This is a genomic window from Streptomyces sp. NPDC050145 (assembly GCF_044460245.1).
Classification (GTDB): domain Bacteria; phylum Actinomycetota; class Actinomycetes; order Streptomycetales; family Streptomycetaceae; genus Streptomyces.
This window is the reverse complement of sequence record NZ_JBITJS010000010.1, coordinates 308167-354341: the sequence shown is the minus strand read 5'-3', so window position 1 is coordinate 354341 and position 46175 is coordinate 308167. Positions and strand designations below refer to the sequence as shown.

Genomic DNA, 46175 nt, shown 5'->3' with positions numbered 1-46175 from the left:
GGCGGCGTCGTCGTCGAATCCGGCCACCCCCGCGACGTCCTGACCAACCCCCAACACGACCGCACCAAGTCCTTCCTCTCGAAGGTCCTCTAGTCCGGCCGAACGTAAAGAGGGGGCGCCCGGGGTCACACCCCGGACGCCCCCTTCACCTTTGTCGGGGAAATGCGACCCGAAGGGTCTGCATTTCAGGGGCGCGGGGCTGTGCCTATTAGCGGCTCCGCCGCGGGGCGCGACCAGCCCCCACCGACCCCGCAGCCGAATCGCTCACCGCACCGCGAGGACCACCGCATCCGACGGCGACCGCCAAACCGCCCGAGCCTCACCGAACCCGGCCGAGCGCAGCGCCCCCGCATGCCAGGACACCGACGGCATGTCCCCGTCCGCATGCTCCCCGTAGATCTCGAACCGCCGAGCCGTGGGCGCCGCCAGAACGGGATCGGCCGCGGCCAGCGCCCACCATTCGGCCCAGTCGACCGCACCCTCGGCCCGCGCCCGATCCATCCCCGCGTGCCGCAGCGCCCGCTCCGCGGCGTTGATCCGCGGCGTCGTCTCGTCGATCATGTGGTCCGCGTTCATGAACACCCCGCCCTCCCGGACGAGCGGGGCGAGTTGGCCATACAGGGCGGCGAGAGGCTCGGAGTGCAGCCAGTGCAGGGCGGTGGCGGTGAGCACGGCGTCGAACGTCCGGTGCGGCAGCGCCTGCGTCCAGTGCGGGTCCTTGAGGTCCGCGGTGACGAAGGAGACCCGCTCGTCCCCCTGGAAGGTCCCGCGGGCGATGGCGAGGAGGGCCGGGTCGAGGTCGACGCCGACGCTGGTCGCGTCCGGGAACCGCTTCAGCAGCCGGTCGGTGATGCTGCCGGTGCCGCAGGCGAGGTCGAGGACGCGGGGCGCGGGCCCCGCGAAGGCCTCGACCATGTCGAGCATCACCCGGAACCGCTCCTCGCGATCCGGCATGTACCACTCCTGCTGCCGGTCCCAGCTGTCCTGCCAGGCACGCCAGTCGGCCGTGCCCCCGGCGGCGGTCTCGGTCACGTCAGTCCTCATGTCCGTCATGAAAGCCCTCCCGGACGAGCGCGTAATACCCTTAAACCTAGAGCGAGCATTACCCTCGCTCGCCCCGACGATAGACGGCCCCGGTAAGGACTACAAGTGGAACTGGCCTATTACTCGGACTACGCGGTGCGTCTCGTGAACAGCGAGGAGCCGGGCCGCGGCAAGGACGAGCTGACCTCGGTCGACGCGGTGCGCGCCCTGTTCGGTGCCAACCAGTCGGCGGCCCGCCGCGCCACCGAGTCCGATCTGACCCGCTTCCGCGGGGTGCGGGCCCGGCTGCGCGCGGTGTTCGAGGCGGCGGACGGCGGCGACGAGACGCTCGCCGTGGACCTGCTGAACTCCCTGCTCCTGGAGTTCCCGGTGAGCCCGCAGATCTCCGGGCACGACCACCGGGACGACGACGGGCGCCCGCTGTGGCACATGCACCTCGCGGACCATCCGTCGAACGCGACGGCGGGCTACGCGGCGATCGCCGCGATGGGCCTCGCCTTCCATCTGACGGAGTACGGCGTGGACCGGCTCGGCCTGTGCGAGGCGGCGCCCTGCCGCAACGCGTACCTGGACACGTCCACGAACCGCTCGCGCCGCTACTGCTCGGACCGCTGCGCGACCCGGGCCAACGTGGCCGCCTACCGGGCCCGCAAGCGCCTGGAGGCCGACCGGTCGCAGCGCACGGGACGGACCGCGGAGAACGCCCAGGACAGCACCGCCGTCACCGAGCGCTGACCCTCCCCCTGCTCCCACGGCTTGCGGCGGCGCAGCCGGCCGCGCACCCGGGCGAGCACCAGCTCGTCGGGGACGACCCCGTAGACGGTGCTGTCGCCCCCGGCACCGGGGTTGTCCCCGAGCACCCACCAGCCGCCGTCGCGGCGTTCGGCGATCCGCTTGACGACCAGCAGGTCCTGCTGGAACGGGTGCCGCAGGACCACGACGTCCCCGGGCCGCACCCGGGCGCCGTGCTGCACCAGCATCCAGTCGCCGGGGTACAGGGTCGGCACCATCGACGGACCCTCGACCTCAATGATCTGAAACGGCACCTTCGCCTCGCGCACTTCTTCGATCGCCTCGGGCATCAGACAACCTCCCCGGTTCCCGCCGTGCTCCCGTCCCATCCTCCATCAGTCCCAGTCTGGCCCCGGACTTTTGGACCAAGCCCCCGGGGGCACTCGAGAAAACCCGTCCCGCACGGAGTAATGTCCCACCTGAGAAGACGATCACGAGGAAGGACCTGCCCCATGCTTTCCCGCCTGTTCGCCCCCAAGGTGAAGGCCAGCGCCCACTGCGACCTGCCCTGCGGCGTGTACGACCCGGCCCAGGCCCGCATCGAGGCGGAGTCGGTCAAGGCCGTCCAGGACAAGATGGCCGCCAACGACGACGCGGCGTTCCAGACGCGCGCCATCGTCATCAAGGAGCAGCGCGCCGAGCTCGCCAAGCACCACGTCTCGGTGCTGTGGAGCGACTACTTCAAGCCCCCGCACTTCGAGAAGTACCCGGAGCTGCACCAGCTGGTCAACGACACCCTCAAGGCCCTCTCGGCCGCGAAGGCCTCGTCGGACCCGGCCACGGGCCAGAAGGCGCTCGACTACATCGCCCAGATCGACAAGATCTTCTGGGAGACCAAGAAGGCCTGATCCCGGCCTGCTGGTTCACGACCCTCGAGCGGTGCACCCTCGCAGGGCCGAAGAACGTCTCGAAGGGGCTCGACGTCACCACGTCGGGCCCCTTCGGCGTACCCGGCCCCGGTCGAAGGGGCGGTCCCGGGCGGTGACGCGGTTCGCGGGTCCCGCCGAGCGCAGGACGACGTCGAGCGCGCGGTCCGGCTCGGCCGCGTAGACGGTGCTGAACCACGGCATGTTGGCCTCGACGACCGCCCAGGTACCGCCCGCGAGGAGTCCGACGTCGAGGACGACGGCGCTGGGGAGGGTGGTGCCGTGCGCCGCGAGGAGGCGGTGCGCGAAGTCCCGTACGGGGGTCTGCCGCGGGTGTCCTTCCAGGGGCGCCGCGTCGAGCCGGCCGTACGTGGCGTACTGGGCCCCCGTGCGGATCTCGCCGTCGAGGACGAAGAGGCGGAACTCGGCGGTCCAGGTGACGACTTCGGCGATCTGCACCGGCGTCCCGGGCGGCGGGTCCGCCGGGAGCGCGGCGCCGTCGGCGTAGACGGCGGCCGCGAAGGACTTGTCGGTGGGCGGTTTGACGAAGGCGGGGCCGGTCAGCCGGCGCGCCTCGGCCAGGGTCGTCTGCCGCAGGGCCCGGCCGGTGACGGTGCGGGGCAGTTCCGTGAGCCAGGTGTCGGTGGGTTCCAGGAGCGTGACGCCCAGGTCGTCGGCGACGTGGGCCGCGAGCGCCGGGCCGCCGTAGTAGTGCCCGTCCGGGCGGCCGCGCAGGGTCTTCGCGCCGTCGGGGCCCGCCAGTTCCACGACCTCGACACCGCGCCGGGCCGCGGCTCCCGCGAGCAGTTCGCGCGTCGGGCTCGCGTGCGGGGTGACGGCGAGGAAGGGGCGCGGGGCGGCGGTCATGGGGGCCATTCCACCAGGCTGCGCGGGCCATCGGGGCGTACGGGACACTGAGGGGCAGCGCCCCCTACAGGTGTCCCCCGCTGTCCCGATCGTCCCAGGAGCCCGCCCATGGCCCGCCGCCCCCGCGTCCTCTACGTCACCGACCTCGCCTACGAGGCCCGTGGCCGCCGCTACTGCGACGAGGACATCTTCCTGACCTCGCGGCTGCGCTCCGCGTTCGACCTCGCGCTGTGTCACCCGCGGGACGCCGCCGCGCTGATGGACGACTTCGACGGGGTCGTCGTGCGCAACAGCGGCCCGGTCATCGGCTATCCGGAGGCGTACGAGGCCTTCCGCGCACGGGCCGTCGAGCGCGGCACGACGGTCTACAGCCCGCTGGACGGCCGCGGCGACATGGCCGGCAAGCAGTACCTGCTGGATCTCACCGACGCCGGGTTCCCCGTGATCCCGACGGTCGACCGCGCCGCCGACCTGCACCGGCTGCCGGCCGCCGAGGAGTACGTGGCGAAGCCGAAGCTGGGCGCCGACTCCATAGGCCTGCGCTTCGTCGGCCCGGACGAACTGCCCGCGCTCCCCTACGAGGAGGGCCTGCTGGTCCAGCCGCGGATCCGGTTCCGCTACGAGGTGTCGTTCTACTTCGTGGACGACGCGATGCAGTACGCCCTCTACGCGCCGGACCCGGAGCGGCGCTGGGAACTGCGCCCCTACGAACCGACGGAAGCGGACCGGGAGTTCGCCCGGCGCTTCGTCGAGTGGAACACGATCCGGCACGGGATCCAGCGGGTCGACGCCTGCCGCACGCCGGAGGGGGACCTGCTGCTCGTCGAGCTGGAGGACCTCAATCCGTATCTCTCCCTCGACCTGGTGGACGAGGCGACGCGGGACGCGTTCGTCGCCGCGATGACGGAGTCGGTGCGCGCCGCGCTCACGGAAAGCCGACAGCGCGCGGAAAGTCGTTAGACCGGGCGGGCGGGCTCTGTCAGGGTCGTTCCATGGCTGACTCCGAGTTGCTGACCGCCGAGGACGTACGGCTCATGCAGGACATGGCCCAGCGGGTCACGGCGATCCGTCCCGATCTGGTGAACAGCGACGCCGCGTACGGGGAGCTGGCGTGGAACTGGGGCCGGGGCCACGCGCGCGCGGGCGATGCCTGGCGGCGCAGGCTCTGGCACGACGACGCGGGCGAGCTGGTCGCGTGGGCCTGGGCCGCGCTGCCGCGCCGGGTGGTGCTCAGCGACGGCTCGGCCACCGAGGTGAAGGGCGCGTATCTCACCTATCAGGTCGACCCCGGGCACAGCGCCCTGGTGGACGAGGTCATCGACTGGTTCGACACCGTGGCGGCCGGTCTGGAGCGCACGGTGGTGCCGACCACCGACCCGTTCGCGCTGGAGCGCTGGGCGGCGCGCGGCTACGGCACGGATCCGGAGGCGCTCGGCGACCAGGGCTCGTGGACCCAGCTCAACAAGCGGGACCTCGGCGATCTCGAACAGCCCGTGCTGCCCGCCGGTTTCCGCTTCCGCACCGCCGACGAGGCCGGGCCGCGGGCCGTAGTGCAGGCGCATCTGGACGCGTGGGGGCCGCGCGCGTACGACGTCGAGGCCTACGAGAGCGTGCGCCGGACCGCGCCGTACCGGGGCGATCTGCATGTGCTCGTCGAGGCGCCGGACGGCACCATGGCCGCCTCGGCGATCATGTGGCTCGACGAGGTCAACGCGACGGCCGAGTTCGAGCCGGTCGGCACGCACAAGGGCCACCGGCGGCGCGGCCTCGGCCGGGCGCTGCTGCTGCACGGGATGCACCGGGCGCGGGCGGCGGGCGCCCGCCACATGACGGTCGCCTGCCTGGGCGCACCCGGCCACCCGGCGGCGCGCGAGCTCTACTACGGCGTCGGCTTCCGGAAGTTCACGGTGGACGCGCCGCTCCTCAAGCCCGCCGGCCACTGACTCACGGCCAGTCGCGGACCTCGGTGACGGCGGCCACCGGCAGCGGCCCGTAGATGTGCGGGAACAGCTCGCCGCCCGGCACACCCTCCTCGTCGCGCACCGGCACGTCGAGCCGGCCGCGGTCCACGACCAGGACGACCAGCCTGCCGGGCTCGGGATCCGTGCCGTACAGCGCCTCGGCGACACCGCGCAGTTGAGGCGTGTACGAGCAGTGGATGAAGCCGACGTCCTGGAGGGACTTGCCCTTGGTCGATCCGGTGTACGTGCCGGTGGCGCGGGCCTGCTCCCAGAGGGCGCGCTCGGTGAGGTGCAGCAGCTCAGTCATACGTACAACCTAGAGCGCTACACCTTCCTGGCGTAGCGGCGGACGATCGCACCGTTCCCGAACGTGCGGTTCTCCTCCAGGGTGAACGCGGTGATCGCGGAGGAACGGCCGGCGAACATCGGCATGCCGCCACCGAAGACGACCGGGTACGTCTTGATGATCAGCTCGTCGATCTCGTCGGCGAGCAGTCCGGCCAGCTGGGCGCCGCCGCACAGGTAGATGTCGAGCTCGCGGTCCTCCGCCTTGAGCGCGCGGACGCGGCCGACGACGTCGTCGCGGATGAGCTCGACGTTCGGGTCGGGGGACTTCTCCAGGCTGCGCGAGGCGACGAGCTCGCGCAGATGCCCGTAGGGGCTGGTGATGCCGGCGTCGAGGCCGACCTGGTAACTGCCGCGGCCCTGGAGGACGGTGTCGAACTTCAGGTTCGGGACGCCGTCGAGGCCGACCGCCGCCCGGACGTGGGTCGGCAGGGTCTCCGGGTACTCGGCGGCGAGGAAGGCCATGAACTCCTCGTCGACGTACGTCGTGAACACGTCGCCGTTCCCGGACTCGTCGCCGATGAAGCCGTCTACGGACACGGCGACGAAGTAGGTGAGCTTGCGCAAGCTGGTCTCTTTTCGTGGACGACACTGGTGGCGTGACGGGTGGCGTGGCTGCCGTGCGGCTAACCACTACACTTAGAGTGCTTCACTTGTAGTGGTTGCGCAAGCCCTTTACGGCAGGCGCTTGCGACAGCCCTTTACTGCAAGCCCTCGGCGGACAGAAGGAGTTGGGTGCGGACATGGTGAGGAATCCGGAGCGCAGGGCCGCCCTGGTGGACGCGGCGGTCGAGGTGCTCGCCGCCGAGGGCGCGCGCGGGCTGACCTTCCGGGCGGTGGACACGGCGGCGGGCGTGCCCACCGGCACGTCGTCGAACTACTTCGCCCACCGCGACGACCTGCTGGGCCAGATCGACGTCTGGCTGCACCGGCGGCTCGCGCCGGACCCGGCGGTCGTCGAGGAGCTGCTCACCCGGCCCCGGGACCGCGCCCTGGTCACCGCCTTCATGCGCGATCTGCTGGCCCGCGCGCAGCGCGACCGCACCGGGTTCCTGGCCCTGATGGAGATGCGCCTGGAGGCGGGCCGGCGGCCCGAACTGCGTGCCTCCCTGATGAAGTCGCTGCGCGGCGACCTGGACGAGGGCATCGCGTTCAACGCGGCCTCCGGACTGCCCGGCGGCGCCGAGGAGATCACCCTGCTCTACCTGGGCACGCTCGGACTCATCCTGGAACACCTGACGATGCCGGGCATGCTGGACGGCGCGATCCCGGGCGTGAGCGTGCCCGACGGGGTCGTCGAGCGGCTGGTGGAGCGGATCGTTCCGGAGGCGTGACGGGTCGCTCCTGAGGTGTGACGGCCCGGCCGGAGCGTCAGGGCTGCTGCGGCTCCCGCCACATGGGCCACAGCGACGGGCCGTCCGGGAGGTCGAGCGCGGTGCCGGTGAAGACGAAGCCGAGCCGCTCGTACAGGGCGCGGCTGCGCGGGTTGCTCGCCTCCAGGTAGGCGGGCAGCCCCTCGCGGTCGCAGCGCTCCAGGACCGGCGCGATCAGGGCGGTGCCGAGGCCCTCGCCCTGCCGGTCGGGGGCGACGCCGATCATCCACAGGTAGGCGTGCGCGCGGCCCACGGGGTGGATCTCGGAGGTCCAGCGGGCGATCTGCTCCACCCGCTCGTTGTCCGGGTCGACGGCCTGACGCACCTGGACGGCCTCGTCCTCGCCGTCGCCCTCACCCGGGTGCGGCTCGGCCGGCATGTCGACCCACAGGGCCACCGCCGAACCGTCCTCGGCCAGGTCGATGTACCCCTCGTCGTACGTCACGTCGGTGAACACGCCCATCAGGCGCGCGTGCCGGGCCCGCCGGTACTCCTCGCCGGGGAGGACCCAGCCGCTGACCGGGTCGTCCATGAACGCCGCGTCCAGCAGTCCGACCACGAGGTCCCGGTCGCTCGCCCCGGCCCGCCGAATCCGCACTCCCACGCCCGTCCGCCCCCTGTGACTCGCCCCAACCCGCGGTCCGTGCGCGGGCGTTGGCAGCCTAGGCGATCACCGGCCGTACGGGGCACGGGCCCCGCTCCCCCGCCCGGAACGCGGTGGAATGCGGGGCCCTCGGGTCGCTCGGTCACTCCGGCGGCGGGGTCAGTGACCCTGGCGCGTCACGAACTCCGCGAGCGGCGGGGTCAGTGCCCGCGGCGCGTCACGAACTCCGCGAGCGAGAGCAGTCCGTCCGCGGACTGCGGCACCGGCACGGCGCGCGCCAGCTCGTCGACGGCGCGGGCCATCTGGTCGGCCGCCTGGGCCTGCGCCCAGTCCCGGCCGCCCGCCCGCTCGACGGCCAGCGCGATCGCCTCCAGTTCGGCAGGGCCCTCCTTCTCCGGGCCCGGCGGCCCGTACAGCGCGGCCAGTTCGTCCGCCGCGGGCCCGCCGGAGGCGAGTGCCGCGACGACCGGCAGCGACTTCTTGCGGACGGCGAGATCGGCCCCGGCGGGCTTGCCGGTGCGGGCCGGGTCGCCCCAGATCCCGATGACGTCGTCGATCAGCTGGAAGGCGAGGCCCGCGGCCCTGCCGAACGCGTCGAGCGCCGCGACCTGCGCCGCGTCCGCCCCCGCGTAGAGCCCGCCGAGGGCGCAGGCGCACCCGAGCAGCGCCCCGGTCTTGGCCTCGGCCATCGCCAGGGTCTCCGGCAGCGTCACCTCCCTCGGGTCGCGCCCCTCCAGGGCCACGTCGGCGACCTGGCCGGCGCACAGCTCGACGACACAGGCCGCGAGCCGGGCGATCGCGGCCGGGGACGCCGGGTGGGGGTCCTCGGCAAGCAGCAGCTGCGCCTGGGCCTGGAGGGCGTCCCCGGTGAGGATCGCGTCGGCGTCCCCGAAGACGGTCCACGCGGTGGGCCGGTGCCGGCGCGTGGCGTCCCGGTCGATCACGTCGTCGTGCAGCAGCGTGAAGTTGTGGGTCAGCTCCACCGCGGCCGCGGCCCGCACGGCCTGCTCTGGCACCCCGCCGAGGGCCCGCGCGGCGGCGAGGACGAGGGCGGGCCTGACGGCCTTGCCCGCGTTCCCCGCCGCGGGCGTGCCGTCGGCGTGCTCCCAGCCGAAGTGGTGGCGGGCGACCCTGCGCATGGATCCGGGCAGCGCCTCGACGGCTCTGCGCAGCTCGGGGTCGACGCTCGCCCTGGCCTGCGCCAGGGCCGTCGGCTCGGCCGACTCGGCGGCCGCGGGCGGCTCCGTCGTCTGCGTCATCGGCTCACCCTCCGGTGGGCGCGGAGGTGCGCGCGGGGGTGCGCGCGCCGGGTCAACGCCACCGCCCGACCTCGACGTTCTCCAGCACTCCGAGCGCGTCGGGCACCAGGACGGCCGCCGAGTAGTAGGCGGTGACGAGGTAGGAGATGATCGCCTGCTCGCTGATGCCCATGAAGCGGACGGACAGGCTCGGCTCGATCTCGTCCGGGAGGCCGGACTGGCGCAGGCCGATGACGCCCTGGTCGTCCTCGCCGGTACGCATGCAGATGATGGACGTGGTGCGGGCCTCGGTCACCGGGATCTTGTTGCACGGATAGATCGGGACGCCGCGCCAGGTCGGGATGCGGGTGCCCGCCACGTCGATGCTCTCGGGCACGAGGCCCCGCTTGTTGAGCTCGCGGCCGAACGCGGCGATCGCCTTGGGGTGCGCGAGGAACAGCTTGGAGCCGCGGCGCCGGCTCAGCAGCTCGTCCATGTCGTCGGGGCTCGGCGCGCCGTCGTGCGGCTGGAGCCGCTGGTCGTACTCGCAGTTGTTGAGGAGACCGAACTCCCGGTTGTTGATGAGCTCGTGCTCCTGGCGCTCCTTCAGAGCCTCCACGGTGAGCCGGAGCTGATGCTCCGTCTGGTTCATCGGCTGGTTGTAGAGGTCCGCCACGCGCGAGTGGATGCGCAGCACGGTCTGGGCGACGCTCAGCTCGTACTCGCGGGGCGCCGCCTCGTAGTCGACGAACGTGCCGGGCAGCACGGCTTCGCCGACGTGCCCCGCGGAGAGGTCGATCTCCTTCTCGCCGTACCGGTTCGCCCGCTGCTCCGGGATGGCCCGCAGCCGCTCCAGGTGCTCGCGCAGCGCGTCGGAGCGCTCGGCGACCTGCTCCAGGTCGCGGCGCGGCAGCTCGAGCACGGTGCAGGCGGTCGCGGCGCGGGCCGTGTACTCCCAGATGCCCTCCGCATCGAGCAGGGCCTGCTCGCCGAAGTAGGCGCCGTCGGCGAGGACGCCGAGCACGGCGTCGTCCCCGTACGGGCCGGTGCCGACCTGCTCGACACGGCCGTGCGCGAGGAGGAAGACCTCTTCCGTCCGGCTGCCGAACGAGGCGATGACCTGGCCGGCCTCGAACTCCTGCTGCGTGCAGCGCTGTGCCAGCTCGTCCAGCACGCCCTGGTCCTCGAAGCCGCGCAGCGCGGGCAGCTCCCCCAGCTCGGCGGGGATGACCCTAACCTGCTCCCCCGTCTTCACGAAGGTGATCCGCCCGTCGCCGACCGAGTAGCTGAGCCGCCGGTTCACCCGGTACGTGCCGCCCTTGATGTCGACCCACGGCAGCGTCCGCAGCAGCCAGCGGGAGCTGATCTCCTGCATCTGCGGCGCGGACTTGGTGGTGGTGGCCAGATTCCGCGCGGCGGATGTGCCGAGACTCTTCTGCTCACCCGGCTGCTCCGTGCGGACCTCTTCGCCTACCGACATGAATGCCCTCCCGATCATGAACCGACCTGCGAGCGCCACCCTTCCAGCACGCTCCGTGCCCGCGCCATTACACAAATGAGCGGGAATGGATCGCGCGATTGCGGGGCAGTGGTCGCGCGCCGCCTCCGGCCCATCCGGTCCGTCCCGCATCGCCGGTTTTAGGAACTCCAAGATCCCGGCGCGCGTTGAAGAGGACGAGAGACACGGCAGACGCCGGCAGCGGACGACAGAAAAGGTGACCACGATGGCGGGCTTTCTGGACCGGGCCAAGGAGCAGGCGCAGCGCGGGCTGACGCAGGGCAAGCAGAAGCTGGACGAGGTGCAGGCGCAGCGGGCCGGCGCCGACCTGCTCAAGCGCCTGGGCGCGGCGTACTACGCGGAGCGCCGGGGCAGCGGCAGCCCGGACGCGACGCAGCAGGCGCTCCAGGCCCTGGAGTCGCACATCGCCGAGCACGGCGACGGCTTCCTGCGGAGCTGACCGTTTCCCGGGGGCCCGCCGTGGCAGGCCCCGACCTTGGGCCCCGAGCGCCGCGAGCGTGCGGGGCCGCCCAAGGCTGTCCGGATCGCATCGCACGGGATACGAACGAGTAGTCCGTGCGGGGCCGTTCCGGTACAAGCAGCGGTACGAGGCGTTCCGCACCCGGCGGTCGTCGCGCCCGCGAAGGAGGCGGCCATGGCCCCACCCATGTCCGCGAGCAGTTTTCTCGCCGCTCTCGAGCACGAGGGCCTGACGGTGGTCGAGGTCGGCGACTGGCGCCATCACAACCGCAACCACAAGGGCGCCTGGGGCCCGGTGCACGGCGTGATGATCCATCACACCGTCACCTCGGGCAGCGCCCGCACGGTGGAGCTGTGCCGAAACGGTCACCCGGATCTGCCCGGCCCGCTGTGCCACGGCGTCATCACCAAGGACGGCCGGGTCCACCTGGTCGGCTACGGGCGGGCGAACCACGCGGGCCTCGGCGACGACGACGTGCTGCGCGCGGTGATCGCGGAGAAGTCCCTCCCGCACGACAACGAGGCGAACACGGACGGGAACCGGCACTTCTACGGCTTCGAGTGCGAGAACCTCGGCAACGGGGACGACCCGTGGCCGGCGGCGCAGCTGGCGGCGATCGAGAAGGCGGCGGCCGCGATCTGCCGCCACCACGGCTGGACGGAGCGGTCCGTCATCGGCCACCTGGAGTGGCAGCCGGGCAAGGTCGACCCGAAGGGCTTCACCATGGCGGCGATGCGGGAGCGGATCCGGGACCGCCTCAAGTAGCGGCGCGGGCCGCGGCGGCGGGCGCCCGGACCTGTGTCCGACAATGGCCGGGTGCCCCGCCCGAACCCCTCCGGCCCCGCGCCGACGCCCCTGACCGGCGCCGGTGCGCCGCCCCGGCTGCCCTCGCCCCTCACCGAGGTCGACGACGAGCGGTTCGCGCGCCGCGGCGTACGCCTGTTCCTGAAGCGGGACGACCTGATCCATCCGGACCTCGTCGGCAACAAGTGGCGCAAGCTCGCACCGAACCTGGCGGAGGCGCGCGGGCGCGCGATCGTCACCTTCGGGGGCGCCTACTCGAACCATCTGCGGGCCACGGCCGCCGCGGGCCGACTCCTGGGCGTGCCCACGATCGGTGTCGTCCGGGGCGACGAGCTCGCGGAGCAGCCGTTGAACCGGTCGCTGGAGCGGTGTGCGGCGGACGGGATGCGTCTGCACTTCGTCGACAGATCTACCTATCGATCGAAGCGGGAGCCCGAGGTGCTCGCGCGGGTGCTGGCCGACGCGGGCGCCGCCGGTGCCTATGTGGTGCCGGAGGGCGGGAGCAACGCGCTCGCGGTGCGGGGGTGCACGGAGCTGGGGCGTGAGCTGCGCGGGCGGGCCGATGTCGTGGCCGTCGCCTGCGGGACCGGGGGGACGCTCGCGGGGCTCGCGGCGGGCCTCGGCGATGGGCAGCGGGCGCTCGGGGTGGCCGTGCTCAAGGGCGGGTTCCTGACGGGTGACGTCGAGGCGCTGCAGACGGAAGCGTTCGGCCGGCGGCGCGGGGAGTGGGAGGTGACGGACCGGTTCCACGGGGGCGGGTACGCGCGCGTGCCCACCGGACTCGAGGCCTTCGCCCAGGAGTTCGAGCAGCGCCACGGGCTGCCCGTCGAACGTCTCTATGTCGCCAAAATGCTGCACGCCCTCACGGCGCTGACGGAGGAGGGCGCGTTCGCGCCGGGTACGACGGTGGCGGCGGTGGTCACCGGGGCGCCCGACCCGACGGAGCCGTCTCGCCCCTCTCAGCCGTCTCGGCTGTCTGATTCGCCTCAGCCGCCTCAGTCATCTCAGCCGTCTCAGTCGTCGACCTCGCGGTAGGCCGCCGCCTCCTCCAGGTCCAGGCGGCGCAGCAGGCTGCGCAGCATCTCGTCGTCGATGCGGCGTTCGTCGCGCATCTTCACGAACACCTCGCGCTCGGCCTGGATCGCCTCGCGGGCGAGCCGCCGGTAGGTGTCGTCGGCGGACTCGCCGGTCACCGGGTTGGTCTGGCCCAGGCGCTCCCACACCGCGTTGCGGCGGCGCTCCAGGACGGTGCGGAGGCGGTCCTGGAGGGGCTGGGGCAGGCAGTTGCGCCGGTCCTCCATCAGCTCGTCCACGCGCTCCTCGGCCGCCGTGGACGCCGCGTTCTGCGCCTGCGCCTCGGCGAGCGTCTCGGCCCGCACGTCGCGGCCCGGCAGCTTGAGGAGCTTGATCAGCGGCGGCAGCGTGAGCCCCTGCACGACGAGCGTGCCGATGACGGTCGTGAAGGTCAGGAAGAGCACCAGGTTCCGCGCGGGGAACGGCTCGCCCTCGTCCGTGACGAGCGGGATCGAGAACGCGATGGCCAGCGACACGACCCCGCGCATGCCCGCCCAGCTGACGATCAGCGGGCGTCTCCAGTCCGTGTCGCTCTCCCGCTCCCTGATGCGCGAGGAGAAGCACCACGGCAGGTAGGTGGCCGGATAGGACCACACGAAGCGGATCACCACCACGAAGAGGAACACGCCGACGGCGTACCAGACGGCCTGCCCGACGCTGTACTCGCCGAGCCCCTTCAGGACGACGCGCAGCTGGAGCCCGATCAGGGCGAAGACCGCGGACTCCAGGATGAACGCGACGACCTTCCAGACCGCTGCCTCCTGGAGGCGCGTCTCGAAGTCCACCTGGTAGGAGCGGTGTCCCAGGTAGAGGCCCACGGTGACGACGGCGAGCACCCCGGAGGCGCCGAACTGCTCGGCGACGGCGTAGGCGACGAAGGGGATCAGCAGGGACAGCGTGTTCTGGAGCAGCGCCTCCTTCAGGTGGGTGCGCAGCCAGTGCAGCGGCACCATCAGGAGGAGGCCGATGCCGACGCCGCCGACGGCCGCCACGAGGAACTCCCGGATGCCGCCCGCCCAGCTGGCGCCCTCGCCGACGGCCGCGGCGAGCGCCACCTTGTAGGCGGTGATCGCGGTCGCGTCGTTCACCAGGGACTCGCCCTGGAGGATCGTGGTGATCCGCGAGGGCAGGCCCACGCGCCGGGCGATGGCGGTCGCGGCGACGGCGTCCGGTGGGGCGATCACGGCGCCCAGGACGAGCGCGGCGGTCAGCGGCAGGTCGGGGATCAGCTGGTAGGCGAGCCAGCCGACCGCCACGGTGGCGAACAGGACGTAGCCCACCGAGAGGAGCGCCACGGGCCGGATGTTGGCCCTCAGGTCCAGATAGGAGCTCTCCAGGGCCGCGGTGTGCAGCAGGGGCGGCAGGATCAGCGGCAGCACGACGTGCGGGTCGAGCGCGTATTCGGGAACGCCCGGTACGTACGAGGCGACGAGCCCCACCGCGACGAGGAGAAGCGGCGCCGGCACCGGTGTCCTGCGCGCCGCCCCGGCCACCGCGGCGCTCGCCGCGACCAGTCCCACCAGTGGCAATACGTCCATGACCCGCCTTCCGCCCGGCCTGTGCGCCGCGCCCGTCGTAACCTGGCCATCATGTACGAGTGCCCGCACGTCGACGCGCTGCCGCAGCCGGAACCGGCGCCCCTGAGCGACACCTGTCTGGAGTGCCTGGCCCTGGGCAGTCACCCTGTGCAACTGCGGCTGTGCCTGGTCTGCGGTCATGTCGGCTGCTGCGACTCCTCGCCGTTCCGGCACGCGACGGAGCACTACAAGGACACCGGGCACCCGGTCATGCGCACCTTCGAGCCTGGTGAGGACTGGCGTTGGTGCTTCGTCGACTCGATTCTCGTGTGATCCCCGGGATCCGCGCCCGCCGGGCGGTTCGACGGGTCGGCGCCTGGGTACGTCAATGCGGCGCCCGCTCTTTCCAATTGAGCCCGCCCCACCTCTAGCCACTGTCCGTACCCGTAGGCTTACTATGAGTGACAGCAGCGGGCCGGGGGTCCCCGGGACAGGAAAGTCGGGCGCGCGGTAGCGTCACCGCAGATATACGTGGCGCATCACCCGGGGGGATCGTCCTCCGGAGCCCGAAAGTGCTTGTACCACCTTGGAGGTGAGGGTGTCCCAGATCGCAGGCGAGCCCGGGAATCAGGACTTCGTGGAAGTCCGGCTGCCGGCTGCGGGTGCCTACCTGTCGGTGCTGCGGACGGCCACGGCCGGTCTGGCAGCGCGTTTGGACTTCACCCTCGACGAGATCGAGGACCTCCGCATCGCGGTCGACGAGGCCTGCGCGATCCTGCTGCAGCAGGCTGTCGCGGGCTCGGTGCTCAGCTGCGTGTTCCGCCTCGTGGACGACTCTCTGGAGGTGACCGTGTCCGCCCCGACCACGGACGGCCGGGCCCCGGAGCGCGACACCTTCGCCTGGACGGTCCTGTCCGCCCTGGCCGGCCAGGTCGAGTCCTCCGTCGCCGAGGACAGGACGGTCTCGATCAGCCTCTACAAGAAGCGCGGCGCGGGCCCCGGCCCGGCGTGATGAACGGGGGTGGTCCGGTGCGGGACGACAAGAGCGGCACACGAGATCTCCCGGCCGACGGCACGGGCGGGATCCGGCGGCTGACCACCGGCATCCCTGAGCAGCAGGCCCGGCCGCACCCGGAGGACCCGGCGGCCGACGGGTCACAGCAGGCAGCGCCGTCCTCCGGGGCCGAGACTCGTGGGGGCCCCGGTGGATCGGACGCGCGACGGGCGGGATGGATGAGCGACCAACAGCGACAGGGTGATCAGCAGGGCACGCGCGATCCCCGGGACCGCAGCAACGCCAAGGCGTTGTTCCTCGAGCTGCGCGCCCTGAAGGACGGCAGCCCCGAGTACGCGGATCTGCGCAACCGGCTCGTGCGCATGCACCTGCCGCTCGTCGAGCACCTGGCGCGCCGCTTCCGCAACCGCGGCGAGCCGCTGGACGACCTGACGCAGGTCGCGACGATCGGCCTGATCAAGTCGGTCGACCGCTTCGACCCGGAGCGCGGCGTGGAGTTCTCCACCTACGCGACCCCGACCGTGGTCGGCGAGATCAAGCGGCACTTCCGTGACAAGGGCTGGGCGGTGCGTGTCCCGCGCCGCCTCCAGGAGCTGCGGCTCGCGCTGACCACGGCGACGGCCGAGCTGTCCCAGCTGCACGGCCGCTCCCCCACGGTCCACGAGCTCGCCGAGAAGCTGGGCATCTCGGAGGAGGAGGTCCTGGAGGGCCTGGAGTCGGCCAACGCGTACTCCACGCTGTCCCTGGACGTCCCCGACACGGACGACGAGTCACCGGCCGTCGCGGACACTCTGGGCGCCGAGGACGAGGCACTGGAGGGCGTCGAGTACCGCGAGTCCCTCAAGCCGCTCCTGGAGGACCTGCCGCCGCGCGAGAAGCGCATCCTGCTCCTGCGCTTCTTCGGGAACATGACGCAGTCGCAGATCGCCCAGGAGGTCGGCATCTCCCAGATGCACGTCTCCCGCCTGCTGGCCCGCACCCTGGCCCAGCTCCGGGAGAAGCTCCTCGTGGAGGAGTAGGAGATCGGCGTACGGGGTGAAGGGCTCGGGGTCTACTCCGGGCCCTTCGCGCTGCCCGGCATGCGGATGCCGAGCGCGACGGTGGTCGCCGGGTTGACGAGCATCACCAGGGCCGTGAGCGCCACGGCCCCGAGCACGATGCCGAGGGGCAGGGCGACGCCGCCGCTCTGACCCAGCGTGTAGGCGACGGGCAGCGCCATGATCTGCGTGATGATCGCGGGCCCGCGGCTCCAGCTCTTCAGGGCGAGCAGGCCGCGCGCGGCGAGCAGCGGCAGCAGCGCGAGCACGATCAGGGTGACGCCGCCGGTGATCGCCTGCTGGCGATTGTCGGGGTGTCCGGTGAGCGCGGCGACCAGCATGTAGGCGCCGCCCACGACGAGTGCGGCGCCTTCGAGTCCGGCCAGGGCCGCGGCGGCGGTCAGCCGGCCGGGGCGGGGCTCGGTCGGCGCGGACGTCTCGGGGGCGGGGTTCTGCTCTGAGGTCACCTTTGCAGAGTAGCCCCCGCGCGCCCGCGTTCCCGAGGCCGTCCCCCGCGCCCTCCGGGGCCCGATCTCTTACCGGACTCCTACCTCGGTCTGGGCCCGATCAAGGTCGCTAGGTACGCTGCCTTGCATGCGTGCACTCCTCGTGGTCAATCCGGCGGCAACCACCACCAGTGCGCGCACGCGCGATGTCCTCATCCATGCGCTCGCCAGCGAGATGAAGCTGGAGGCGGTGACGACCGAGTACCGCGGGCACGCCCGGGACCTCGGCCGGCAGGCCGCGGAGAGCAAGGACATCGAGCTGGTCGTCGCCCTCGGCGGCGACGGCACGGTCAACGAGGTGGTGAACGGGCTGCTGCACGCGGGCCCGGACCTGGACCGGCTGCCCGGTCTCGCGGTCGTCCCCGGCGGCTCCACGAACGTCTTCGCGCGCGCCCTGGGCCTGCAGAACGATCCGGTGGAGGCCACGGGCCAGCTCCTGGACGCCCTGCGCGAGGGCCGGCAGCGGACGGTGGGCCTGGGGCTCGCCGCGGGCACGCCCGGCACGGAGGACGAGGCGGTGCCGTCCCGCTGGTTCACCTTCAGCGCGGGGCTCGGCTTCGACGCGGGTGTGGTCGGCCGGGTCGAGCAGCAGCGGGAGCGGGGCAAGCGTTCGACGCACGCCCTGTATGTGCGACAGGTGGTGCGCCAGTTCCTCGGGGAGCCGGACCGCCGGCACGGCACGATCACGCTCGAACGTCCGGGCGAGGACCCGGTCACCGATCTCGTGGTCTCCATAGTGAGCAACACCTCACCGTGGTCGTTCCTGGGCAACCGGCCGCTGTATCCGACGCCGCAGGCGTCCTTCGACACCGGCCTTGACGTGCTCGGACTCAAGAAGCTGTCGACTCCGGCGGTGGCCCGGTACGGCGGCCAGCTGCTCGCCTCGACGCCCGAGCGGGGACCCCGCGGCAAGAACGCGGTCACGCTCCACGACCTCACCGACTTCACCTTGCATTCGAAGGTGCCTCTGCCGCTCCAGATGGACGGTGACCACCTGGGGCTGCGTACGAGCGTGACGTTCACAGGCGTTCGCCGTGCACTGCGTGTGATTGTGTGAGTGGAAGGGCCCTTGGTCCTTTATCTCGAACGTTTGGGCCAGGCTCCACCCCATGGAAGTACGGCTGTGACCGAGGCGACACCGAGGAATCAAAAAAAACTTTCCTGAAGGGGTTGTATCCGCCGCCGAGGTTTGCGAATCTCTACATGGCGCTCGGGACGGCCCGCAACATCGGCCCCACAGAGAGCCCGAATCCCCTCCTCCAAGCAACGGACAGCCGTCGCATATGTGACGTTCGTCCCTTCACTTGTTGAGGGATTCGTGAAAGCGTTCACATTCACAAGCAACTTGCACGTAATACCAAGGAGAGGTAGCAGCCATGGACTGGCGTCACAACGCCGTTTGCCGCGAAGAAGACCCCGAGCTCTTCTTCCCCATCGGCAACACCGGTCCTGCGCTGCTGCAGATCGAGGAAGCCAAGGCCGTCTGCCGCCGCTGCCCCGTCATGGAGCAGTGCCTGCAGTGGGCGCTCGAGTCCGGCCAGGACTCCGGCGTCTGGGGTGGCCTCAGCGAGGACGAGCGCCGCGCGATGAAGCGCCGCGCCGCCCGCAACCGGGCCCGTCAGGCCTCCGCCTGATTCCCCACCCCGTTCGAGCCTGAGCCCGGCGGCGCGTACATCGCGTACGCATCTCCCGCCCCCGAGCCGCAGCGCGCAGTACCCCCGATGCTCCCCCAGGCTCAGCCCGGGACATGACCCGAGCAACGCGAGCAGTGAGCCCCGGACCGTTTCGACGGTCCGGGGCTCACTGCTGTGTTGGTCACTGCTGTGCCGCTCACTGCCGTGCTGCTCACTGCTGTGTGCGGAGAGTCACGTCTTACGCGTGGGGCCTACTTGCTGGAGTTCACCGGGATGTCGAGGATGACCCGGGTGCCGCCCTCGGGTGCGGGGACCATGTCGAAGGTGCCGCCGAGCTCGCCCTCGACCAGGGTGCGCACGATCTGGAGTCCCAGGTTGCCGGCCTTCTTCGGGTCGAAGCCCTCGGGCAGTCCGACGCCGTCGTCCTGCACGGTGATCAGCAGCCGAGCCTCCTTGGTGGTGCCGCCGCGGACGGCCCCGACCTCGACCGTGCCGGTGTCGCCCTGCCGGTAGCCGTGCTCCAGCGCGTTCTGCAACACCTCGGTCAGGACCATCGAGAGCGGGGTCGCCACCTCGGCGTCCAGGATGCCGAAGCGGCCGGTGCGCCGGCCGGTCACCTGCCCTGGGGAGATCTCCGCCACCATCGCGAGGACCCGGTCGGCGATCTCGTCGAACTCCACGCGCTCGTCCAGGTTCTGGGACAGCGTCTCGTGGACGATCGCGATGGAGCCGACCCGGCGGACCGCCTCCTCCAGGGCCTCGCGGCCCCGGTCGTCGCCGATGCGCCGGGCCTGGAGGCGCAGCAGCGCGGCGACGGTCTGCAGATTGTTCTTCACCCGGTGGTGGATCTCCCGGATGGTGGCGTCCTTGGTGATCAACTCCCGCTCGCGGCGGCGCAGTTCCGTCACGTCGCGCAGCAGCACCAGGGAGCCGATCCGGGTGCCCTTGGGCTTGAGCGGGATGGCGCGGAGCTGGATCGAGCCCTCCTCGCCCTCGATCTCGAACTCGCGGGGGGCCCAGCCGCTGGCGACCTTGGCGAGTGCCTCGTCCACCGGGCCGCGGGACGGGGCCAGTTCGGCGGTGGTGGAGCCGAGGTGGTGGCCGACCAGGTCGGCCTGGAAGCCGAGGCGGTGGTACGCGGACAGCGCGTTCGGCGAGGCGTACTGGACGACCCCGTCGGCGTCGAGCCGGATCAGGCCGTCGCCCACGCGCGGGGAGGCGTCCATGTCGACCTGCTGGCCGGGGAACGGGAAGGAGCCGGCGGCGATCATCTGTGCCAGGTCGGAGGCCGACTGGAGGTAGGTCAGCTCGAGCCGTGAGGGGGTGCGGACGGTGAGCAGGTTCGTGTTCCGCGCGATGACGCCGAGGACGCGGCCCTCGCGGCGTACGGGGATGGACTCGACCCGGACCGGGACCTCCTCGCGCCACTCGGGGTCGCCCTCGCGGACGATGCGGCCCTCGTCCAGGGCGGCGTCCAGCATGGGGCGGCGGCCGCGCGGCACGAGGTGGCCGACCATGTCGTCCTGGTAGGAGGTCGGGCCCGTGTTGGGCCGCATCTGCGCGACGGAGACGTACCGGGTGCCGTCGCGGGTGGGGACCCACAGGACCAGGTCGGCGAAGGAGAGGTCGGAGAGCAGCTGCCACTCCGAGACCAGCAGGTGCAACCACTCGAGGTCGGAGTCGCCGAGGGCGGTGTGCTGGCGGACGAGATCGTTCATGGAGGGCACGAGCCCGAGCGTACCCGGCGGTGAGCGGGGTCCCGAATCGGTCGGCCGGGCCGGAAAGAGGCGCTGGGAGCCCCGGGGCTACGGGGGCCTGGGGGCTACGGGGCCCTGTGCGGCGTCGGGCCCTGGAAACACCGACGGGCCGCGGCGCCGGGGGGCGGGACCCTCAACCCGTTCCCTGGCACCGCAGCCCTTCAGGTGCACCGGCTTCCGGGTGTGCGGTCCCGGGTGCCGATCGAGGATCCGTCGCAGTCAGGGCAGAGAGCGGCGGTTCCTCTGTCCGTCCTCCTGTGCGGGGAGGGCGGAAGTCTGTGTACTTGTTCTTCGCACTTCGCATTGTGGACTAGACCATTTGGCCGTGTCCATGCGTCGGCGGGGGTTTGTTCGCGGCGTCCTGTCACGCCCCTCCCCCGATGGCGCTCCCCTGGGTCACTCACGTGGGTTACTCAAAAGTACGCCTGGTCCAACGTACGCCCTTTCCCACGGTTACCGGGAGCCGTGAGTTCAATTCGTAGCCATGCCGTCATCGCGGAGCGGGTTCGCGCGGGCGTGGGCCGTTCGACATGCCGAGGTCACGCGCAGCGCGGAGCATGGTCGGAGCGGGTGGACGAACGGGCCGGACATCCCCGCCGAACGCCTGTCCGGCGGGGCCCCGCTCTGCTAGATTGGTCTATACCACTATGGCGTACGTCCCCTAGTTCCCCTCTGACCAGAACGGCAGGCCCAGCGTGGAAGTTGTGATCGTTCCGGACGCCAAGGCAGGCGGCGAGCTGATCGCCGAGGCGATGGCCCAGCTGCTGCGGCGCAAGCCCGACGCGCTGCTCGGCGTGGCCACCGGCTCGACCCCGCTGCCCATCTACCAGGCCCTGACGGCCAAGGTGCGGGCCGGCGAGGTGGACGCGTCGCGGGCGCGGATCGCCCAGCTCGACGAGTACGTCGGCCTGCCCACCGGGCACCCCGAGTCGTACCGGGCGACGGTGCTGCGCGAGGTCGTGGAGCCGCTCGGGCTCGACGCGGACGCGTTCATGGGGCCGGACGGCAGTGCGGAGGACGTGCAGGCCGCGTGCGAGGCGTACGACCGGGCGCTGTCCGAGGCCGGCGGGGTCGATCTGCAGCTGCTCGGGATCGGTACGGACGGGCACATCGGTTTCAACGAGCCGTGTTCCTCGATCGCGTCGCGGACGCGGATCAAGACGCTCACCGAGCAGACCATCGCGGACAACGCGCGGTTCTTCGACGGTGACCTGAGCCAGGTGCCGCGGCACGTCATCACCCAGGGGATCGGGACGATCCTGGAGGCGCGGCATCTGGTGCTGCTCGCCACGGGTGAGGGCAAGGCCGACGCGGTCGCCGCGACCGTGGAGGGGCCCGTGGCGTCGGTCGTACCGGCCTCCGCGCTGCAGCTGCATCCGCATGCGACGGTGGTCGTCGACGAGGGCGCCGCGTCCAAGCTGAAGCTGACCCAGTACTTCCGCCACACCTTCGCCAACAAGCCGGAGTGGCAGGGGCTGTAGAGCCCCGGGATCCCCTTCTCGTACGGCTCTTTCTCGTACGGCTCTTTCTCGTACGGCTCTCTCTCGTACGTCGATGCCGGTCACCCCGAGTCGGGGGTGACCGGCATCTGTGCTGGGGCAGTCGCTACCGGGTGATGACCTCCGCCGCCGCGAGGCCGCAGACCCGGGCCGCTCCGTGGGTGGCTATGTGGAGGGCGCCTCGGGGCGGGGCCTGGGGGATGCCCATCTCGATGACCAGGGTGTCGGGGCGGGCGGACAGGAGGGTGTCCAGGGCCGCGGACATCCAGGCGTGGCGGTGTTCGTCGCGGACGACGGCGACGATGCGCCGGTCTCCGGCCGCGGCGAGGGCCTTCTCCCCCGCGTCCGGGCCCGTGTAGGACCCCGTCGTGGTGCCGGGCAGGAGCCGCTCCAGTTCGGCGGCGACACCCCAGGGGGTCTCGTCGCCGACCGCGATGTTGGCGACCGGGGTGAAGGCCGCGACGTGCACGGGTTCCCACACCGGCGCGGCGTCGGCGGCGCGGGTCACGGTGAGCGCCCGGCGCGCGGCGATCAGGCCGATCTCGGTGTCCGCCGGGCCGGGTGCGGCGCCGGCCCGGGCCCGGGTCCAGTCGGCGAGGGACCGTACGCGGGCGGCCGCGTCCGCGAGCCGCTCCTCGGAGAGTTCCCCCGCGCGCACGGCGGCGACCAGGGCGTCGCGCAGCCGCAGCACGGTGTCGTCGTCGGCGAGGCCGCCGCCCACGCAGATGGCGTCCGCACCGGCGGCGATCGCGAGGACGCTGCCGCGTTCGATGCCGTAGGTCGCGGAGATGGCCTGCATCTCCATGCCGTCGGTGACGATGAGCCCGTCGTAGCCGAGTTCCTCGCGGAGCAGGCCCGTGAGGATGCGGCGCGAGAGGGTCGCCGGGCGGTCCGGGTCGAGGGCCGGGACCAGGATGTGGGCGCTCATCACGGCGCGGCTGCCGGCCGTGATCGCCGCGCGGAACGGGGCGAGGTCGCGGGCGTGCAGGACGTCGAGGCCGACGTCGATGCGGGGCAGGTCGTGGTGGGAGTCGACGCCCGTGTCGCCGTGCCCGGGGAAGTGCTTGGTGCAGGCGGCGACCCCGGCGGCCTGGAGGCCGTCGACGTAGGCGGCGGTGTGGCGGGACACGAGGTCCGTGTCGGAGCCGAAGGAGCGGACACCGATGACGGGGTTGTCGGGGTTGGCGTTGACGTCGGCGGAGGGCGCCCAGTTGAGGTTCACTCCGCAGGCGGCGAGGCGGCGGCCGAGTTCGTGCGCGACCGCGCGGGTCAGCCCGGCGTCGTCGACGGCGCCGAGCGCGTGGTTGCCGGGGAACGAGGAGCCCGTACGGACCTCGAGGCGGGTGACGTCGCCGCCCTCCTCGTCGATGGCGACGAGGACGTCCTCGCGCTCGGACCGCAGCTGGGCGGTGAGGGCGGCGAGCTGTGCGGGCGTGGCGATGTTGCGGCCGAACAGGCCGACGGAGGCGAGGCCTTCGCCGAGGCGCCGCAGCAGCCAGTCGGGGGCGGTGGTGCCGGTGAATCCGGGCTGCAGGACCGTCAGCGCGTCCCGCGTGAGCGTGTCGGTTCCGTGGGCGAGTGTCGACCGGTATGTCATCGGGGTGCGTTATCCCTTCACGGCGCCGGAGGTGAGTCCTGTGGCCATCTTCTTCTGGATGAACATGAAGAAGACCACCACCGGCAGGGCGATCATCGTGGACGCGGCCATCAGGGCGCCGTAGTCGGTGCCCCGTTCCGTCGTGAACGTCATGAGCCAGACGTTCAGGGTGTACTTCGAGTCGTCGTTCATCAGGATGTACGCGAACAGGTACTCGTTCCAGGCGTTGACGAGCGCGAAGATCGACGAGGCGGCGAGGCCGGGGGCGAGCAGCGGGAAGACGATGCGGCGGAACGCGCCCATGCGCGTACAGCCGTCGACCATCGCCGACTCCTCCAGTTCCACGGGGATGTTGACCACGAAGCCGCGGATCATGACCGTGGCGAAGGGCAGCGTGGAGACGAGGTAGACGACGATGACGCCCCAGTACTCGTTGAGGCCGCCCATCGCGTTGAGCTGGGCGTAGATCGGGATGAGCATCGCGGTCGGCGGCAGCATCTGGACCAGGATGAGGACCATGAGCAGGGCGCGCCGGCCGGTGAAGCGGAAGCGGCCGACGGCGAGCGCCGCGAGGGTCGCGATGATCATGCCGCCGACGACGGCGGTGATCGAGATGATGAGGCTGGACTGGATCGCGGTGGCGAAGTTGGGCTGCTTCACGGCGCGCGCGAAGTTGTCGAAGGTGATCGACGAGGGCCACAGCGTCTGGTCGTAGGAGCGGATCTCGTGGTTGGGGCGCAGTGCCGAGATGATCAGCCAGTAGACCGGGAAGGCCATGACGACGGCGATGACGAGGCCGAGGACGTTGTAGCCGAGCTTCGTCTTCTTGCGGTCGGGCCGCAGGCCGCGCTGGACGTCCGGTGCGGTGGAGGCGCTCATTCGACCTCTCCTGTCTTCATGAGCTGGCGCAGGTAGTACACGGCCACGCCGGACAGCATCAGTACGGTGACCAGGGCGATGGCGGTGCCCTGGCTGAAGGACGTCGAGGTGAACGCCTTGGAGAAGGAGTAGAGGCCGAGGGTCTCGTAGTCCGGTTCGGGCTTGTTGCCGCGCAGCAGCCAGATCTGGCCGAAGACGTTGAAGTCCCAGATCACGGAGAGCGTGGTCACCATGATGAAGACGGGCTTGATGACCGGCCAGGTGACGAAGCGGAAGACGCCGAAGGCACTGGCGCCGTCGAGCTGGGCGGCCTCCTCCAGTTCGCCGGGGACCTGGGTGAGGGCCGCGTAGAGGGTGATCACGACGAACGGGATGGCGCCCCAGATGACGAGCGCGGCGATCACGGTGAAGCCCTGGAGCGGGTCGAGGAACCAGTTGTGGCCGAGCCAGTCCTCGCCGGCGAACTTGGCGATGACCGTGTTGACCAGGCCGTAGTCGGAGTCGGCGAGCCAGCGGAAGATCGATGCGGCGACCAGGAGCGGCATCGACCAGGCGGCGATGAGGGCCGTGGTGAGGGTGAGCCGGACCCAGGTGGACAGCCGCATCATCAGGAGCGAGACCAGCAGGCCGATCGCCATGGTGGCGACGACGCAGACCGCCATGAAGAGGACCGTGCGCAGGGTGACGTGCCAGAACTCGGCGTCGCCCAGGATGTTGGTGAACTGGTCGAAGCCGACCCACGGCGGGCTCTCGCCCGTCCACAGCTCGCGCCGCCCCATGTCCTGGAAGGACATGATCACGGTCTTGACCAGGGGGTACGCGTAGACGGCGGCCAGCGCGACGATCGCCGGCAGGATCAGGAGGTAAGGGAGCAGCGCCCCCTTCTTCCTCTTGGGGCGGCCGGCGCCGGGGGGCTGCTTCGCGAGCGGCCCTCCTTGCGGGGTGTCCGCTGCGGTGAGCGGCGGCCCGGCGGCCTTGGTGTCGGCGGCAGTCACGTGGCTGACCTTCCTCGTTCTCAGCGAAAGGGAGAAAGGGGCCCGGGCGGGGCCGGATGACGCACCCGGCCCCGCCCGTCACCCCGGAGCCCTGAAGGCTCAGGACTCCTTGTTGATCAGCTCGTCGATCTTGGCGTCGGCGGCCTTGGTCGCGTCGGCCACGGACTTGCCCTTGAGGATGTCGAGCAGCATGTTCTTCAGGACCTCCTCCTTCTCGATCGCGGTCCAGCCCGGGGCGATCGGCGTGAACCAGGCACCCTCGACCGCGTTGGCGACCGGGGCCGTCTCCGGCTTGTCCTTCAGCGGCTGGAGCTGCTTGGTGTTGTTCGGGAGGATGTTCTTGGAGGCGAGGACCTCCTCGGACTTCTCGCTCGTGAACATGGAGATCCAGTCCTCGGCGAGGTCCGCGTTCTTCGACTTCTGCGTCACCGCGAGGTCGGAGCCGCCGATGAAGGACGGCAGGGTCTTGCCGTTCGGGCCGGGCATGGCGGCGGTGCCGATCTTGCCCTCGAGCTTCGGGTTGCCGTTGGCCTTGCCGTCGATGACGGAGCCGGCCTCCCAGCCGTTGCCGTACAGGACGCCGGCCTTCTCGTTGGCCATCACATTGGCGTGGTCCTGCTCGTCCTTGGTGATGTCGCCCTTGTTGTACTTCTTGACGAGGTCGATGAAGTGCTGGATGCCCTCCTGCGCCTTCGGGTCGGAGAGGCTGGCCTTCCACTCCTTGGAGCCCTCGTCGTACTGGGCGATCTGGCCGCCGTACGCGGCTACGTAGGACATGGCGGCGTACCAGTAGCGGCCCGGCAGGTAGAGGGAGGAGAAGCGCTTGTCCTTCTTCCCCTGCTTCGCCGTCTCCTTGTCCATCGCCTTGAGGAACGCGGCCTCGTCGGTGGGCAGCGTGTCGGAGCCGGTGGCCGCCTTCAGCATGTCCTTGTTGTAGATCGCGACGCGCGCACCGGCGTAGTAGGGCACGCAGTACTGCTTGCCCTCGAAGGTGCAGGTGTCGGTGAGGCCCTTGATCCAGCTGTCGCTGTTGTCGTACTTCTTCGGGTCGATCTCGGCGAGCGCCCCGTTGAGGATGTACTGCATGGTCTCGGTGTTGCCGAGCTCGACGACGTCGGGGAACTTGTCGCCGCCCAGGGCGGTGTCGAGCTTCTTGGCCTTGTCCGCCCACTGCTGGTACGCGATGTCGACCTTGACCTTCGGGTACTTCTTCTTGAACTGGGCGTTGACGTCCTTGACCAGTTCGGGCCAGGTGCTCTGCGCGTCCACCATCAGCCAGACGGTCACCGAGCCGGTGCGGTCCTTCGGGTCCTTGCCGGCGTTGTCGTCCTCGCCGCCCCCACAGGCCGCGACCCCGGTCATCATGGCCGCGACGCCGACCGCCGCGATGAGCTTGCGCTTCATGTCACCCTCCTCAGGGATGCCTGCAACCCCCCACCCACAGCGATGACATACGGCGAGTACGCGAAGCACGTACGCGGATACGGCTGATGGGACTGGGACCTGGTCACTAATGGTGTAGACCAGTACCGGGAGCTTGGACCAGACCAATGGGGCTGTCAAGGGTGGTTGTGAAGGGACCGTGGGTCCGTTACCGGAACGACACCCACCCCTCGGAGCACGGTCGTTGACCCCGTTCGCCCGTCCGGCGGGGTGGACTAGACCAGAGGGGCGGCGGACGATATAAGAAGGGATCACGGAGCGTGCGGGAGTACCCCGGGGCGAGCCGTGCCACGATGTGAGCCGTGACCGGCGGACGCATCGGTCGCATCGGCACCGGAGCCGGGAAGGCGGAGCATGAGCACCGACGTGAGCAGTGCGGAGAACGAGGGCGGGGCGCCTGTCCGTACCGCACGTGTGCCCAAGTACTACCGCCTGAAGAAGCATCTCCTCGACATGACGGAGACTCTGCCGCCCGGCACCCCCGTCCCCCCGGAGCGCACCCTCGCCGCCGAGTTCGACACCTCCCGCACCACGGTCCGCCAGGCCCTTCAGGAGCTGGTCGTCGAGGGCCGCCTGGAGCGCATCCAGGGCAAGGGCACCTTCGTCGCCAAGCCCAAGGTGTCGCAGGCGCTCCAACTCACCTCCTACACCGAGGACATGCGCGCCCAGGGCCTGGAGCCCACCTCGCAGCTGCTCGACATCGGGTACGTGACGGCCGACGACACCCTCGCCGGGCTGCTCGACATCTCCGCCGGCGGGCGCGTCCTGCGCATCGAGCGGCTGCGCCTGGCCAGCGGCGAGCCGATGGCCATCGAGACCACGCACCTGTCCGCGAAGCGCTTCCCCGCGCTGCGCCGCAGCCTCGTGAAGTACACCTCGCTCTACACCGCGCTCGCCGAGGTCTACGACGTCCGGCTCGCCGAGGCCGAGGAGACCATCGAGACCTCGCTCGCCACACCCCGCGAGGCCGGGCTGCTCGGCACGGACGTGGGCCTGCCGATGCTGATGCTCTCCCGGCACTCGATCGACGGTTCGGGCCAGCCTGTGGAGTGGGTGCGCTCGGTCTACCGGGGCGACCGGTACAAGTTCGTGGCCCGCCTCAAGCGCCCCATGGACTGAGCCGCCCCGCCCCCTTCTCGCTCCTCGCATTTCTCACATACGGCCCACCGGTGCCGGGTAGTTGATATCAGTACGGCATCGGTGCGTCCGTTATCCGGACAAGGGTTCCATGAGGCGAGACTCTCGCCTAGATTTCCCGGACGTTAAGCCGAGATAAATAGGGCCAGCGAGGGGACGGAACCGCTCTATGTCCAATGCGCCGGAGGCCGCGCGACCAGCGCGGCAAGCAGACACGCGGACGGTGACCCCGCTCCGTGTCGTGGTGGCCTTGTGTCTGATCGCCCCGTTCGTGGCGATGCTCTGGGTCAGCTCCTACGCCAAGGTGGACCCCGCGTTCATCGGCATCCCGTTCTTCTACTGGTACCAGATGCTCTGGGTGCTGATCTCGACGGCGCTCACGATGATCGCGTACAAGCTGTGGAAGCACGACCAGGCGTCCCGTAAGCAGGCCGCCGAGGCCTCCCAGGAAGGGGCCGGCGCGTGAACGACGGCGTCAACGGTGTCGCACTCACCGTCTTCATCCTGTTCTTCGTGGCCGTCACGGTCATGGGCTTCCTCGCCGCCCGCTGGCGGCGCGCCGAGAACGAGGCCTCGCTCGACGAATGGGGCCTGGGCGGCCGCTCGTTCGGCACCTGGATCACCTGGTTCCTGCTCGGCGGCGACCTCTACACGGCTTACACCTTCGTGGCCGTCCCGGCGGCGATCTACGCGGCCGGCGCCTCCGGCTTCTTCGCGGTGCCGTACACGATCCTCGTGTACCCGCTGATCTTCACGTTCCTGCCGCGCCTGTGGTCGGTCTCGCACAAGCACGGCTACGTGACCACCTCGGACTTCGTGCGCGGACGCTTCGGCTCCAAGGGTCTGTCCCTGGCCGTCGCGATCACCGGCATCCTCGCCACGATGCCCTACATCGCGCTCCAGCTCGTGGGCATCCAGGCCGTCCTGGACGTCATGGGCGTCGGCGGCGACGAGGGCACCAACTGGTTCGTCAAGGACCTGCCGCTGCTGATCGCGTTCGCGGTCCTCGCCGCGTACACGTACTCCTCGGGTCTGCGGGCCCCGGCGCTCATCGCGTTCGTCAAGGACACGCTGATCTACATCGTCATCGCCGTCGCGATCATCTACATCCCGATCAAGCTCGGCGGCTTCGACGACATCTTCGCCGCGGCCGGCGAGAAGTTCGCGAAGATCAACCCCGCGACCGAGAAGCCCGTCGGGGCGCTCGCACCCGGCTCGCAGGGCACCTGGACGTACGCGACCCTGGCGCTCGGCTCGGCGCTCGCGCTGTTCATGTACCCGCACTCGATCACGGCGACCCTGTCGTCGAAGAGCCGCGAGGTCATCCGGCGCAACACGACGATCCTGCCGCTGTACTCGCTCATGCTGGGCCTGCTCGCGCTGCTCGGCTTCATGGCGATCGCGGCCGGAGTCACGGTCCAGAACGGCCAGTTGGCGATCCCGCAGCTGTTCGAGGACATGTTCCCCGACTGGTTCACGGGCGTCGCGTTCGCGGCCATCGGCATCGGCGCGCTCGTCCCCGCGGCGATCATGTCCATCGCCGCGGCCAACCTCTTCACCCGCAACATCTACAAGGACTTCATCAAGCCGGACGCCACGCCCGCGCAGGAGACCAAGGTCTCCAAGCTGGTGTCGCTGCTGGTGAAGGTCGGCGCGCTCGCCTTCGTCCTCACCATGGACAAGACCGTCGCCATCAACTTCCAGCTGCTCGGCGGCATCTGGATCCTGCAGACCTTCCCGGCCCTGGTCGGCGGCCTGTTCACCCGCTGGTTCCACCGCTGGGCGCTGCTCGCCGGCTGGGCCGTCGGCATGGTGTACGGCACGGTCGCCGCGTACGGGGTGGCCTCGCCGACGCAGAAGCACTTCGGCGGCTCCGCGAAGGAGATCCCGGGCATCGGCGAGATCGGCTACATCGGCCTCACCGCGTTCGTCCTGAACGTCGTCGTCACCGTGGTCCTCACCTTCGTCCTGAAGGCGCTCAAGGCCCCGGACGGCATCGACGAGACGTCCCCGTCGGACTACACGGCCGACGCCGGCGACAAGGGCGTGAAGGTCGAGCTGCCGGCCGTCGGGACCGGCGCCGGACACTAGCCCCGCGCACCCTTCTCACAGGACGAGCCCCTCCACCCCTGGAGGGGCTCGTCCCGTTACGGTGGCCGACGATCGGCACCACCCGACGATCGGCACCACCCGCCCTGGAGGAACCCTTGACCGCACCCATCGTCCTCGACAGCGACCCCGGCATCGACGACGCCGTCGCGCTCCAGTACCTGCTCGGCACCGGCCTGTGGGACCTCAAGGCCTACACGACCGTCGGCGGCAACGTGCCCGCCTCCCAGACCTTCCGCAACGGCCGCGCGCTGGCCCGCGCCTTCGGCATCGACGGCGACGTGCCCGTGCACCGGGGCGCGGGCCGCCCGCTGACCCGGCTGCCGTACTCCGCGGCCGGCGAGTTCCACGGCGCGGAGGGCCTCGGCGCCGAGCGGCTGCCCGACGCGAGCGTCCCCGAGCAGACCGAGTCCTCGGCGCAGGCCATGCTCCGCCTCTCGCGCCAGTACGAGGGCGAGCTGACCGTGTGCGCGACGGGCCCGCTGACCAACGTCGCCCTCGCGATCACCGAGGACCCGGACTTCGCGCGGCGCGTGAAGCACCTCGTCTTCATGGGCGGGGCCGCCGAGGTGCCCGGGAACATCACGCCGGTCGCCGAGTTCAACGCCTGGGCGGACCCGGACGCCGTCGACCTCGTGGTGTCCTCGGGCATCCGGTACACGATGGTCGGGCTCGACGCGACGCACGGCTGGCGCTTCACCAAGGACCACCTGGCCGTCCTGGAGGACGCGGGCGAGGGCATGGCGCTGACCGCCCGCCTGATGCGCTACTACCTGGACGCGTACACGGAGGCCGCGGGCAGCCCGCTGCACGACCCGCTCGCCGTCGGGGTCTGCGCCGACGAGTCGTTCGTCACCGCCGCCGACGGCACCGTCGTCGTGGAGTGCGCGAGCGAACTCACCCGCGGCAAGACCGTGTTCATCCCCTACGACAGCGACTACCCGCGCGCCTACTACGCCGAGTCCCCGCTCGTCGCCGCCCGCACCGAACACCGCGGCCGGGTCGCGCTCGGCACCGGCCCGCGCGACTTCACGGCCGACTTCGTGACCACGCTCCTCAAGCAGCCCGGGGTGGCCTGACCGTCACCGCGACACAACATGTGGGCCCGGAGCGGAAGCCCGGGCACAACATGTATGCTCGCTCTCGCTGTCGTCGCAGGGGAATCCGGTGCAAGTCCGGAACTGTCCCGCAACGGTGAACGTAAGGCCACAAAGGCCCCTCACGTGAGTCCGAAGACCTGCCGACGGTGCACCCGAGCCGTCCGGCCCGGGTGTCGATACGTCAGGGCCTCGCGGAACGGGCCGGTGACGCGGGCGCCCCCTGTGCGCGCCCGGGCCACTCCTCCTTCCCGCGGGCCCCGAGCCGAGCGAGGGAGAGCCCCCCAGTGACGATCGCGCCCGCCGATCCCGCCTCAGCCCCGGTCCGTGCCGAAGCCGACGCCCCCGGCACCGCGCTGCTGCGCACGCTGACCGAGCTGACCGCCGACCTGCCCGACGCCGACCCGGGCCGGGTCGCCGCCGCGGCGCTGCGCGGCCGGTCCGCCCGGGCCGACGAGGCGGAGCTGCGCGAGCTCGCCACCGAGGCGGCCGCCGGACTGATCTCCGAGGACCCGGCCTACTCGCGGCTCGCGGCGCGCCTGCTCACCCTCACCGTCGCGGCCGAGGCCGCCTCGCAGGGCGTCACCTCGTTCACCGGCTCGGTCGCGGTCGGCCACCGCGAGGGCCTGATCGCGGACCGCACCGCCGAGTTCGTGCGCGTGCACGCCGCCGCGCTCGACGCGCTGATCGACCGGGACGCCGACGACCGCTTCGGCTACTTCGGCCTGCGCACCCTCTTCAGCCGCTACCTGCTGCGCCACCCGATCACCCGCAAGGTCGTCGAGACGCCGCAGCACTTCCTGCTGCGCGTGGCCTGCGGCCTGGCGGAGGACGACACGGTCCGCGCCCTGGACGAGGTCGCCGCGCTGTACGGCCTGATGAGCCGGCTCGACTACCTGCCCTCCTCCCCCACGCTCTTCAACTCCGGCACCCGGCACCCGCAGATGTCGAGCTGCTACCTGCTCGACTCCCCGCTCGACGAGCTGGACTCGATCTACGACCGCTACCACCAGGTGGCCCGCCTCTCGAAGCACGCCGGCGGCATCGGTCTCTCGTACTCCCGCGTCCGCAGCCGCGGTTCGCTGATCCGGGGCACGAACGGGTACTCCAACGGCATCGTGCCGTTCCTGAAGACGCTCGACGCGTCCGTCGCCGCCGTGAACCAGGGCGGGCGCCGCAAGGGTGCCGCCGCCGTGTACCTGGAGACGTGGCACTCGGACATCGAGGAGTTCCTGGAGCTGCGCGACAACACGGGTGAGGACGCGCGGCGCACGCACAACCTCAACCTCGCGCACTGGATCCCGGACGAGTTCATGCGCCGGGTGAACGAGGACCGGCCGTGGTCGCTGTTCTCCCCCGCCGACGTGCCCGAGCTGGTCGACCTGTGGGGCGAGGAGTTCGACGCCGCGTACCGCGAGGCCGAGGCCGCGGGGAAGGCGCAGAAGACGATCCCCGCGCGGGACCTGTACGGCCGCATGATGCGCACCCTCGCGCAGACCGGCAACGGCTGGCTGACCTTCAAGGACGCCGCGAACCGCACCGCCAACCAGACGGCGGAGCCCGGCCACACGGTCCACTCCTCGAACCTGTGCACCGAGATCATCGAGGTCACGGACGACGGCGAGACGGCCGTCTGCAACCTGGGCTCGGTCAACCTCGGGGCGTTCGTCGACACGGCGGCCGGGGACATCGACTGGGAGCGCCTCGACGCGTCCGTCCGCACGGCCGTCACGTTCCTGGACCGGGTCGTCGACATCAACTTCTACCCGACCGAGCAGGCGGGCCGCTCCAACGCGAAGTGGCGTCCGGTGGGCCTGGGCGCGATGGGCCTGCAGGACGTGTTCTTCAAGCTGCGGCTGCCCTTCGACTCCGAGGAGGCGCGCGCCCTGTCGACGCGGATCGCCGAGCGGATCATGCTCGCCGCGTACGAGGCCTCGACGGACCTCGCCGAGCGCAACGGGCCGCTGCCGGCCTGGGAGAAGACCCGTACCGCGCGCGGTGTCCTGCACCCGGACCACTACGGCGTCGAGCCGGTCTGGCCGGAGCGCTGGGCGGCGCTGCGCGAGCGCATCGCCGCGGTCGGCATGCGCAACTCGCTGCTGCTCGCGATCGCCCCGACCGCGACGATCGCCTCGATCGCCGGTGTCTACGAGTGCATCGAGCCGCAGGTCTCCAACCTGTTCAAGCGCGAGACTCTCTCCGGCGAGTTCCTCCAGGTCAACTCGTACCTGGTGGAGGAGCTGAAGAAGCTCGGCGTGTGGGACGCGCAGACCCGTGAGGCGCTGCGCGAGTCCAACGGCTCGGTGCAGGACCTGACCTGGGTCCCCGCGGACGTCCGGGCGCTGTACCGCACGGCATGGGAGCTCCCGCAGCGCGGCCTGATCGACATGGCGGCGGCCCGCACCCCGTACCTGGACCAGGCCCAGTCCCTGAACCTGTTCATGGAGACGCCGACCATCGGCAAGCTCTCCTCGATGTACGCGTACGCCTGGAAGTCGGGCCTGAAGACGACGTACTACCTGCGCTCGCGCCCCGCGACGCGCATCGCCCGCGCGGCGGCCCGCGCCACCGTCCCCGTCCAGGTCGCGGACCCGGACGCCGTCGCCTGCTCCCTGGAAAACCCCGAGTCCTGCGAGGCCTGCCAGTAATGACCACTCCTGCCACCGAGAAGAACCTGCTGGACCCGGGCTTCGAGCTGACCCTGCGTCCCATGCGCTACCCGGACTTCTACGAGCGCTACCGGGACGCCATCAAGAACACGTGGACGGTCGAGGAGGTCGACCTCCACTCGGACGTCGCCGACCTCGCGAAGCTGTCGCCGGGCGAGCAGCACATGATCGGCCGGCTGGTCGCGTTCTTCGCGACGGGCGACTCGATCGTGTCGAACAACCTCGTGCTCACCCTGTACAAGCACATCAACTCCCCCGAGGCGCGCCTGTACCTGTCGCGCCAGCTGTTCGAGGAGGCCGTGCACGTCCAGTTCTATCTGACGCTGCTGGACACGTACCTGCCCGATCCGGACGACCGGGCGGCCGCGTTCGACGCGGTCGAGGAGATCCCGTCGATCCGCGAGAAGGCCGAGTTCTGCTTCAAGTGGATGGACTCCGTCGAGAAGATCGACCGCCTGGAGACGAAGGCCGACCGCCGCCGCTTCCTGCTGAACCTGATCTGCTTCGCCGCGTGCATCGAGGGGCTCTTCTTCTACGGGGCCTTCGCCTACGTGTACTGGTTCCGCTCGCGGGGCCTGCTGCACGGGCTCGCGACGGGCACCAACTGGGTGTTCCGCGACGAGACGATGCACATGTCCTTCGCGTTCGAGGTGGTCGACACCGTCCGCAAGGAGGAGCCGGACCTGTTCGACGACGAGCTGCGGGTCCAGGTGACCGACATGCTGCGCGAGGCGGTCGACGCGGAGCTGCAGTTCGCCCGTGACCTGTGCGGGGACGGTCTGCCCGGCATGAACACGGACTCGATGCGGCAGTACCTGGAGTGCGTCGCCGACCAGCGTCTGCAGCGGCTCGGCTTCGCGCCCGTGTACGGCTCGGAGAACCCGTTCTCGTTCATGGAGCTGCAGGGCGTCCAGGAGCTGACGAACTTCTTCGAGCGCCGGCCCTCGGCGTACCAGGTGGCGGTGGAGGGCTCGGTCGGTTTCGACGAGGACTTCTAGGCAACCCCGGGCGGCCCGACACCCTCTTGTCTGTCAGGCGACCGTGGTGAACCGGGCCTGGTGGGACGCGCTTTCGGCGTCCTGCCGGGCCCGGCGCAGCTGTCGGTCGATCTTGCGGTCGTGGGCCATCCCGTAGAGGGAGGGGGCGGCGAGGAGGAGGAAGACGACGAGGACGGTGAGGTAGTTCATCGCTGCGTTCATGTCCTCTACTCTCCCGCCCGCCGGGCCCGCGCCCCAGTGGCAGGACTGTCATAGAACCTCGAATTCCTGCCACGTCTGAGGCACACTGGACGGCATGCTGAAAAACGTGGCGGCAGTACTCCTCGACGGTGTGCACCCCTTCGAACTCGGCGTCGTGTGCGAGGTGTTCGGCCTCGACCGCGGCAACGCGGGGCTGCCTGTGTACGACTTCGCGGTGGTCTCCGCGGAGGGCCCGGCGCTCGGCACGCACGTACCCGGCATGACGGTCTCGACGCCGTACGGCCTGGACCGGCTGGAGGAGGCGGACCTCGTCGCCATCCCCTCGGCCGGGCGGCGCTACGAGGCCTATCCCCCGGAGCTGCTCGACGCGCTGCGCCGCGCGGTCGACCGGGGCGCCCGCGTCCTGAGCCTGTGCGCGGGCGTGTTCGTGCTCGGCGAGGCGGGGCTGCTCGACGGGCGCCGCTGCGCGGTGCACTGGCGGTACGCGCGTGAGCTCGCCGTCCGCTTCCCGCGCACCCGCGTCGACCCGGACGTGCTGTACGTGGACGAGGGGCCGGTCGTGACCTCGGCGGGGACGGCGGCCGGGATCGACGCCTGTCTGCACCTCGTCCGCAGCGAGCACGGCACCGAGGTGGCCAACGCGATCGCCCGCCGCATGGTCGTGCCGCCGCACCGCGACGGCGGGCAGGCCCAGTACGTGGAGCGGCCGCTGCCGGCGACGCGCTGCGACACGGTCGGCGAGGTGCTGGCGTGGATGGAGCGGAACCTGGACCGGCCGGTGACCGTGGAGGAGCTGGCGGCGCGGGCCCTCATGTCGCCGCGGACCTTCGCGCGGCGCTTCCAGCAGGAGACCGGCACGACGCCGTACCGGTGGCTGCTGCGTCAGCGGGTGCTGCTCGCCCAGGAGCTCCTGGAGCGGACGGACGAGACGGTGGACGCCATCGCGGCGCGCGCCGGGTTCGGCAACGCGGCCGCGATGCGCCACCAGTTCATGAAGGCGCTCGGCACGACACCGAACGCCTTCCGGCGGACGTTCCGGGTGCGGGCGGCGGCCTGAGCCGTCCGCACCGGCGCGGGCTACCTGGCCCGCACCTCCAGCAGAGCCCTCTTCGGCTGCAGCGTGATCCCGATGCGGGCCGTGCTGTCCGTCCCCTCGGTCGGTGCCAGGCGCCACTTCTGCACCACCGTGCCGAGGATCAGCGACAGTTCGGCCATGCTGAAGTGGTCCCCGGGGCACTTGCGGTTGCCGACGCTGAACGGGGCGTGTGCGGCGGGGGTGACGTCGGCGGCCCGCTCGGGCAGCCACCGGTCCGGGTCGAAGGCCAGGGCGTCCCGGAACGCGCGCGGATCGCGCTGCATGGCGAGCGGGCTGTAGAGGATGTCCGTACCGGCCGGAATGCGATACCCGCCGAGTGTCGTGTCGACGGAGGCGAGCCGTGTCAGAATCCAGACCGCGGGGCGTATCCGCATCGACTCGGTGATGAGATTCCGCATATATGCGAGTTCTCCCAGATCACCGAAAGCGACCGGGCGATCCCCGCCCGTCACGGATTCAACTTCCTGACTCAGCCGGTTTTCGTGCTCGGGGTGTTCGGCGAGGAGCTGGAAGACCCATGTCAGGGTCTTCGCCACATTCTCAGCACCGGCCACGACGAGAGACACGACCTGGTCGTGCACCTCCTGTTCGTTGACGGCTTCACCATTTTCGTCGCGGTCGTCGAGCAATGCCGCGAGGAGGTCGTCGGGATTGCCGCCCGAAGCCGCCTCGGCCCGCCGCTCGGCGATGATCTCGTCGACCATGCGATGCAGATCGGCCAACGCGTTCTCGAATCGGCGATTGGCCGGAAGCGGCAGCCGGTACAGCGGCCCGAAGGAGAGGATCATCCTCCGGTACAGGCCCTCGAAGACGGTGTGCAGGGCCGTGGAGAGCCGGTCGGCGCGCTCGTCGATGGAGTCCACCTGGAGCACCGAACGCGCCACGACCCGGGTCGCCGTGCGGAAGACCTCGGCGGCGATGTCGACGGTCTGCCCGTCGCTCCACCGGTCCGCCATGCGGCGCGCCTCGTCCTCCATGACGGCGGCGTACTCGTGGATCTTGTCCATCCGGAACGCGGGCTGGACGGCCCGGCGCTGACGCCGGTGCAGCGCCCCGTTACTGGTCGCCACGCCCTTGCCGAGGAGGACGCCCATGGTGTCCCACAAGGGGCCGCCGACCGCGAAGTCGGGGCTCTTGAGGAGCGTGGCGACGAGTTCCGGATCGCACACCGCGTAGGCCGTGCGCGGGCCGAGCCGCAGCCGCACCACGTCGCCCCCGTCGCGCAGCCCGGTGAGGAAGCCGAGCGGGTCGCGCAGCAGGCTCCCGGCGTGGCCGAGCACCGGGACGGCGCCGGGCGCGAACGGCGGGACGCCGGACTCGGCCTCGCCGGCCGCCCGGTCCCGCAGGGTCGAATCGACGGTCATGCGCATTCACCCACCTGATCGGGCTGTTCGTCGCTTATGTAGGGCGGGGTGGACCGGTCGTCCCAGCTGTCCACCGCATAACGCCCTGATTCGTGATGGAACCAGTACACGGAACTGAACCAGTTCCGCATGTTCCCCACGCACGCCCTTATGGCGTCCGCGAGTTCTTTTCCGTGCTGGCCCACCTGTTCCGTGGACGCCGCCATCTGTTCGACTTCTTTTTCCGCCTCGAGGAAATCGTCGATGGTTCCCTGCACCCTTCGGCGGACTTCCACCACGGCTTCCTGAAGAGAAAGTCCCTCGTGTTTGATGAGACTTATCCCGAGGTTGTGGAGCTCTTCTCCCGCGAGTTCCTTGGGGAGCGAGCAGAGGTCGTTGTACCACGCGGCGAAATCCTGGCAGGCAAGTGCCGCACGCGTAAACGCTTCGTTCTTCCTGACCCACGCGGGCAGTTCGTACTGCGCCGAGGGCTCCAGGAGGTCGAGCCAGATCCAGTGCGCGAACGTGTTCCTGCGCAGGGCGATGTACTCGTCCACGGTGGGCACCGTGCCGGTCATCCGGTTGTGGAACTCCTGGTCGTACGCGTCGATCACGACGTGGAAGTGGCGGGCGAAGCGGGCGTTCCAGCTCCGGCCCAGGGAGCCGTAGAGCCGGTCCACGCTCTCCGCGAACCCCGCGACCAGCGGATCCTTGTGGTCCAGGTGGAGCTGCGGGGCCTCGGTGGCCGCGTGCAGCTGGACGGCGAGCCGCCGCCAGCTCGCCGTCCTCCCGTGGATCACGTCACGGTCGTGCCGGTCGTCCCAGACGAAGAACCACGCGCTGTAGTCGCAGATCGCCGACAGCACGTCGTCCGGGGCCCCGATGTAGTAGCCCGCCATCAGGTCCGTGTAGCACAGGCCATCGGCATATTTCTCCACCTTGTCGGCTGGCATCAGACGTTTTTCCAGCAGCCAGGAGCGGGTCTTCTCCTGAAGCTTGGGCCAATACGGGTGCAGGTTGCGAGGAAACGCATCCTCGATCGCCGGCAGCGCCAGCGCCGGTGGGACCACGGTCTCCGGATAAGCAGCCACGAACAAACCCCTCTCTGCCGCCTGTTGGCGTACGCCCCCAGCAGTGCCGGGCGCGCGCCGTTGCGTATCCCCGCGCTTTCTATTCAGCACTACAACTGACCGTTCTGGGAACGGATTTGCTCCCCTCACTACCCCCCGCCGCCGGAATCGTCCCCTTACATGACTGAATCTGTGGCATGAACGGCCGGTCCTGTTCGCACACACAGCCGTACGCGACCGGTTCAAGGGCACAACAGAGCGGCGCCCGGCCGGAATTCATCCGTACCAGGCGCCGCTCGAAGCTCAACCGGCCCGCAGGGACCAGGAGTTGGATCCAGTTGTCGGGTCTACTCGTTGGGGACGACCGCGTAGCGCGGGGTGCCCTCCTCCATCTGCTTCAGGGCGTTCTTGCGCTCGCGCTTCGACAGGCGGTCGATGTACAGGTAGCCGTACAGGTGGTCCGTCTCGTGCTGGAGGCAGCGGGCGAAGTAGCCGGTGCCGCGCACGGTGATCGCGTTGCCCTTCTCGTCGCGGCCGGTGACCACCGCGTAGTCGGGGCGGGCGAGCTCCGCATAGGCGGTCGGCACGGACAGGCAGCCCTCGTTCGAGTCGTCGAGGCGGCGGCGGTCGGCCGGGAGCTCCTGGAGGACCGGGTTGCACACGACGCCGGTGTGGCGGACGCCGTCGTCGTCGGGGCAGTCGTACACGAAGACCTTCAGGTCGACGCCGATCTGGTTGGCGGCGAGGCCGACGCCCTCGGCGGCCCGCTGGCTGGCGAACATGTCGTCGACCAGCTGCTCCAGCTCGGGCCCGAACTCGGTGACGTCCTTGCACTCCTTGTGCAGCACCGGGTTGCCCACGACGGTGATCGGACGCGAGGTACCGCGCTCCCGGTACGCCGCCTCCCGGGCCTCACAGTCCTCGGTGTCGATGACGAAGCCCTCGTCGTCCACGGGGAGCACGCCGGCGTGCTGCTTCTCGGTCTCCTGCTGCGCCATGACGGACGTGAGCCTTCCTGAGCTACATGAACAGTGCCCTTACAGGGTACGGGCCAGCATCTTCCCCCGCGGGGCAGTACCGATCAGCGACTCCGTCGCGGAGCGCGACCAGCAGACCCCTGGGGCGCACGAAGTGTGCCTTCAGGGGCGCGGGGCTGTACCGATCAGCGACTCCGTCGCGGGGCGCGACCAGCCACAGACGAAGCCGCACCCGGCGACGATCCCCAAGCCCCGCGGCGCGCATCCACACCCGACACCGAGAACCGCTAACAGACCTCTTCGAGGTCCCGCCAGTCACGGGAGTCGGGGCTGTCCGCGACCCAGCCGTCCAGGAGACCCCGGACCAGAGAAGCCGGCGCAGCGACACCGCACTCCCGCTCCGGCACCCACAACTGCCCGTCGGTCCGATGCCCCAGCGGCCCGGGATGCCCCGGCTCACTGTGATCGTGCGGGTCGAGATGCGTCCCGTCCCCCTCGTCGGAGGGCATCCGCGACTCCGAACACGTCCGGCACAGCAGCCGCACCGACGAGGACCAGTCCTCCGCCGCGAACCCGGCGTCCGCCGCGAGCCGCTCCAGCGCGTCCCGGTCCGCCTCGGTCGCCGCCTCGAGGAGCACGACCCACGTCGGCACCGGCGAAGGCGCCCAGAGCTCGATCTCGTCGAACACGGGGTACGAGTGCCCCGTGGCCGTGGTCCGCTCCCCGTGCGGGACCCCGTCGTGCAGCACGACCTCGCCCCAGCGCCGCCCCGAGGACGGCAGCGGAATGGACAGCACCTCGATGCGCGCGGGGTCGAGCCTGCGCCCCCACACGACCTCGGCCTCGCCCTCCGGAGAGAGCCGCACGGCCGCGCTGCCGAGGTCCATGCCCGTCGGCTCACCGGCTGCGGCCGCCCCGCCGGGCACCTTCAGCCCGTACGCCTGCCAGGCCCGCCGCGCCAGCGGCCAGTCCTGCAGGGCGGTGGCGGCGATGCCCACGTTCCACCAGTCCGGGGCGCCCGACTCCCGCTCGAGCAGCGCGACGGCCCGCAGACCCGCGCTGCGCGCCTGCTCCCAGTCGTGCCGGAACTTGTGCAGCAGCGCCAGGTTGAACCAGGACTCCGAGAGCCACGGCTCCAGGTCGGCGGCACGGGTGAGCAGCGCCCCCGCGTCCTCGTACCGGCCGTCGCCGATCAGCGTGAACGCGCGGTCCGTGGCCTGTCGCCACGAGGCCGATGGCCGGTGCCGTCCCTTGCCGAAGATCCTCACGATTCCCGCCTGCAGACTCTCGAGGCCTGTGCCCCCGGACACACCCTGTTCTTCGGGCTCATTCGCATCCAACCACGTACGGTCGGACGCCCGCTCATTACCCATGGGTCACCCGGCCGAACCCAGGAGCGGCCCGGGCCGCGAAACCACTCTGGCCAGGGCTTCCACGACCTCCGACTGATAATCGCGGCCGGTGCCGAGACGAAGCCGCTCCAGAGCCTTCAGCGGCCCCTGGGGACCCTCTTCCCTGGCCATCTCGTCGTACGCGTTCGCCGCGCGCACGATCCGCGCGGCGACCGGCTGCTCACGGTACGGGTCCGCCTGCCGCTCGACCACCACGGCGACCCGGGCGTCCACCCCGGTCTGCCGGACGACGGCCCCGCCGAGCAGGGCGATGCTGCGCTGCCGGTCGGCGGGCAGCGCGGCGGTGGCCCCGTCGGTGACGGGGTCGAGCAGCGAGAGCTGGCCGATGTCGTGCATGAGGGCGGCGTACTCCAGGACGGTCAGTTCGGGCTCGGACAGGCCGAGGTCGCGCCCCACGGCCCGGCTCAGCGCGGCGACCCGCAGCGCGTGCCCGTGCGGGGTGTACCCGGCGATCTCGGTGGCGCGGGCCAGCGAGGCGATGGTCTGCCGGTACGTGGCCCGGACCGAGGCGTAGCGGCGGAAGGCCAGCTGGGTCAGGAGCAGCGGCAGGCTGATCACGGGCAGCGCCCACAGGCCGGCCACGGCGACGGCGAGCGCGGTGACGGCGCCGGTCGCGCAGACGGCCGAGCCGATGCCCGGCACGGCCCGCAGCTCGTCACGCAGCAGCGGCCCGAACGGCCATTCGGTGCGGGCCCGTGCGAGGACGGCGGCGAGCACGGCGTCGCACAGCACGGTGAGCGCGAGGAGCCCGGCGACGACCAGGGCGTGCCCGGGTCCGTCGCCCACCCACTCGGCCAGCCGGCCCTGGTTGTAGAGCGGCTGGAAGCAGACGGCGGCGAAGGCGACGGTCAGGACCCGGCGGGCCATGTGGTCCGGGGTGGGTCCGTTGCCGCGCGCGATGTGCGGGACACAGCCGACGAGGCCGCCGGCGAGGGTGACGGCGACGACCTGGAGGGCCCCGTGCCGGGTCGGTTCCCCGGCGACCTCGCCGAGCAGCGCGTAGGCGAGTGCGCCGGCGGTGCCGAGCGGGGCGGGCTCGCGGTCGTCGCCGCGGCCCCGGCGGGCGAGCTCGCCGACCGCGACGAGGAGTCCGAAGGCGAGGGCGATACCGCGGTCCTCGAGGCCGTACCAGGCGCTCCGGGCGAGGGCGAGCCCGGCGATGGCCAGGGCGAGGGCGTGCACGCCGAGGACGAGCGGGGAGCGCCGTCCGGGCGTCCCCGCGCGCGGTGCCGGTCCGAGCGGCGCGCGGTCGCTCACAGGGAGGCCGCCCCCGGCACCGGGAGGTCCGTGCCGCGCGGGGCGGGCAGGGCGGTCTCGTCGGCGGTGACGACGGGGTGCCAGCCGTCGCGGCCGAGCACGCGGGTGAGCGCGCCGACCATCACGGGGTCGAACTGCGATCCGGCGCAGCGGTCCAGCTCCGCGAGCGCGACGTCGACGGGCCGCGCCCGGGAGTACGTACGGGTGGAGGTCATGGCGTCGAAGGCGTCGGCGACCGCGACGACGCGGGCGAACTCCGGGATCTGCGCGCCCGCGAGCCCGTACGGGTAGCCGCTGCCGTCGAGCCGCTCGTGGTGGTGCAGGATCGCGGCCCGGGCCTCGCCGAGGAAGCCGATGCCGCGCACCATCTCGTGCCCGTACTCGGGGTGCAGCTCGATGACCTTGCGTTCCTCGGGGGTGAGCGGGCCGTCCTTGCGCAGCAGCCGGGTCGGGACACCGAGTTTGCCGACGTCGTGCAGGATCCCGGCGAAGCGCAGCACCTCGACGCGCTCCTCGGCCATGCCGAGCTCGCGCGCGATCATCATCGAGGCCTGGCCGACGCGCTCGCTGTGCCCGCGTGTGTAGCCGTCCTTGATGTCGACGGCCTGGACGAGCGCCCTGATGGTCGCCTGGTGGGCGGCGCGCTCGCGCTGGTACTGGGCGAAGACCCAGCAGGAGATGTACATGGGCAGCAGGACGAGCAGCGAGGCGAGGGGCCCGTACACGCCGGCCCACAGGACGGCCATCATCATCCCGGCGAGGCCGTGCACGACGACGGGGGCGAGGGTGCGGCCGAACAGGCCGCGCCAGGCGGAGCGGAGCGGGACCCGCTCGGCGGTGGCGAGGATGCCGCCGTCGAGGAGGGTGAGCGCGGCGCAGAAGACGAGCGCGCCCGCGCCGCAGGGCACGAGCGCGTACGGGAAGCGGGGCGCCGAGACCGCGGCGGCGCCGTCGAGCAGTGCGAAGGCCTGCGCGGCGGCCCAGACGGCGAGGGCGAGCCGGGCCGCGCGCCAGGTCCGGCGCAGCGCTCTGGGCCGCTGCTCCACCCGGCCGAGCAGCGCGCCGGGCACGGCGACGAGCGCGGCGGCGGCCGGAGGCAGCAGAAACGCTCCTGCAAGCAGGACGGGGAAGAACGTGCCCATGTCCTGGGGCGCCCGGCGCCCGATGATCCGGAACCGCCCCGCGTGCTCACAGCCCGCGTAGACGGCGGCGAGCAGGACGGCGGAGGGCCAGGGGGTCTGCGGGGAGAGCGCCGGGGCGGCACAGAAAAGGCCCGCCCCCACGGCGAGAAGCACATAGGCGCAGGCCACCGGCGGAACCGACCGCATGCCCCAACTCCCTCCCCGTGGCGTTCAGTTCACGGAGAATAGGCCGCTCGCCGCTCCACCGGGGCGGCATCGGGGGAATACCGGGGCGCACGGCCCCGGATTAACTCGATCGGGTGAGGTGGATGACGCGTGAAGTTGACGGGTGCGGTGCGAAGCTTGCGCGGGAGCTCAACTCCCGCGCGCGGCACGGCAATTCCCGCGAGAGAGCGGGCTCAGGCCAGCGAGTTCCCGAAGCCGTCCTCCGGGGTGGCGTCACCGGAGCGGATCAGCTCGATCCGGCCCATGACCTTGGCCCGCAGGTCGCTCGGCACGTCGTCGTGCCCGCAGCACCGCTTCACCAGCTTCTTCACGGCCTGCTCGAGGCCGTACTTCTCCAGACACGGGGAGCACTCCTCGAAGTGCACCTCGAACTTGGTGCAGTCCGGATCCGGCATCTCATGGTCGAGGTACTCGTAGAGATGATCGAGAACTTCACTGCAGTCCGTCTCGTGCGGCTCTCCGCAGCTCATGAGCCCGAACCTTTCACTTCGTTCGACTCTCCGGCGCCGGCCGGGACGAGCCCGCGGTCACGGGCGTAGTCCTCGAGCATGCCGCGCAGCTGGCGACGGCCCCGGTGGAGCCGGGACATCACCGTCCCGATGGGTGTCCCCATGATGTCCGCGATCTCCTTGTACGCAAAGCCCTCTACGTCCGCGAGATACACGGCGATACGGAATTCCTCGGGGATCGCCTGGAGCGCCTGCTTCACGTCCGAGTCGGGCAGGTGGTCGAGCGCCTGCGACTCGGCGGAGCGCAGACCCGTCGACATGTGCGACTCGGCCCGGGCCAGCTGCCAGTCCTCGATCTCCTCGGCGGCGCTGCGCTGGGGCTCGCGCTGCTTCTTCCGGTACGAGTTGATGAAGGTGTTCGTGAGGATCCGGTACAGCCACGCCTTGAGGTTCGTGCCCTCGCGGAACTGGTGGAACGACGCATACGCCTTCGCGTACGTCTCCTGGACCAGGTCCTCCGCGTCTGCGGGGTTGCGCGTCATGCGCAGCGCCGCGGAGTACATCTGGTCGAGGAATTCCAGCGCGTCCCGCTCGAAGCGCGCGCTGCGCTCGGCAGCGGTCTCCGCGGGCCCGGGCTGCTCCGCCTGGCCGTTTTCGGTCCCTGCGTCGGTCCCTGCGACCGGACCCACCTCCTCCGACGACGTCGCGAGACCGGGAATGGTCCCACTCGAATCGGAGGATAGACGACGATCCGGTCCGCCCGCCGCCCGAATAGGCACGGTCCGGGCCGCGTGCAGGACGGTCCACTCCAGGTCAGGAGTGGTGCTGCGGCTCGGGCAGATGGTCGAACCCATGCGGCGGACTTCCTCTCGTACGAACTGTTCACCGATGTTCCGCACAACAGCGGTCCCGGCCACAACATTCCCGTCCGCTAGCCGAGTGACCGAGTCCACGTGACGACGGCCCCGGTGATCGTCTCCAGCGCCTCCTCCTGGCTCGTGGGGGCGCGCTTGGCCACAGCGAACCCGTGGTCGCCGTACGGCACTTCGACGAGCTCGAACGTGTCCGGCTCCGGGAACTCGGCGGGCTTGCCGAAGGGGTCGTTGCCGCCCTGGACGACGAGGGTGGGGACGCCGGCGCCGAGCAGTTCGTCGGCGCGGGACTTCTCCGGCTTGCCCGGCGGGTGCAGCGGGAAGCTCAGCGCGAGGACGGCGGCGGCGCCCAGCTCCTTCGCCGTGCGGCAGGCCACGCGGGCGCCGGCGCTTCTGCCTCCGGCGATCACCGGGAGGCCGGGCTTCTCCAGTGCGGGCCACAGGCCGCGCCAGCCCGTGTCCAGGGTCTTGGGCGCGGGGGCCAGCTTCTTGCCGGCGACGCGCCAGGGCTGCTCCACGAGGGCGACGGTCACGCCGTGGGCCGGCAGGGCCTGGGCGAGGGCCTGCAGATCCCTCGCCTCGATCCCGCCGCCGGCGCCGTGACTGACGGCGAGGATCCGCCGCGCACCCCGCGCGGGGTGCCAGGTGATGCGGGCGTCGCCGGTGTCGGTGTGCACGATCTCAGTACGGGTCACGCGCCCATGGTGCCCCGGGCATGACTCGAGGCTCGTCTGCCGCCCCGCCCCTGAAAGGCTGAGCGGCGAAGCCGCAAGCCTTTCAGGGGCGCGGGGAACTGCGCGAGAAGCCCCACCGGCCGGCACTCGCCCGCGATACAGAACTGGCAGACGAGGAGGCGCAACCCCGCCTCAGAACAGCGTGCCGAACTCCGGCCCGTCCAGCTCCTTCAGGAGCTCAGGCCCGTTGTTGCGGACGTTGCTGACGGCCGTCGCGACCGGATAGGCCCGCATCAGCCCCTCCGGCGGCGGGGCCAACAGCCCCTGCAACTCCCCCGGATCGGCCCGCGTGGGATCCAGCCACGCGTCCCACCGATCAGGCGTCAGCATCAGCGGCATCCGGGGATGGATCTCGGCGAGAGAGCGCGGCCCGTCCTCCGGCGCGACCCCGAGCGGAGCGACCTCCGCCTCCGTGGTGATCACCGAGCAGGTCACCCACCAGGCCGCCGGATGCGCGTCCGGCAGCGTCCGGTCCCGCCAGAACTCGTACAGCCCGGCCATGGCGAACACCGACCCGTCGGCCGGCGTCACGAAGTACGGCTGCTTGCGTGCCCGCTTCTT

Annotated in this window: 47 protein-coding genes, 1 pseudogene and 1 riboswitch (1 of these 49 running past the window's edge); of the genes and pseudogenes, 22 read left to right on the top strand and 26 right to left on the bottom strand. The window is 71.1% G+C overall.

Going from position 1 to position 46175, the window contains the following annotated elements; all coding sequences use genetic code 11:
* Window positions 1-93, top strand: a pseudogene (locus ACIBTU_RS22290) (ectoine/hydroxyectoine ABC transporter ATP-binding protein EhuA); the annotation flags it as partial.
* A 171-nt stretch (window positions 94-264) separates the two neighbouring features.
* Here ACIBTU_RS22290 and ACIBTU_RS22285 read toward each other — a convergent pair.
* Window positions 265-1044 carry a class I SAM-dependent methyltransferase gene (locus ACIBTU_RS22285; protein ID WP_399128053.1) on the bottom strand — a complete coding sequence of 260 codons (780 nt, stop codon included), beginning with the start codon at window positions 1042-1044 and terminating at the stop codon, window positions 265-267.
* Between the two features lie 105 nt (window positions 1045-1149).
* Between ACIBTU_RS22285 and ACIBTU_RS22280 the strand changes: the two genes are divergently transcribed.
* A complete protein-coding gene (locus ACIBTU_RS22280; RefSeq protein WP_399128052.1) occupies window positions 1150-1779 on the top strand; it encodes a CGNR zinc finger domain-containing protein in 630 nt (209 codons plus the stop codon).
* Here the strand turns inward: ACIBTU_RS22280 and sodX are convergent.
* Window positions 1683-2126, bottom strand: coding sequence for a nickel-type superoxide dismutase maturation protease (gene sodX / locus ACIBTU_RS22275; protein WP_399128051.1), 444 nt, complete (start codon window positions 2124-2126; stop codon window positions 1683-1685). The two genes, ACIBTU_RS22280 and sodX, sit on opposite strands and share 97 nt — an antisense overlap.
* A 162-nt stretch (window positions 2127-2288) precedes the next feature.
* Between sodX and sodN the strand changes: the two genes are divergently transcribed.
* The gene (gene sodN, locus ACIBTU_RS22270; protein WP_161304267.1) at window positions 2289-2684 is read left to right on the top strand and encodes a superoxide dismutase, Ni; all 396 of its coding nucleotides are present in this window, start codon (window positions 2289-2291) and stop codon (window positions 2682-2684) included.
* Between the two features lie 75 nt (window positions 2685-2759).
* On the opposite strand, the gene ACIBTU_RS22265 is transcribed toward sodN, so the two are convergent.
* On the bottom strand, window positions 2760-3569 hold the full coding sequence (locus ACIBTU_RS22265; protein WP_399128071.1) for an ATP-grasp domain-containing protein: 810 nt from the start codon (window positions 3567-3569) through the stop codon (window positions 2760-2762).
* A 108-nt stretch (window positions 3570-3677) separates the two neighbouring features.
* On the opposite strand from ACIBTU_RS22265, the gene ACIBTU_RS22260 reads away from it, so the two are divergent.
* A complete protein-coding gene (locus ACIBTU_RS22260) occupies window positions 3678-4529 on the top strand; it encodes a hypothetical protein (protein WP_399128050.1) in 852 nt (283 codons plus the stop codon).
* A gap of 32 nt (window positions 4530-4561) precedes the next feature.
* Window positions 4562-5512, top strand: a complete 951-nt coding sequence (locus ACIBTU_RS22255; RefSeq protein WP_399128049.1) for a GNAT family N-acetyltransferase — start codon at window positions 4562-4564, stop codon at window positions 5510-5512.
* Window position 5513: 1 nt separating this feature from the next.
* On the opposite strand, the gene ACIBTU_RS22250 is transcribed toward ACIBTU_RS22255, so the two are convergent.
* Both ACIBTU_RS22250 and ACIBTU_RS22245 read right to left on the bottom strand, forming a co-directional pair.
* The gene (locus ACIBTU_RS22250; protein ID WP_399128047.1) at window positions 5514-5837 is read right to left on the bottom strand and encodes a DUF952 domain-containing protein; all 324 of its coding nucleotides are present in this window, start codon (window positions 5835-5837) and stop codon (window positions 5514-5516) included.
* A 17-nt stretch (window positions 5838-5854) separates the two neighbouring features.
* The gene (locus ACIBTU_RS22245) at window positions 5855-6442 is read right to left on the bottom strand and encodes a dihydrofolate reductase family protein (protein WP_399128046.1); all 588 of its coding nucleotides are present in this window, start codon (window positions 6440-6442) and stop codon (window positions 5855-5857) included.
* A gap of 176 nt (window positions 6443-6618) precedes the next feature.
* On the opposite strand from ACIBTU_RS22245, the gene ACIBTU_RS22240 reads away from it, so the two are divergent.
* The gene (locus ACIBTU_RS22240) at window positions 6619-7209 is read left to right on the top strand and encodes a TetR/AcrR family transcriptional regulator (RefSeq protein WP_399128044.1); all 591 of its coding nucleotides are present in this window, start codon (window positions 6619-6621) and stop codon (window positions 7207-7209) included.
* Window positions 7210-7246: 37 nt separating this feature from the next.
* Here ACIBTU_RS22240 and ACIBTU_RS22235 read toward each other — a convergent pair whose 3' ends face one another.
* From ACIBTU_RS22235 to ACIBTU_RS22225, 3 genes are all read right to left on the bottom strand, one after another.
* Window positions 7247-7852 (bottom strand): GNAT family N-acetyltransferase, encoded by a 606-nt coding sequence (locus ACIBTU_RS22235; protein WP_399128043.1) that lies wholly within the window; start codon window positions 7850-7852, stop codon window positions 7247-7249.
* Window positions 7853-8052: 200 nt separating this feature from the next.
* Complete coding sequence (locus ACIBTU_RS22230) at window positions 8053-9111, bottom strand: family 2 encapsulin nanocompartment cargo protein polyprenyl transferase (protein ID WP_399128042.1); 1059 nt, start codon at window positions 9109-9111, stop codon at window positions 8053-8055.
* A gap of 52 nt (window positions 9112-9163) precedes the next feature.
* Window positions 9164-10570, bottom strand: a complete 1407-nt coding sequence (locus ACIBTU_RS22225) for a family 2B encapsulin nanocompartment shell protein (protein ID WP_399128040.1) — start codon at window positions 10568-10570, stop codon at window positions 9164-9166.
* Between the two features lie 244 nt (window positions 10571-10814).
* Here ACIBTU_RS22225 and ACIBTU_RS22220 point away from each other — a divergent pair, with 244 nt between their 5' ends.
* From ACIBTU_RS22220 to ACIBTU_RS22210, 3 genes are all read left to right on the top strand, one after another.
* Window positions 10815-11048 carry a hypothetical protein gene (locus tag ACIBTU_RS22220; RefSeq protein ID WP_399128039.1) on the top strand — a complete coding sequence of 78 codons (234 nt, stop codon included), beginning with the start codon at window positions 10815-10817 and terminating at the stop codon, window positions 11046-11048.
* 195 nt (window positions 11049-11243) lie between these two features.
* Entirely contained in the window at window positions 11244-11834 is a 591-nt protein-coding gene (locus ACIBTU_RS22215) for an N-acetylmuramoyl-L-alanine amidase (protein ID WP_399128038.1), read from the top strand.
* 51 nt (window positions 11835-11885) lie between these two features.
* Window positions 11886-12908 (top strand): 1-aminocyclopropane-1-carboxylate deaminase/D-cysteine desulfhydrase, encoded by a 1023-nt coding sequence (locus tag ACIBTU_RS22210; protein ID WP_399128036.1) that lies wholly within the window; start codon window positions 11886-11888, stop codon window positions 12906-12908.
* On the opposite strand, the gene ACIBTU_RS22205 is transcribed toward ACIBTU_RS22210, so the two are convergent.
* Window positions 12887-14485 carry a Na+/H+ antiporter gene (locus tag ACIBTU_RS22205; RefSeq protein WP_399128035.1) on the bottom strand — a complete coding sequence of 533 codons (1599 nt, stop codon included), beginning with the start codon at window positions 14483-14485 and terminating at the stop codon, window positions 12887-12889. The two genes, ACIBTU_RS22210 and ACIBTU_RS22205, sit on opposite strands and share 22 nt — an antisense overlap.
* Window positions 14486-14536: 51 nt before the next feature.
* Between ACIBTU_RS22205 and ACIBTU_RS22200 the strand changes: the two genes are divergently transcribed.
* The 3 genes from ACIBTU_RS22200 to ACIBTU_RS22190 all read left to right on the top strand — a co-directional run bounded on the left by ACIBTU_RS22200 (window position 14537) and on the right by ACIBTU_RS22190 (window position 16498).
* Window positions 14537-14797 (top strand): UBP-type zinc finger domain-containing protein, encoded by a 261-nt coding sequence (locus tag ACIBTU_RS22200; RefSeq protein ID WP_399128034.1) that lies wholly within the window; start codon window positions 14537-14539, stop codon window positions 14795-14797.
* A 265-nt stretch (window positions 14798-15062) separates the two neighbouring features.
* Entirely contained in the window at window positions 15063-15476 is a 414-nt protein-coding gene (locus ACIBTU_RS22195) for an anti-sigma regulatory factor (protein ID WP_399128032.1), read from the top strand.
* A gap of 17 nt (window positions 15477-15493) precedes the next feature.
* Window positions 15494-16498 (top strand): RNA polymerase sigma factor SigF, encoded by a 1005-nt coding sequence (locus ACIBTU_RS22190; RefSeq protein WP_399128031.1) that lies wholly within the window; start codon window positions 15494-15496, stop codon window positions 16496-16498.
* 32 nt (window positions 16499-16530) lie between these two features.
* On the opposite strand, the gene ACIBTU_RS22185 is transcribed toward ACIBTU_RS22190, so the two are convergent.
* Entirely contained in the window at window positions 16531-16983 is a 453-nt protein-coding gene (locus tag ACIBTU_RS22185) for a hypothetical protein (protein WP_399128030.1), read from the bottom strand.
* A gap of 127 nt (window positions 16984-17110) precedes the next feature.
* On the opposite strand from ACIBTU_RS22185, the gene ACIBTU_RS22180 reads away from it, so the two are divergent.
* The gene (locus ACIBTU_RS22180) at window positions 17111-18079 is read left to right on the top strand and encodes a diacylglycerol/lipid kinase family protein (protein ID WP_399128029.1); all 969 of its coding nucleotides are present in this window, start codon (window positions 17111-17113) and stop codon (window positions 18077-18079) included.
* 319 nt (window positions 18080-18398) lie between these two features.
* A complete protein-coding gene (locus ACIBTU_RS22175) occupies window positions 18399-18656 on the top strand; it encodes a WhiB family transcriptional regulator (protein WP_016639615.1) in 258 nt (85 codons plus the stop codon).
* 251 nt (window positions 18657-18907) lie between these two features.
* On the opposite strand, the gene ACIBTU_RS22170 is transcribed toward ACIBTU_RS22175, so the two are convergent.
* The gene (locus tag ACIBTU_RS22170) at window positions 18908-20374 is read right to left on the bottom strand and encodes a sensor histidine kinase (RefSeq protein ID WP_399128070.1); all 1467 of its coding nucleotides are present in this window, start codon (window positions 20372-20374) and stop codon (window positions 18908-18910) included.
* Between the two features lie 734 nt (window positions 20375-21108).
* Here ACIBTU_RS22170 and nagB point away from each other — a divergent pair.
* A complete protein-coding gene (nagB, locus tag ACIBTU_RS22165; protein WP_188336934.1) occupies window positions 21109-21894 on the top strand; it encodes a glucosamine-6-phosphate deaminase in 786 nt (261 codons plus the stop codon).
* Between the two features lie 124 nt (window positions 21895-22018).
* Here the strand turns inward: nagB and ACIBTU_RS22160 are convergent, their stop codons facing one another.
* The 4 genes from ACIBTU_RS22160 to ACIBTU_RS22145 all read right to left on the bottom strand — a co-directional run bounded on the left by ACIBTU_RS22160 (window position 22019) and on the right by ACIBTU_RS22145 (window position 26787).
* The gene (locus ACIBTU_RS22160) at window positions 22019-23509 is read right to left on the bottom strand and encodes a glycoside hydrolase family 3 protein (RefSeq protein ID WP_399128028.1); all 1491 of its coding nucleotides are present in this window, start codon (window positions 23507-23509) and stop codon (window positions 22019-22021) included.
* 9 nt (window positions 23510-23518) lie between these two features.
* The gene (locus ACIBTU_RS22155) at window positions 23519-24388 is read right to left on the bottom strand and encodes a carbohydrate ABC transporter permease (RefSeq protein WP_399128027.1); all 870 of its coding nucleotides are present in this window, start codon (window positions 24386-24388) and stop codon (window positions 23519-23521) included.
* A complete protein-coding gene (locus ACIBTU_RS22150; RefSeq protein WP_399128069.1) occupies window positions 24385-25263 on the bottom strand; it encodes a carbohydrate ABC transporter permease in 879 nt (292 codons plus the stop codon). The genes ACIBTU_RS22155 and ACIBTU_RS22150 overlap by 4 nt, the downstream gene beginning before the upstream one ends.
* Window positions 25264-25482: 219 nt before the next feature.
* Window positions 25483-26787: a sugar ABC transporter substrate-binding protein gene (locus tag ACIBTU_RS22145; protein ID WP_399128025.1), complete on the bottom strand. Its 1305-nt coding sequence runs from the start codon at window positions 26785-26787 to the stop codon at window positions 25483-25485.
* 393 nt (window positions 26788-27180) lie between these two features.
* Here ACIBTU_RS22145 and ACIBTU_RS22140 point away from each other — a divergent pair, with 393 nt between their 5' ends.
* From ACIBTU_RS22140 to ACIBTU_RS22115, 6 genes are all read left to right on the top strand, one after another.
* On the top strand, window positions 27181-27945 hold the full coding sequence (locus tag ACIBTU_RS22140) for a GntR family transcriptional regulator (protein WP_384616650.1): 765 nt from the start codon (window positions 27181-27183) through the stop codon (window positions 27943-27945).
* Window positions 27946-28132: 187 nt separating this feature from the next.
* Complete coding sequence (locus tag ACIBTU_RS22135) at window positions 28133-28429, top strand: DUF3311 domain-containing protein (RefSeq protein ID WP_399128024.1); 297 nt, start codon at window positions 28133-28135, stop codon at window positions 28427-28429.
* The gene (gene mctP, locus ACIBTU_RS22130) at window positions 28426-30054 is read left to right on the top strand and encodes a monocarboxylate uptake permease MctP (RefSeq protein WP_399128022.1); all 1629 of its coding nucleotides are present in this window, start codon (window positions 28426-28428) and stop codon (window positions 30052-30054) included. Before ACIBTU_RS22135 ends, mctP begins: the two co-directional genes overlap by 4 nt.
* A 116-nt stretch (window positions 30055-30170) precedes the next feature.
* Window positions 30171-31151 (top strand): nucleoside hydrolase, encoded by a 981-nt coding sequence (locus ACIBTU_RS22125; protein ID WP_399128021.1) that lies wholly within the window; start codon window positions 30171-30173, stop codon window positions 31149-31151.
* A gap of 37 nt (window positions 31152-31188) precedes the next feature.
* A riboswitch (cobalamin riboswitch) is annotated at window positions 31189-31332 on the top strand.
* Between the two features lie 124 nt (window positions 31333-31456).
* Window positions 31457-33817, top strand: a complete 2361-nt coding sequence (locus ACIBTU_RS22120) for a ribonucleoside-diphosphate reductase subunit alpha (protein WP_399128020.1) — start codon at window positions 31457-31459, stop codon at window positions 33815-33817.
* Window positions 33817-34836 carry a ribonucleotide-diphosphate reductase subunit beta gene (locus tag ACIBTU_RS22115; RefSeq protein ID WP_399128019.1) on the top strand — a complete coding sequence of 340 codons (1020 nt, stop codon included), beginning with the start codon at window positions 33817-33819 and terminating at the stop codon, window positions 34834-34836. The genes ACIBTU_RS22120 and ACIBTU_RS22115 overlap by 1 nt, the downstream gene beginning before the upstream one ends.
* A 33-nt stretch (window positions 34837-34869) precedes the next feature.
* Here ACIBTU_RS22115 and ACIBTU_RS22110 read toward each other — a convergent pair whose 3' ends face one another.
* On the bottom strand, window positions 34870-35037 hold the full coding sequence (locus ACIBTU_RS22110) for a hypothetical protein (RefSeq protein WP_399128018.1): 168 nt from the start codon (window positions 35035-35037) through the stop codon (window positions 34870-34872).
* 94 nt (window positions 35038-35131) lie between these two features.
* Between ACIBTU_RS22110 and ACIBTU_RS22105 the strand changes: the two genes are divergently transcribed.
* Window positions 35132-36094 (top strand): helix-turn-helix domain-containing protein, encoded by a 963-nt coding sequence (locus ACIBTU_RS22105; protein ID WP_399128017.1) that lies wholly within the window; start codon window positions 35132-35134, stop codon window positions 36092-36094.
* A gap of 20 nt (window positions 36095-36114) precedes the next feature.
* On the opposite strand, the gene ACIBTU_RS22100 is transcribed toward ACIBTU_RS22105, so the two are convergent.
* The 10 genes from ACIBTU_RS22100 to ACIBTU_RS22055 form a co-directional block, all read right to left on the bottom strand.
* Window positions 36115-37497, bottom strand: a complete 1383-nt coding sequence (locus ACIBTU_RS22100; RefSeq protein WP_399128016.1) for a cytochrome P450 — start codon at window positions 37495-37497, stop codon at window positions 36115-36117.
* The gene (locus tag ACIBTU_RS22095) at window positions 37494-38573 is read right to left on the bottom strand and encodes a multidrug MFS transporter (RefSeq protein ID WP_399128015.1); all 1080 of its coding nucleotides are present in this window, start codon (window positions 38571-38573) and stop codon (window positions 37494-37496) included. Before ACIBTU_RS22095 ends, ACIBTU_RS22100 begins: the two co-directional genes overlap by 4 nt.
* A 320-nt stretch (window positions 38574-38893) precedes the next feature.
* Complete coding sequence (def, locus tag ACIBTU_RS22090; RefSeq protein WP_399128013.1) at window positions 38894-39544, bottom strand: peptide deformylase; 651 nt, start codon at window positions 39542-39544, stop codon at window positions 38894-38896.
* Window positions 39545-39810: 266 nt separating this feature from the next.
* Window positions 39811-40791: a tetratricopeptide repeat protein gene (locus ACIBTU_RS22085; RefSeq protein ID WP_399128012.1), complete on the bottom strand. Its 981-nt coding sequence runs from the start codon at window positions 40789-40791 to the stop codon at window positions 39811-39813.
* Window positions 40792-40899: 108 nt separating this feature from the next.
* Window positions 40900-42192, bottom strand: a complete 1293-nt coding sequence (locus ACIBTU_RS22080; RefSeq protein WP_399128011.1) for an HD-GYP domain-containing protein — start codon at window positions 42190-42192, stop codon at window positions 40900-40902.
* Complete coding sequence (locus tag ACIBTU_RS22075; protein WP_399128009.1) at window positions 42189-43520, bottom strand: HD-GYP domain-containing protein; 1332 nt, start codon at window positions 43518-43520, stop codon at window positions 42189-42191. Before ACIBTU_RS22075 ends, ACIBTU_RS22080 begins: the two co-directional genes overlap by 4 nt.
* A gap of 212 nt (window positions 43521-43732) precedes the next feature.
* Window positions 43733-44029 carry a mycothiol system anti-sigma-R factor gene (gene rsrA, locus ACIBTU_RS22070; RefSeq protein WP_188336952.1) on the bottom strand — a complete coding sequence of 99 codons (297 nt, stop codon included), beginning with the start codon at window positions 44027-44029 and terminating at the stop codon, window positions 43733-43735.
* Window positions 44026-44697 (bottom strand): RNA polymerase sigma factor SigR, encoded by a 672-nt coding sequence (gene sigR / locus ACIBTU_RS22065; RefSeq protein ID WP_188336953.1) that lies wholly within the window; start codon window positions 44695-44697, stop codon window positions 44026-44028. The genes rsrA and sigR overlap by 4 nt, the downstream gene beginning before the upstream one ends.
* A gap of 242 nt (window positions 44698-44939) precedes the next feature.
* On the bottom strand, window positions 44940-45575 hold the full coding sequence (locus ACIBTU_RS22060) for an alpha/beta family hydrolase (protein ID WP_399128008.1): 636 nt from the start codon (window positions 45573-45575) through the stop codon (window positions 44940-44942).
* A gap of 171 nt (window positions 45576-45746) precedes the next feature.
* On the bottom strand, window positions 45747-46175 hold the 3' portion of the coding sequence (locus ACIBTU_RS22055; RefSeq protein ID WP_399128007.1) for an SOS response-associated peptidase. Its footprint extends 387 nt past the window's final position; 429 of the gene's 816 nt are visible here — the last part of the coding sequence; its start codon lies off the right edge, out of view; its stop codon occupies window positions 45747-45749.

What these genes read in the sequence shown, in the direction of transcription:
- ACIBTU_RS22140 (WP_384616650.1), top strand. Translation starts at nt 27,181, where the DNA reads ATGAGCACCGACGTGAGCAGTGCGGAGAACGAGGGCGGGGCGCCTGTC.
- sodX (WP_399128051.1), bottom strand. Translation starts at nt 2,126, where the DNA reads ATGCCCGAGGCGATCGAAGAAGTGCGCGAGGCGAAGGTGCCGTTTCAG.
- ACIBTU_RS22220 (WP_399128039.1), top strand. Translation starts at nt 10,815, where the DNA reads ATGGCGGGCTTTCTGGACCGGGCCAAGGAGCAGGCGCAGCGCGGGCTG.
- ACIBTU_RS22110 (WP_399128018.1), bottom strand. Translation starts at nt 35,037, where the DNA reads ATGAACGCAGCGATGAACTACCTCACCGTCCTCGTCGTCTTCCTCCTC.
- ACIBTU_RS22200 (WP_399128034.1), top strand. Translation starts at nt 14,537, where the DNA reads ATGTACGAGTGCCCGCACGTCGACGCGCTGCCGCAGCCGGAACCGGCG.
- ACIBTU_RS22105 (WP_399128017.1), top strand. Translation starts at nt 35,132, where the DNA reads ATGCTGAAAAACGTGGCGGCAGTACTCCTCGACGGTGTGCACCCCTTC.
- ACIBTU_RS22265 (WP_399128071.1), bottom strand. Translation starts at nt 3,569, where the DNA reads ATGACCGCCGCCCCGCGCCCCTTCCTCGCCGTCACCCCGCACGCGAGC.
- ACIBTU_RS22255 (WP_399128049.1), top strand. Translation starts at nt 4,562, where the DNA reads ATGGCTGACTCCGAGTTGCTGACCGCCGAGGACGTACGGCTCATGCAG.
- ACIBTU_RS22075 (WP_399128009.1), bottom strand. Translation starts at nt 43,520, where the DNA reads ATGCGGTCGGTTCCGCCGGTGGCCTGCGCCTATGTGCTTCTCGCCGTG.
- ACIBTU_RS22215 (WP_399128038.1), top strand. Translation starts at nt 11,244, where the DNA reads ATGGCCCCACCCATGTCCGCGAGCAGTTTTCTCGCCGCTCTCGAGCAC.
- ACIBTU_RS22205 (WP_399128035.1), bottom strand. Translation starts at nt 14,485, where the DNA reads ATGGACGTATTGCCACTGGTGGGACTGGTCGCGGCGAGCGCCGCGGTG.
- ACIBTU_RS22160 (WP_399128028.1), bottom strand. Translation starts at nt 23,509, where the DNA reads ATGACATACCGGTCGACACTCGCCCACGGAACCGACACGCTCACGCGG.
- ACIBTU_RS22285 (WP_399128053.1), bottom strand. Translation starts at nt 1,044, where the DNA reads ATGAGGACTGACGTGACCGAGACCGCCGCCGGGGGCACGGCCGACTGG.
- ACIBTU_RS22145 (WP_399128025.1), bottom strand. Translation starts at nt 26,787, where the DNA reads ATGAAGCGCAAGCTCATCGCGGCGGTCGGCGTCGCGGCCATGATGACC.
- ACIBTU_RS22170 (WP_399128070.1), bottom strand. Translation starts at nt 20,374, where the DNA reads ATGAACGATCTCGTCCGCCAGCACACCGCCCTCGGCGACTCCGACCTC.
- ACIBTU_RS22175 (WP_016639615.1), top strand. Translation starts at nt 18,399, where the DNA reads ATGGACTGGCGTCACAACGCCGTTTGCCGCGAAGAAGACCCCGAGCTC.
- ACIBTU_RS22225 (WP_399128040.1), bottom strand. Translation starts at nt 10,570, where the DNA reads ATGTCGGTAGGCGAAGAGGTCCGCACGGAGCAGCCGGGTGAGCAGAAG.
- sodN (WP_161304267.1), top strand. Translation starts at nt 2,289, where the DNA reads ATGCTTTCCCGCCTGTTCGCCCCCAAGGTGAAGGCCAGCGCCCACTGC.
- def (WP_399128013.1), bottom strand. Translation starts at nt 39,544, where the DNA reads ATGGCGCAGCAGGAGACCGAGAAGCAGCACGCCGGCGTGCTCCCCGTG.
- ACIBTU_RS22100 (WP_399128016.1), bottom strand. Translation starts at nt 37,497, where the DNA reads ATGACCGTCGATTCGACCCTGCGGGACCGGGCGGCCGGCGAGGCCGAG.
- rsrA (WP_188336952.1), bottom strand. Translation starts at nt 44,029, where the DNA reads ATGAGCTGCGGAGAGCCGCACGAGACGGACTGCAGTGAAGTTCTCGAT.
- ACIBTU_RS22115 (WP_399128019.1), top strand. Translation starts at nt 33,817, where the DNA reads ATGACCACTCCTGCCACCGAGAAGAACCTGCTGGACCCGGGCTTCGAG.
- ACIBTU_RS22230 (WP_399128042.1), bottom strand. Translation starts at nt 9,111, where the DNA reads ATGACGCAGACGACGGAGCCGCCCGCGGCCGCCGAGTCGGCCGAGCCG.
- ACIBTU_RS22250 (WP_399128047.1), bottom strand. Translation starts at nt 5,837, where the DNA reads ATGACTGAGCTGCTGCACCTCACCGAGCGCGCCCTCTGGGAGCAGGCC.
- ACIBTU_RS22260 (WP_399128050.1), top strand. Translation starts at nt 3,678, where the DNA reads ATGGCCCGCCGCCCCCGCGTCCTCTACGTCACCGACCTCGCCTACGAG.
- ACIBTU_RS22155 (WP_399128027.1), bottom strand. Translation starts at nt 24,388, where the DNA reads ATGAGCGCCTCCACCGCACCGGACGTCCAGCGCGGCCTGCGGCCCGAC.
- ACIBTU_RS22240 (WP_399128044.1), top strand. Translation starts at nt 6,619, where the DNA reads ATGGTGAGGAATCCGGAGCGCAGGGCCGCCCTGGTGGACGCGGCGGTC.
- ACIBTU_RS22135 (WP_399128024.1), top strand. Translation starts at nt 28,133, where the DNA reads ATGTCCAATGCGCCGGAGGCCGCGCGACCAGCGCGGCAAGCAGACACG.
- ACIBTU_RS22180 (WP_399128029.1), top strand. Translation starts at nt 17,111, where the DNA reads ATGCGTGCACTCCTCGTGGTCAATCCGGCGGCAACCACCACCAGTGCG.